This window comes from Streptomyces sp. NPDC088246 (assembly GCF_044741025.1).
Taxonomy (GTDB): domain Bacteria; phylum Actinomycetota; class Actinomycetes; order Streptomycetales; family Streptomycetaceae; genus Streptomyces.
Genome location: NZ_JBIURV010000021.1, coordinates 111324 through 168994 on the forward strand (window position 1 = coordinate 111324; position 57671 = coordinate 168994).

Annotated in this window: 40 protein-coding genes and 4 pseudogenes (2 of these 44 cut by a window edge); 27 read left to right on the forward strand and 17 right to left on the reverse strand. The window is 69.7% G+C overall.

Annotation, left to right across the window (positions count from 1 at the left end; all coding sequences use genetic code 11):
• Together ACIPEK_RS27195 and ACIPEK_RS27200 are read right to left on the reverse strand one after the other, a co-directional pair.
• Window positions 1–188 (reverse strand): annotated as a pseudogene (locus tag ACIPEK_RS27195) (LysR family transcriptional regulator); its annotated part reaches 85 nt to the left of the window's first position; the annotation flags it as partial.
• A gap of 282 nt (window positions 189–470) precedes the next feature.
• A complete protein-coding gene (locus ACIPEK_RS27200; protein WP_402001007.1) occupies window positions 471–1091 on the reverse strand; it encodes a TetR/AcrR family transcriptional regulator in 621 nt (206 codons plus the stop codon).
• A gap of 183 nt (window positions 1092–1274) precedes the next feature.
• Here ACIPEK_RS27200 and ACIPEK_RS27205 point away from each other — a divergent pair, with 183 nt between their 5' ends.
• From ACIPEK_RS27205 to ACIPEK_RS27235, 7 genes and pseudogenes are all read left to right on the forward strand, one after another.
• The gene (locus ACIPEK_RS27205; protein WP_402001010.1) at window positions 1275–1490 is read left to right on the forward strand and encodes a hypothetical protein; all 216 of its coding nucleotides are present in this window, start codon (window positions 1275–1277) and stop codon (window positions 1488–1490) included.
• Window positions 1491–1530: 40 nt separating this feature from the next.
• Entirely contained in the window at window positions 1531–1704 is a 174-nt protein-coding gene (locus ACIPEK_RS27210) for a hypothetical protein (RefSeq protein WP_402001013.1), read from the forward strand.
• 230 nt (window positions 1705–1934) lie between these two features.
• A complete protein-coding gene (locus ACIPEK_RS27215) occupies window positions 1935–2897 on the forward strand; it encodes a hypothetical protein (RefSeq protein ID WP_402001016.1) in 963 nt (320 codons plus the stop codon).
• 59 nt (window positions 2898–2956) lie between these two features.
• Window positions 2957–5074 (forward strand): PQQ-dependent sugar dehydrogenase, encoded by a 2118-nt coding sequence (locus ACIPEK_RS27220; RefSeq protein ID WP_402001019.1) that lies wholly within the window; start codon window positions 2957–2959, stop codon window positions 5072–5074.
• Between the two features lie 89 nt (window positions 5075–5163).
• A pseudogene (locus tag ACIPEK_RS27225) lies at window positions 5164–5272 on the forward strand (threonylcarbamoyl-AMP synthase); the annotation flags it as partial.
• 264 nt (window positions 5273–5536) lie between these two features.
• Entirely contained in the window at window positions 5537–7399 is a 1863-nt protein-coding gene (locus tag ACIPEK_RS27230; RefSeq protein WP_402001022.1) for a PQQ-binding-like beta-propeller repeat protein, read from the forward strand.
• A 22-nt stretch (window positions 7400–7421) separates the two neighbouring features.
• A complete protein-coding gene (locus ACIPEK_RS27235) occupies window positions 7422–9716 on the forward strand; it encodes a WD40 repeat domain-containing protein (RefSeq protein ID WP_402001025.1) in 2295 nt (764 codons plus the stop codon).
• A gap of 4 nt (window positions 9717–9720) precedes the next feature.
• On the opposite strand, the gene ACIPEK_RS27240 is transcribed toward ACIPEK_RS27235, so the two are convergent.
• A complete protein-coding gene (locus tag ACIPEK_RS27240; RefSeq protein ID WP_402001028.1) occupies window positions 9721–10047 on the reverse strand; it encodes a hypothetical protein in 327 nt (108 codons plus the stop codon).
• Between the two features lie 56 nt (window positions 10048–10103).
• Window positions 10104–12290 carry a hypothetical protein gene (locus ACIPEK_RS27245; RefSeq protein ID WP_402001031.1) on the reverse strand — a complete coding sequence of 729 codons (2187 nt, stop codon included), beginning with the start codon at window positions 12288–12290 and terminating at the stop codon, window positions 10104–10106.
• A gap of 189 nt (window positions 12291–12479) precedes the next feature.
• On the opposite strand from ACIPEK_RS27245, the gene ACIPEK_RS27250 reads away from it, so the two are divergent.
• From ACIPEK_RS27250 to ACIPEK_RS27300, 11 genes are all read left to right on the forward strand, one after another.
• Window positions 12480–13520, forward strand: coding sequence for a LacI family DNA-binding transcriptional regulator (locus ACIPEK_RS27250; protein WP_402001033.1), 1041 nt, complete (start codon window positions 12480–12482; stop codon window positions 13518–13520).
• 19 nt (window positions 13521–13539) lie between these two features.
• Complete coding sequence (locus ACIPEK_RS27255; protein WP_402001035.1) at window positions 13540–16548, forward strand: glycoside hydrolase family 2 TIM barrel-domain containing protein; 3009 nt, start codon at window positions 13540–13542, stop codon at window positions 16546–16548.
• Between the two features lie 89 nt (window positions 16549–16637).
• A complete protein-coding gene (locus tag ACIPEK_RS27260; protein ID WP_402001037.1) occupies window positions 16638–17705 on the forward strand; it encodes a LacI family DNA-binding transcriptional regulator in 1068 nt (355 codons plus the stop codon).
• A 565-nt stretch (window positions 17706–18270) separates the two neighbouring features.
• Window positions 18271–20043, forward strand: coding sequence for a glycoside hydrolase family 36 protein (locus ACIPEK_RS27265; RefSeq protein WP_402001038.1), 1773 nt, complete (start codon window positions 18271–18273; stop codon window positions 20041–20043).
• Between the two features lie 79 nt (window positions 20044–20122).
• Window positions 20123–22951, forward strand: coding sequence for a hypothetical protein (locus tag ACIPEK_RS27270; protein ID WP_402001040.1), 2829 nt, complete (start codon window positions 20123–20125; stop codon window positions 22949–22951).
• A 209-nt stretch (window positions 22952–23160) separates the two neighbouring features.
• A complete protein-coding gene (locus tag ACIPEK_RS27275) occupies window positions 23161–24432 on the forward strand; it encodes an enolase C-terminal domain-like protein (protein WP_383071906.1) in 1272 nt (423 codons plus the stop codon).
• Window positions 24433–24457: 25 nt separating this feature from the next.
• The gene (locus ACIPEK_RS27280) at window positions 24458–25813 is read left to right on the forward strand and encodes an ABC transporter substrate-binding protein (RefSeq protein ID WP_402001043.1); all 1356 of its coding nucleotides are present in this window, start codon (window positions 24458–24460) and stop codon (window positions 25811–25813) included.
• Window positions 25814–25842: 29 nt separating this feature from the next.
• Window positions 25843–26742 (forward strand): carbohydrate ABC transporter permease, encoded by a 900-nt coding sequence (locus ACIPEK_RS27285; RefSeq protein ID WP_402001046.1) that lies wholly within the window; start codon window positions 25843–25845, stop codon window positions 26740–26742.
• Window positions 26739–27692, forward strand: coding sequence for a carbohydrate ABC transporter permease (locus ACIPEK_RS27290; RefSeq protein WP_402001049.1), 954 nt, complete (start codon window positions 26739–26741; stop codon window positions 27690–27692). Before ACIPEK_RS27285 ends, ACIPEK_RS27290 begins: the two co-directional genes overlap by 4 nt.
• Window positions 27689–30316, forward strand: a complete 2628-nt coding sequence (locus ACIPEK_RS27295; RefSeq protein ID WP_402001052.1) for a hypothetical protein — start codon at window positions 27689–27691, stop codon at window positions 30314–30316. Before ACIPEK_RS27290 ends, ACIPEK_RS27295 begins: the two co-directional genes overlap by 4 nt.
• A complete protein-coding gene (locus ACIPEK_RS27300) occupies window positions 30313–31137 on the forward strand; it encodes an NAD-dependent epimerase/dehydratase family protein (RefSeq protein WP_402001055.1) in 825 nt (274 codons plus the stop codon). The genes ACIPEK_RS27295 and ACIPEK_RS27300 overlap by 4 nt, the downstream gene beginning before the upstream one ends.
• A 249-nt stretch (window positions 31138–31386) precedes the next feature.
• Here the strand turns inward: ACIPEK_RS27300 and ACIPEK_RS27305 are convergent, their stop codons facing one another.
• Complete coding sequence (locus ACIPEK_RS27305) at window positions 31387–32244, reverse strand: SMP-30/gluconolactonase/LRE family protein (RefSeq protein WP_402001058.1); 858 nt, start codon at window positions 32242–32244, stop codon at window positions 31387–31389.
• A 45-nt stretch (window positions 32245–32289) separates the two neighbouring features.
• Window positions 32290–33072 carry an SDR family NAD(P)-dependent oxidoreductase gene (locus tag ACIPEK_RS27310; protein WP_402001061.1) on the reverse strand — a complete coding sequence of 261 codons (783 nt, stop codon included), beginning with the start codon at window positions 33070–33072 and terminating at the stop codon, window positions 32290–32292.
• 234 nt (window positions 33073–33306) lie between these two features.
• On the opposite strand from ACIPEK_RS27310, the gene ACIPEK_RS27315 reads away from it, so the two are divergent.
• Entirely contained in the window at window positions 33307–35400 is a 2094-nt protein-coding gene (locus ACIPEK_RS27315) for a beta-galactosidase (RefSeq protein WP_402001064.1), read from the forward strand.
• A 107-nt stretch (window positions 35401–35507) separates the two neighbouring features.
• Here the strand turns inward: ACIPEK_RS27315 and ACIPEK_RS27320 are convergent, their stop codons facing one another.
• Together ACIPEK_RS27320 and ACIPEK_RS27325 are read right to left on the reverse strand one after the other, a co-directional pair.
• Window positions 35508–36584: a mannonate dehydratase gene (locus tag ACIPEK_RS27320; RefSeq protein ID WP_402001067.1), complete on the reverse strand. Its 1077-nt coding sequence runs from the start codon at window positions 36582–36584 to the stop codon at window positions 35508–35510.
• A 135-nt stretch (window positions 36585–36719) separates the two neighbouring features.
• Entirely contained in the window at window positions 36720–37460 is a 741-nt protein-coding gene (locus ACIPEK_RS27325; protein ID WP_402001070.1) for a GntR family transcriptional regulator, read from the reverse strand.
• A 621-nt stretch (window positions 37461–38081) separates the two neighbouring features.
• Between ACIPEK_RS27325 and ACIPEK_RS27330 the strand changes: the two genes are divergently transcribed.
• From ACIPEK_RS27330 to ACIPEK_RS27345, 4 genes are all read left to right on the forward strand, one after another.
• The gene (locus ACIPEK_RS27330) at window positions 38082–39368 is read left to right on the forward strand and encodes an ABC transporter substrate-binding protein (protein WP_402001073.1); all 1287 of its coding nucleotides are present in this window, start codon (window positions 38082–38084) and stop codon (window positions 39366–39368) included.
• A 75-nt stretch (window positions 39369–39443) separates the two neighbouring features.
• Complete coding sequence (locus ACIPEK_RS27335) at window positions 39444–40346, forward strand: carbohydrate ABC transporter permease (protein ID WP_402001076.1); 903 nt, start codon at window positions 39444–39446, stop codon at window positions 40344–40346.
• Window positions 40346–41266 carry a carbohydrate ABC transporter permease gene (locus ACIPEK_RS27340; protein ID WP_402001079.1) on the forward strand — a complete coding sequence of 307 codons (921 nt, stop codon included), beginning with the start codon at window positions 40346–40348 and terminating at the stop codon, window positions 41264–41266. Before ACIPEK_RS27335 ends, ACIPEK_RS27340 begins: the two co-directional genes overlap by 1 nt.
• Before the next feature lie 25 nt (window positions 41267–41291).
• Window positions 41292–44111 (forward strand): fibronectin type III domain-containing protein, encoded by a 2820-nt coding sequence (locus tag ACIPEK_RS27345; RefSeq protein ID WP_402001082.1) that lies wholly within the window; start codon window positions 41292–41294, stop codon window positions 44109–44111.
• A 465-nt stretch (window positions 44112–44576) separates the two neighbouring features.
• Here ACIPEK_RS27345 and fabV read toward each other — a convergent pair whose 3' ends face one another.
• Genes fabV through ACIPEK_RS27370 form a run of 5 tightly spaced genes read right to left on the reverse strand, consistent with a single transcriptional unit; the run spans window position 44577 to window position 48845 of the window.
• Window positions 44577–45779 carry an enoyl-[acyl-carrier-protein] reductase FabV gene (gene fabV / locus ACIPEK_RS27350; RefSeq protein ID WP_402001084.1) on the reverse strand — a complete coding sequence of 401 codons (1203 nt, stop codon included), beginning with the start codon at window positions 45777–45779 and terminating at the stop codon, window positions 44577–44579.
• A gap of 2 nt (window positions 45780–45781) precedes the next feature.
• Window positions 45782–46003 carry an acyl carrier protein gene (locus ACIPEK_RS27355; RefSeq protein WP_383071890.1) on the reverse strand — a complete coding sequence of 74 codons (222 nt, stop codon included), beginning with the start codon at window positions 46001–46003 and terminating at the stop codon, window positions 45782–45784.
• A gap of 38 nt (window positions 46004–46041) precedes the next feature.
• Window positions 46042–47241: a cytochrome P450 gene (locus ACIPEK_RS27360; RefSeq protein ID WP_402001087.1), complete on the reverse strand. Its 1200-nt coding sequence runs from the start codon at window positions 47239–47241 to the stop codon at window positions 46042–46044.
• Between the two features lie 31 nt (window positions 47242–47272).
• The gene (locus ACIPEK_RS27365; protein ID WP_402001090.1) at window positions 47273–48646 is read right to left on the reverse strand and encodes an NAD(P)/FAD-dependent oxidoreductase; all 1374 of its coding nucleotides are present in this window, start codon (window positions 48644–48646) and stop codon (window positions 47273–47275) included.
• Window positions 48636–48845, reverse strand: coding sequence for a ferredoxin (locus ACIPEK_RS27370; protein ID WP_383071887.1), 210 nt, complete (start codon window positions 48843–48845; stop codon window positions 48636–48638). Before ACIPEK_RS27370 ends, ACIPEK_RS27365 begins: the two co-directional genes overlap by 11 nt.
• A gap of 134 nt (window positions 48846–48979) precedes the next feature.
• On the opposite strand from ACIPEK_RS27370, the pseudogene ACIPEK_RS27375 reads away from it, so the two are divergent.
• Window positions 48980–49165 (forward strand): annotated as a pseudogene (locus tag ACIPEK_RS27375) ((2Fe-2S) ferredoxin domain-containing protein); the annotation flags it as partial.
• On the opposite strand, the gene ACIPEK_RS27380 reads toward ACIPEK_RS27375, so the two are convergent.
• Window positions 49151–49441, reverse strand: coding sequence for a hypothetical protein (locus ACIPEK_RS27380; RefSeq protein ID WP_402001093.1), 291 nt, complete (start codon window positions 49439–49441; stop codon window positions 49151–49153). The pseudogene ACIPEK_RS27375 and the gene ACIPEK_RS27380 sit on opposite strands and share 15 nt — an antisense overlap.
• Window positions 49442–49659: 218 nt before the next feature.
• Between ACIPEK_RS27380 and ACIPEK_RS27385 the strand changes: the two genes are divergently transcribed.
• Together ACIPEK_RS27385 and ACIPEK_RS27390 are read left to right on the forward strand one after the other, a co-directional pair.
• Window positions 49660–50238 (forward strand): restriction endonuclease, encoded by a 579-nt coding sequence (locus ACIPEK_RS27385; RefSeq protein WP_402001096.1) that lies wholly within the window; start codon window positions 49660–49662, stop codon window positions 50236–50238.
• A 2528-nt stretch (window positions 50239–52766) separates the two neighbouring features.
• On the forward strand, window positions 52767–53261 hold the full coding sequence (locus tag ACIPEK_RS27390) for an ATP-binding protein (protein ID WP_402001099.1): 495 nt from the start codon (window positions 52767–52769) through the stop codon (window positions 53259–53261).
• Between the two features lie 1175 nt (window positions 53262–54436).
• Here the strand turns inward: ACIPEK_RS27390 and ACIPEK_RS27395 are convergent.
• Window positions 54437–55021: an IPT/TIG domain-containing protein gene (locus ACIPEK_RS27395; RefSeq protein WP_402001102.1), complete on the reverse strand. Its 585-nt coding sequence runs from the start codon at window positions 55019–55021 to the stop codon at window positions 54437–54439.
• Window positions 55022–56379: 1358 nt separating this feature from the next.
• On the opposite strand from ACIPEK_RS27395, the gene ACIPEK_RS27400 reads away from it, so the two are divergent.
• Window positions 56380–56589, forward strand: coding sequence for a DUF5988 family protein (locus ACIPEK_RS27400; protein WP_402001105.1), 210 nt, complete (start codon window positions 56380–56382; stop codon window positions 56587–56589).
• 211 nt (window positions 56590–56800) lie between these two features.
• On the opposite strand, the gene ACIPEK_RS27405 is transcribed toward ACIPEK_RS27400, so the two are convergent.
• Entirely contained in the window at window positions 56801–57328 is a 528-nt protein-coding gene (locus tag ACIPEK_RS27405; RefSeq protein ID WP_402001143.1) for a GNAT family N-acetyltransferase, read from the reverse strand.
• 201 nt (window positions 57329–57529) lie between these two features.
• Window positions 57530–57671 (reverse strand): annotated as a pseudogene (locus ACIPEK_RS27410) (Tn3 family transposase); its annotated part runs 60 nt beyond the window's last position; the annotation flags it as partial.

Genomic DNA, 57671 nt, shown 5'->3' on the forward strand with positions numbered 1-57671 from the left:
ACGGCCAGGACCGTGTCGGCGCGCCAGACCAGGGACCAGGTCCAGTAGTCCTGCGGCGCCACGACCGGGCGCTGAACCAGGTCGGGCGGCAGCGGAGTGGATTGGCCCTTGGGCGAGTTGATGACCGGGCGAGTGCTGCGACGGACGTGGTCGAAGAAGGCCGGGCCGGTGATGCCGCCGTCGGAGAGATCCTTGGCCCCCTGGGCGTCGCTCCACTGCCCCGGCACGGTTGCCACCAGGCCCTGATCCTGGCGGTCCTCGTGGTTCTCGCCGCCGCCGTTGCCGCCGCCTTCCTGTGGATCGGCTTCCCGCGCCACAGGACCGTCATGCGGAGTACCGTCTCCGGACGGCAGCCCGCACTGGCAGAAACCGCTCCGGTTCGGACCGATCGCCCCCGTCCCCCTATGGTCTGATGGTCCGTTGGCGCCTGCCGTCCAGCCCCTTCTACTGCCTGCCGCGCCGGGCGGGCATCAGATGCCGGCCGGAGCCACCTGCGGTGCGCGAGCACCGAGCAGGGCCAGACAGTTCGCCCACAGAGGGCTGAGGCGTTGGGTGTTGTTGTAGAGCTTGGCGAACAGGACCTGGCCCTCAAGCTGGGCGACGACGGACCGCGCTGCTTCCAGGGTGTCCGTCACGGTCACCTCTCGGCGTTCAAGAGCCTCGGTGATGACCGAGTCGACCATCTCGACCTGTGCGTCGAAGATGTCCTGCAGTCGGATGCGGACGGTCTCGGTCTGATTGCTCATCTCCAGGGTGAGGTTCCCGAACAGGCACCCCGAGACGGTGCCGCAGCTCCGCTGGCCGGCGCGCTGGCCGGACTCCGTCACCTCGAAAAGCCGCCGCAGCCGGTGCAGTGGTTCTGCGTCACTGTTCAGGATGCTTGTCCATTCCCGCTTCTGGCCGGCCCAGTGCTCGTCGATGACGGCCAGAGCGAGAGCTTCCTTGGACTCGAAGAAGTAGTAGAAGCTGCCCTTGGGTACACCGGCCGTCTTGCAGATCTCGGCCACGCCCAAAGAGGAGTAACCGCGCAACTCGATGAGCGACTGTGCGGCGTTGATGATCTTCTCTTTGGCGTCACTGGTCCGTCCCATGCCGCGAGTGTACGACTGGTCAAACACTGTTTACTAGACCGGTCGACTATGTCGTTCTGGACCATGGTCGAGTGGCACCGATCGTGTGTCGCGCCTGGACCTGGTGGATATCTCTGTTCACGACCGCTGAGGAGAGGCTCCGTCGTGCAGCGGCTCGGGTCGTTGATCTCGTCTTCACCGACAATGACGCATACCTCCTCGACGCTGGTCAGGCCCGTCGTCGTGGCGAGACGTGCGATCCGGTCGCGCCTGGCCGTCGTCGGCATCACGGGTGTCGGCGCCGACGAGATGACCACGTACGCGTACTCGTGCATCGAGAAGGGCTGTGCCCGCTGGACCGGACCCGAAGAGGGCGCCGAGGAACGCGCTCGGCGCGCAGAGGGCCGGCACTCATGGTGATGCGCCTCGACATCGCCGCGGGCCGGGTCGTCTGCACCCAGTGCACGCTGTCTTCTATGTCATCGGCGCCGCCGTGCTGCACCCCCAGCACCTCGTCCCCGAGGGCAACGCAGTGATCACCACGCTGTCCCGTGTCTACACCGACACCATGGGGCCGTGGGCGCCATCAGACCGCTTCACCCACCCGCCCCGACTCGGTGCGAGCCGCCCGTAAACCGCCGCGAGCTGCTTGATATCTGTGCCTCGATGGGCCGCTCGCGGGCTGCATCCTCGTCAGCGAGGGGTCCGCGCCGCCGCCGAAGGGCGCCCGCAAAATTGGCGAGTACACGCCCATTGTCAGGGTCGTCACGAGGGAGTTACATGGTCCCTGCCTGCGAACGAAAGCGCTTTCTGCCGTCCGGGAGACCCCGGTCGGCTGCCCCTTCGCTGCCGCTGGGAGGCTGTATGACACCGCCCCGCACCAGACGCTACTCACTCGCCGTCGCCGCGCTCGCCGCGACCGCCTCGCTCGCCGCCGCCACGTTTCCGGCCCAGGCGGCCCGCCCCTGGGCCGCCCACACTCCGCTGCGAGCCCAGGCCGTGGCGGCGTACGACTTCGGACACCCGGACCCCGCCGACCCCGGTCGCGAGCAGGACATCGGGCGCTCCGGCACCACGCTCAGCCTGATCAACGGCGGTTCCGCGATGCGCGTGGCCGACGAGGCGTACCCGGGCGCTGCACCCGCTCTGCAGGTACGTCAGCAGAACCCGGCCACCGCGGGCAACGACGACTGGAAGGCCGGTGCCTGGGACGCCGAGGGCATGTCGTCCCTCGGGGCCTTCCGCAGTGCCCGGGGTGCCACCGTCATGGGCTGGTTCAAGATGACGGGCGACAATCCCGCCCTCAACTCCAACACGGCCAACCCGAGCGACCGCTACAACGCGATCGGGCTGGCCGGCGTACTGTCCGGAACCTCCGACGGTCACGCGGTGCGCGCGCTGCTCGAACTCATTCAGGTCAACGGCGAGTTGAAGCTGGTCGCGCTGGGGAGACGGCTGGACAGCGGTGCCTCCCAGACCTTCGCCGCCGACGCCCCCTGGGAAGAACTGCTGCCCCGCGGTGAATGGGTCCACCTGGCCGCGACGTTCGACTTCCGCGACGGCACCCTCGCCCTCTACCGCGACGGCAAGCCCCTGGACGGCTTCTACGTCACGCCGGGCGACCCCTGGGAACTCGCCACCACGCCGGCGCCCCACCGCGCCTCGCCCACCGATCCCCGCGGCATCAAGATCGGTGGCAGCTTCCCCCAGAACACCCGGGAGAACAACGCCTGCGACTGCCGCATGGACGACCTCCTGTTCCTGGACCGCCCGGTGCCGGCCGGAGCGGTGGCGGCGGAGTACCGGCGTATGACGCGGGACGACTGACCGTTCTCGCCCCTGGATCGTCCTTTCTCTACTTGTCGCGCCACCCCGAAGGGACCCGCATGGCGTCACGACGTACATACCGAAGGCACTGGGCGGCCGTGGCCGTCAGCGCAGCCCTCGCCCTGGGCGGTCTCGCCGCTCCTTCCCATGCCGACGAGCCCGCTGCGGCGACAGCCGCCCTGACCGACCCCATTCCGCAGAAGCCCGTCCAGTCCAGGACGGGTCTCGTCCTGCAGGAGTTCGCACAGTTCCCCAAGTCGGAACCGGTCCCGGCGCCGACGGACCCGCGCCTGATGCGCCACGCCCGGATCAACACCATCAATGAACTCCCCGACGGCTCCGGCCGGATGGCGACCCCCGACCTCAACGGCACCCTGTACCTCACCGACCCCGGCGCCGCGACGCGCACCTCCGGGGGCACCCCGCACCCGTACCTGGACGTCAAGGCGGCATTCCCGCACTTCTTCTCGGGCCGCGGTCTCGGTCAGGGCTTCGGGTACGCCGCATTCCACCCGGAGTTCGGAGCGAACGGGCGCTTCTACACCATCCATACCGAGCTCGCCTCGCAGGCCACCGAGACTCCCGATTACCGGCAGGCCGGCACCCTCACCTATCACGGCATCATCACTGAGTGGACCGCCGACGACCCCTCCGCGGCCGTCTTCCACGGCACCCGTCGCGAGGTGTTGCGTATCGGCTTCACCGGCCAGGTCCACGGCATTCAGCAGATCGACTTCAACCCGACGGCAAAGCCTCACGACGAGGACTACGGCCTCCTCTACCTCGCGGTGGGCGACGGAGGCCAGGGCGTCGGCAACAGTGAGCCGCAGAGCCTGACGCTCCCGCACGGCAAACTTCTGCGGATCGACCCCGCGGGCCGTGACAGCGCCAACGGCCGGTACGGCATACCCAAGTCCAACCCGTTCGTCGGTGAGCCCGGTCCGCTCGGGGAGATCTACGCCATAGGCATGCGGGATCCGCACCGCTTCAGCTGGGACGCGGGCGGCAGCCACCGTATGTATCTCGGCCACATAGGCGAGCACGCCATCGAGTCGGTGTACGAGGTCAAGGCCGGTGACAACTTCGGCTGGAGCGAGCGCGAGGGCCCCTTCGCCTTCGACAAGAAGACCACCGACCCGTGCGCCCGCATCCTCCCTCTCCCCGCCGATGACGCCCAGTACGGCTACACCTACCCGGTCGCCGCCTACGACCACGACCCGGGACCCGACTGGAACTGCCGGTCGGACGTGGGTCGCGCCATCGCCGGAGGCTCCGTCTACCGCGGCAAGGACGCGCCGGCACTGTTCGGAAAGTACATCTTCGGCGACCTCGTGGACGGCCGGATCCTGGCCGCGGACACCCGCGACATGCGCCGCGGCGCCGGCCTCGCGCCGCTCGAGCAGCTGATGCTCTTCGACAAGTCCACCGGGAAGACGGTCACCATGCGCGACCTCGCCGGTGACCAGCGTGTCGACCTGCGCTTCGGCTCCGACCGCAGCGGCGGCCTGTACATCGTCTCGAAGGCCAACGGCAAGGTCTGGAAGGTGACCGGAACCCGCACCTTCGCCGACTGCGAGATCGGCAACACCCCCACCACCCACACCACCGGGCCCGACAACTGGGCGCCGGTCACCCCGGCCAAGTGGGCGTACACCACACGGGAGACGGTCATGACCGAGCCGGGCGTCGCCCGCCCGGGCCCGCGCCGCCCCTTCGAGTACGCCGTCCTGGCCGCGGGCCCGCGCTACTCCTCGGTCACCGTCGAGGCGGAGGTGCGGATCGACACCCCCGTCGAGATCACCAACCGTGACGTCATTCTCATCTGGGACTATCAGTCGGACACCCGGTTCCAGTACGCGCACTTGTCGAGCGACAACACCATCTACCCGCACAACGGTTTGTTCACAGTCAACGACGCCGACCGGCTGCGCATCGACGACCAGTGGAACGGAACTCTCGGCGCACCTCCGGCGATCAGGGACGACGGATGGCACAAGGTGCGCCTCACCCACTGCGCCGACACCGGTGAGACCGCCGTCTACCTGGACGGCAGCCGCAACCCGCTGATCACGGCCACCGACCCGGTCTTCGCCTCGGGCCGGGTGGGTTTCGGATCCTTCGACAACGTGGGCCGCGTCCGTCACCTGAAGGTGACGGGCACTCCGGCCGGCGACTGACCTCGCGGGAGCGGGCCGAGTTCGTCGGCCCGCTCCCGCACCGTCCCCACATCCGCTTCCGTTCAGCGAACCCGACGCGGCGACAAGTCCTGGGATGCCGGCTGGGCAGCCGCGACGGCCCCAGCCGGATCAGATCGATCCGGAACCTCGACGATCGCCACCTTCACCCCGGTGTGCCGGGACTTCGCGCAGCCCGGGGCAGTTCGTGCAGGCCGGAGCACCGAAATCCTCACGCCCCGCCCCGGACGGCCGCCCGGTAGTAAAAACACCCGGCCGACCCCATGCCCCGACGTGCGCACAGTCGGCGAAACGGACCCCGCAAAGCGACGAACGAAGACGCCGACGACCCACGTCCACGCCGCAAAGGTGAAAGGTGAAGCCAGCCCCGGCCAAGGCCTGACACCCTTGCCACGAGGGGAGTTGGGGCCGAGTAGGCTCTCTGGGCGGGCAGAGGAGTGGGGCATGCCGAGGAAGAAGGATCAGCGGGACCGCAGCGCAGCGCGGCGTCGCCTGGCGAAGGAACGCGGGTGGACGTACACGGACTGGCACCCCGAACGCCTGCAGTTGTGCGCGGGGCCGCTCGGCGTCGATGCCGAGAAGGCGATGGCCCTGGACGCCGTGAGCGGCACCCTGGACGGCCACTGGTTCAGCGTCTTCGACTGTGTCACCGACGACCCCTCGGCCGCCCGCACCGTGTACCTCGTGCAACTGCCGGCCGTGCTGCCGCTGGTCGCGGTGAGCCGGCACTCGCTGGCCGTGGACACGATCGTTCCGCTGCTGAAGCGGCGCGTCGCCGAGCGCCCGGACCGCCATCTGTACGAGCTCGGCGACCCGGTCTACGACGCCGTCCACGTCGTGGAGAGCGTGGACCCGGAGACGGCGGCGCGGCTGCTGACCCCGGCCGTGCGCGAGTTCGCCGACGACCGCCGCTGGCTGGAGTGGCAGGTGGACGGCGGCTACCTCTTCTACGCGGAGCCTGCGGGGCCGCGAAGGGGGAAGGACGACGCCAACGCGGTCCTGACCGAACTGCGCTCGCTGGTCGACCTGGTGGAGGTGATGGACCCGGGGTTGTGGGGCGAGACGGCGGCCGCGGTCCGTGGCGTCGGCGACGGCCGTACGGGGGCGCAGAAGGTCCCCGGCGATGCCGGCGGTGAGATGGCGGACCCCGTTCGCGGGACCGTATCGGACGCCGTGCCCCCTGCCGGAGCGCAGTCGGCGCCCGGGCCCGACCGCGGACCGTCCACCATGGTCCGCGGTGGCCCGGCCCACACCGGTGTCTATCCGAAGGGCACGCTGCCGTCCGGCTTCGAGGCGTGGAGCGTACGGCTGCCGGACGCCGTCGTCGCCGCGCCGGCCGTCTGCGCGGGCACCGTGTACGTCAACTGCTCCGACGGCCGCTGCTACGCGCTGGACGCGGTGACGGGCGCGGCGCGTTGGTCCTTCGACGCGGTCGGTGCCCTGAAGGAGACGCCGGCGGTCGCCGGCGGGACGCTGTACGTCGTCGGCGAGTCCGGCGTGCTGCACGCGGTCGGCGCCGCGGACGGGCAGGAGCGCTGGCGGCAGCGGGTGGGCCACTCGGGCGCGCCGGTGGTCGCCGACGGCCTGCTCTACGTCGTCCACCACCCGGCCAACCTGCTGCGTGATGCCTCCCGGATCCGCGCGCTGGACGCGGCGACCGGCGAGGAGCGCTGGGAGCGGCGGCTGCCCGACGGGTCGGCCGCCGCAGCGGCGGTCGCCGACGGCCGGGTCTATGTGCAGGGTGCGCGGGCCCAGTTGACCGCCTTCGACGCGGTGAGCGGCGAGGAACTGTGGCACCAGGGCTCCACCGCGAGCCAGTTGAGCTGCTGCACCCCGAGTGTCGCGCACGGCATGGTCTGCGCGGGCACCGGCGCCGGCCAACTGTACGCCTACGACGCCGCCACCGGTGAGCAGTTGTGGGGCGCGCAAGCGGCGGGCGTGGTCGACAACACCCCGGCGCTGACCGAGGGTCTGGTCTTCGTCGGCGACAGTCACGGTGGCGTGTACGCGGTGGACGGCAACGACGGCGGGCTCCTCTGGCACCTGCCGAACCGTTATGGCGCCTCGTCCCCGGCGATCTGCGGTTCGTCCGGGTGGATCGTCAGCACCAAGTACGGGCGCCGCCTGTTCAAGATCAGCCTGAGCGCCGGCGTGGTCCTGTGGCGGCACGCACTGGATGGCCGCGGCACCAACCCCGTCTACGCCGACGGAGTCGTCTACGTCGGCACGCACGCCGGTACCGTGCTCGCGGTGGACGCCGAGACAGGTCACAAGCCCGCCCGGGCGCGGCGCAACCTGCGGGTTTGAGCGGACGGAGGGAGCGCGGGTGATGTGGACCGACATGGTCTTCCTGGTCGGCGCCGATCCGGGCGAGGTGCTGCGTACGGCACCGCCGCCGGCCGACGAGGACGAGCGGCGCACGGCGACCGTGTACCGCTCGGTGGCCCGGCGGCTCAGCGGGGCCGACGGCGTGGGCCGGGCCCAGCTGCTGTCCCTGGAGGCGGCCCGCTTCGGGTGGCCCGGCCTGGCCGCACGGTTCGCCTCGGCCGCACCGCCCGGGGAGCCGACCGCGCCCTGGCGGGTGGGCTGGGCGACGGGACGGCTGGCCGACGAGCGGATCGTGCGGGTGATGCGCTGCGACGGTGTGCACGCGGTGCTCGCCGTGCGGAACGGGCGGCTGGTCGCCGTGGACACCGGTCCGTTCGGCGAGGTACGGGCCCTGGACGTGCTCGACGGGACCTCGATGGACCTGTTCAAGGCCCCGCAGGACGCCCGGGTGGTGGGGTCGGTCGAGGCGGGCGGGCGGGTACTCGTCCTTACCGGCCACGAGGCGCGCGACCGGCACTGGAACACCGACCGGCAGGGGCCCGACGACACCGTACGGGCCTGGGACCTGAGCACCGGCGAGCCGGTGGGCGAGCCGCTCGCCGTGGCCCATGGCCGCCTCACCACGGTGGCGTCCGCCCGGGCGGACGGCCGGACACTCCTGGTCGGCGGTGGCTGGGACGGGCTGGTCCGGGTCTGGGACCCGGCCACCGGCAGGGAAGTCGCCGAGCCCGCCGGGGGACACCAGGGCTGGGTGACCGCCGTTGCGACGGCGCGGGTGGCGGGCCGCCCGGTCGCCGTCACTGCGGGGGAGCACGACCATCACGTCCTGGTCCGGGACCTGCTCAGCGGCCGCCCGGCCGGCCGGCCGCTGACCGGCCACTCCGCGCCGGTCCTGGCCGTGGCCACCACCCACGCGGACGGCCGGGCCCTGGCCGTCACCGCGAGCGAGGACCACACGGCCCGCGTCTGGGACCTGGCCACCGGTGAGCAGCTCGGCGCCCCGCTCACCGGCCACGGCCACCGCGTCAGCGCGGTCACCACCGCCCGCGTGGACGGCCGCACCCTCGCCGTCACCGGGGGCTGGGACCACACCCTCCGGGTGTGGGACCTGCTCACCGGCGCGCAGCTCGCCGACGCCTTCACCGGGCACGACCAGCCGGTGCGCGGGGTGGCGGTCACCACTTCGGACGCGCGGCCCGTCGTGGTCGCCCGGGCCTCCGACGGCCTGTTGCGTACGTGGCACCTCACCGAAGACCGCCACGGCGGCGACGCCGCCGACGGCCCGGGCCGGGAGACTGCGTCCCTGACCACGGCGACCGTGGGCGGCCGCCGGGTTGTGGCCACGGGCCGGTACGACGGGACGGTCGGCCTCTGGGACCTCGCGCGTCCCCGCACCCCCCAGCCCCTGCCCGGCCACACCGGCCCAGTCCTGGCCGGGGGCATGGCCACGGCCGTCGTGGACGGGCGCACCCTGCTCCTCACCGCGGGCCGGGACGGTCTCGTGCGGATCGCCGACCTGGAGACCCGTGAGACGTTCGGGGCCCCGCTCGACTGCCGGGACGCGGAGGCGGCCGCCCTCGCGACGGTTGTCGCCGATGGTCGGACCCTCGTCCTGGTGGGCACCCGGACCGGAACCATCCGGATCTGGGACCTGGCCGCACGGCAGGAGACCGGACCGCCCCTGGCCACCGGTGACGACCGGGGCGTACGAGCGGTCGGGGCCATCTCCGTCGACGGCCGCACCATCCTTGCCACCGGCCACGCCGACCGCACCGTCCGGATCTGGGACCTGGCCGACCGCGCCTCGCTCGGCCGGCCGCTGCAGGGCCACACCCGCGCGGTGGAGCGTGTCGCTACGGCCCGCGTGGACGGTACGCCTGTCGCAGTCACCACCGCCGGGTACGACCCGAACCCGAGGGTCTGGGACCTCACGACGGGCCGGGAGCGCGGCGAGCCGCTGCACGGCCACCGCCGCCGGATCGCCGACCTGGCCGTCACCACGCTCGACGACCGGGCCGTCGCCGTCACCGGCGGCGACGACGCCACCGTGCGCGCCTGGGACCTGCACACCCACACCCGGATTCGCCGCGCCCTGCGCTTCCCCTACCGGGTACACAGCGTGACCCCCGTCGACGGCGGCGCACTGCTGGTCGGCTTCGCCGACGAACTGGCCCTGCTGCCCCGGGCAGATCTCTCGGACGCTCCCCACCAGCTGATGCACCCGGGTGACGACGACGATGCCGTCTCAGGAGAGCCGGCCGGTGCAGGCCACCTTCCGTGGGTTCCACATGGTTGAGACATCAGCGAGAAGCTGAAGTCGGTGAAAATGCCAGCAGGAGTGCGAGTAAGAACAGGGCGACAGCAACCAGCCACGCAGTCATGCTGTCGGAGGGGCAGAGGGCAACGGCCCACCAGGCGTGGGCCGCGTAACCATCGGGGTTGCAGGCGCGGCCGAGGATGAGGTTGATGATGAGGAACATCAGCCCTGCTCCTGCTGCCGTGGCTTCGTTGGCGAGGCGGCGTGTGAGGAGTACGAGGGCGAGGAGGAGAGTGACGTTGCGGGCGATGTCGATCCCCGTCACCGGTCCGGCCGCGTGCGCGAGGGCCGCAGTGACAGGTACAGACATGACCAACCCTTGATCAATCAACTCCTCGTACAAAGGGCTGGCCATCGGGATGACGCTCAGGGGACCCAGCGGTAGAGCAGCACCTTGTTGAAGAGATCGTCCTCGACGTTGACCAGGTACTCCCCGGTGGAGCGCCGGACCGCGGAGATGCCGTAGGGGATGTCGACCCACCCGGTCCGGGTGACTCCGCCGACGTTGCTGCCGGGGAGCCAGCTGCCGACGGCGCTTCCGTCGCCGGCCCTCCAGACCCAGACCTGGCCGCGGGTCTGGACACCGACCGTGAAGATGTAGTCGCCTGCCCACGCGAGGCCCACCGTCGTCACCGCCGGCGTCGCCGTGGTGTCCCAGGGCAGGAGCATCGTCCAGGTCGCCGTTCGGTTGCCGGTGCTCCAACGGTCGTAGCGCGCCAGGACCTTGCCGCACTCCTTCCAGTAGGCGTTGTCGAACGGCGCGGTGGGCGTGTACCCCGCCATATACATGACGTCGCCGTCCACGTCGTAGTGCAGGCGGCGGACCGTGGTGAACGGTGCGGGCAGGGGGATCGTGACCATGCTGGCGTAGTCGTAGACCGGGTTGCCCTGGGCGTCGAAGCCCTGCAGGGGATAGCGGCGCAGGTTGCGGTCCCCGCCCTCCCAGACGTCGCCATTGGTGTCGACGAACCAGACCCAGCAGTTGCCCGGGGAGTTCTGGCCGGTGCCGGGCTGGAGGTATTCGCCGGCTTCGAACCTCCCGTTCCCGCTCAGGTCGCGCCAGATCCATTCGCCCTGCGCCGGCTGGTACGGCGGCCACGTGGGGTCGTCGCCGGTCCAGTGCTGTTTGAAGAACGCCCCGGACGGTTTGGCGATCTCGCCCTCGAAACGGTAGATGAGCAGATGCGAGGAGTACATGCCGGTGACATACATGTGCAGGGCGCCGTTTTTGCGCAGCAGGAACGGCGACGCGGCGTGGTGCTGGTGGCCGGTCAGGAACAGGCGTGCGTCCTGCGGGTACTTGACGGAGTCGAGGGAGTAGCCGCGCCAGGCCACATCGCGCCCCGGTGGCTTCGTGACGTCGAGACGGTAATGGCACTGCTTGGTGTAGACGTCCAGCCCGTCGGACTGCGGGTCGAAATCGGCGGCGTCGACGAAGGCGCTCCCCTGGAGCTGCCAGACCAGGTTTCCCAGGGGGTCGAACTTGCGGATCCACGACCCGAACTCGCACATGGAGACGTACACGTTGCCCGCCGAGTCACCGCCGACTCCGGTGATGCCGAAGAACTTGTCGGCGATGTTGCGGCCCGGAGTCCCCGCGCCGATACCACCGGCCTGGCCCAGGCTTCGCGCCAGCACCGGCGTCCCGGACAGGCTGCCGTACGTGTGCACCTGACGGAGCGGCCCGTTGTCGCCGACCAGTAGGTCGCCATGGACGTCGATCGCCAGCGAGGCCGGGATCCAGTCGCCCGTGGGCCCGTTGATGGTTCCCGGCAACGCGGTCCCGGTGTTGGAGAAGTGCAGGATCCGCGCCGGATGCGCGGAATCGACGTGCCAGAAATGTCCGTCGTTCGTGTCTCGTGTGATGTTCTCGACGACCCAGATGCCACCGTCGGCGTCGATTGCGACCGCGCCCGGCTTGTTGACGCTCCAGCTCCGCAGGAGCGACCCGGTGGCCGCGTCGAAGACCTTCACCTGGTTGGACACCCGGTCGGTGGCCACCACCTGCGTCGCCGAAGCGGCCGCTGCGGCCGGCGGGCTGCCCACGTCGAACGTCAAGGACGTGCGGGTGCCGTTCAGGTTGAAGCGGGTCAGGCCGTTGCCGACGGTGAGGTAGGCGTAGGCCCGGTTGACCGCGACCGCGTCGCCGTTGGCACCTCTGCAGTTCCCGACGAGGTGGCCGTCCTTGTAGATACCGGCATAGTTGCCGGCCTCGTCCCAGAAGCTGACGGTGCAGACCGCGCCGTCGGGGGTGACGGCGATGTTGAAGATGAAGTTCTGCACCCACTCGGTGGCCCCGGAGAACGTGTTCCCGGTCCAAGAGGTGACGACATCGGACGTGCTGATGGACGGGGAGGCAGCGGTCGTCGGTGCGACAAGGCTTCCTGACGTGACGTCAGGGGCCGCCGTAGCGGTGGCGGCGCTCTCCATGGACAACGCGCCGGCCAGTCCTGCCGCGATCGCGGCGTTCCTGCCGTAGGCCAGCGCCTGGCGACGGGTCACCGCGCCTTTGCCGGGTGAGGGGAGGTTACGTTCCGGCGTCCTGTCGCTCATGATCAGGATCCTTTGCTCGGTGAGCATCTTCCGGTCGGTCGAACGTCAAGTGACCGGTCACTTGACGTCGTTGAAGATAGAGTCGCTCAAGCGGTGCGTCAATCCATGTGAGTCTGCTTCCACTGGCTGACGGGCAGCCCTATGATCCGATGTGCTTCAAGTGAACGGTCATTGGTTAGGGGTCCTTGAGTGTCCGATCGGCCGACTCTGCGCACCGTCGCGGCCAAGGCGGGTGTCTCGCACCAGACGGTCTCCCGGGTGGTGAACGGCGACCCGACGGTCACCGACGGCGTTCGGGACAAGGTGCTCTCCGCCATGCGTGTGCTCGACTACCGACCGAGCGCGGGCGCCCGCGCCCTCGCGAGCGGGCGCACCGAGGTCGTCGGCGTAGTCCTTCCGTACAACCCCGGCTTCGCGTTCTCCAACGACCACCTCATCCGCCTGGTCGGGGGAGCGGACCAGGAACTCGCCGCCCGGGGCTACGGCTTGCTGTTGTCCACCCCCGAGGTGCCCGACGACGCGGCCTCGGCCCACCGGCGCTTCACCCGGCGCCGTCAGGTCGACGGGCTGCTCGTGGAGGCCGGGGCCGGCGGGGAGGCGCTGCCCGCGCTGCAGTCGGCCGGCTATCCCACCGTCGTCATCGGCTACACCGACGAAGACATCTACCGCGTCCATCCCGACGACGAGGGCGGCGCCTATGCCGTCACCCAGCACCTGCTCGCCCTGGGACACCGCCGGATCGGTGTCGTCAACGGCCCGGTGGAGAACCGGCTCGCCATGGCCGCCCGGCTGCGGGGCCTGCGTCGCGCCTTCGCCGACGCCCGCCGTACGACCCCCGACGGCCTGATGGAACACGGCGACTTCACCGCCGCGTCCGGCTACGCCGCGGCCGGACGGCTGATGGCGCGACCCGAGCCGCCCACCGCGATCTTCGCCTTCAACGACAGCATGGCGTTCGGTGCGATGCGCTGGCTGCGCGAGCACGGACGAGCCCTGCCGGCCGACGTATCCGTGGCGGGTTTCGACGACACCACGGCCGCGGAACTCGTCGACCCCGCGCTGACCAGCGTCAGCCTGCACAGTACCGACGTGGGCCGGCGGGCCGCACGGATCCTGCTCGACGTCCTGGACGGACGGCCCCCGGCGCAACGCGAGAACGTCACACCCAGCACCCTCGAAGTCCGCGCGTCAACCGCGCCGCCCCCCCAGGACGAACTGATCCGAACGTAGGGAAGGGACAGCCGAACCGATGGAGCACACGCAGCGCTTCCGCACCGCGAACGCCTACGTCGAGGACGTGTCACCCGGCAACGGCCGGGCACGGCCCCGTGCGTCGTTCCGCTCCGACGCACCGGCGATCGAACTGGACGGCCCATGGAGCTTCCGGTTGGCCGCCGGGCTGCACGACCTGACTCCGGGATTCGAGGACCCCGCGTTCGACGCGGAAGCCTGGACCCGCATCGCGGTGCCCTCGTGCTGGCAGATGGACGGTCTGCCAGGGCCCACCCGGTTCGGCACTCCCGCCTACACGAACATCACGTACCCGATCCCGCTCGACCCGCCCCGGGTGCCCGACGACAACCCGACGGGGGAGTACCGCCGGGAGTTCGAGGCCGAAGGGGGCTTCACCGGCGGGGGAGCGGCGGTCCTCAGGTTCGAGGGTGTGGACTCGTGCTTCGCGGTCTGGCTGAACGGGACGCGGCTGGGCGACGGCAAGGGCAGCCGGCTGCCGACCGAGTTCGATGTCACGGACGTGCTGCGCCCCGGACGCAATGTACTGGCGGTCAGGGTGCACCAGTGGTCCGCGGGGACCTATTTGGAAGACCAGGACATGTGGTGGCTGTCGGGGATCTTCCGCTCGGTGCGGCTGCTGGCCCGGCCCGCCGGGGGCATCGCCGATTTCTTCGTCCACGCCGACTACGACCACCACACGGGCGGGGGCACGCTGCGCATCGACGTCGAGGGCACGGCCCGGCTCACCGTCCCGGAACTCGGGCTCGTCGACGCCGACCCGGCCGGACCGCACGCCGTGACCGGTGTCACGCCCTGGAGCGACGAACAACCTCACCTCTACCGGGGCGAGTTGACGACAGCGACGGAACGGGTGCCGATCCGGATCGGCTTCCGGCGGATCGCGGTCGAGGACGGCGTGCTGACCGCCAACGGCAAGCCACTGCTGTTCCGAGGCGTCAACCGGCACGAATGGCATCCGGTCACCGGACGGACGCTGACACACGAGACGATGCTCGCCGACGTGCTGCTGATGAAACAGCATCACATCAACGCCGTCAGAACGAGCCACTACCCGCCGGACGCGGCCTTCCTCGACCTGTGCGACGAGTACGGGCTCTGGGTGATCGACGAATGCGACCTGGAGACACACGGCTTCTCGAAGAACGCCTGGCGGAGCAACCCCGGTGCCGACCCCGCCTGGCGGGCGGCGCTGCTCGACCGGGCCGAGCGGATGGTGGAACGGGACAAGAACCATCCCAGCGTCGTGATCTGGTCGCTGGGCAACGAGTCGGGAACCGGGGCGAACCTGGCGGCCATGGCCGCATGGATCCGCGACCGGGACCCGGACCGCCTCCTCCACTACGAGGGCGACTGGGACAACTGCGTGTGCACCGACCTCTATTCGGTGATGTACCCGGACCACTCCACGGTGGCGGCGATCGCGTGCGGACAGGAACCGCTGACCGGCGACCCCGCGAACGACGCGCGGCGGCGCGCCATGCCGTTGCTGCTGTGCGAGTACGGGCACGCCATGGGTAACGGGCCCGGCGGACTGCGGGAGTACCAGGAGCTGTTCGAGGCGAATCCGCGACTGGCCGGAGGCTTCGTCTGGGAGTGGATCGATCACGGCATCGCACGGCGGGACGACGGGGGAACCCTGTATCACGCCTACGGCGGGGACTTCGGGGAGCCCGTTCACGACGCCAACTTCGTCATCGACGGGCTGCTGTTCCCGGACCGCACCCCCTCGCCGGGCCTGCTGGAGTACGCGAAAGTCATCGAACCGGTCAGGATCGAGGCCGTGCCGGGCCGGACCATGGTGATCCGCAACCTCCACCACACACGTGACACCGGATATCTCAGGTGGGCTTGGAGCCTGGAGGCGGAGGGTGTCCCCGTGGCCGAGGGCGAGTGGGACGTACCGGTGATCGGGCCCGGTGCGCAGGACCGTGTCGATCGGCCCGACGCCCTGGCCAAGGCCGTCGAAACGGCCGGGCCAGGAGAGCTCTGGCTGACCGTGAGAGCCGAACTCGCCGCGAACGAACCCTGGGCCGACATGGGTCACACGGTCGCCTGGACCCAGATCGGTCTGGGTGCCGACAGCGCGTCGCAGGGCGTTCTGCCCCAGGCCCCACCGGCACGCGGAGGCGGCGGCCGGGTCGTGGCACCGCGCCGCGAAGGTCGCACGATCACGCTGGGCGCCGCCCGGTTCGACGCGATCAGCGGAACCCTGGTCCGCCTCGGCGGACTGCCCGTGCGCGGGCCCCGGGTCGATGTGTGGCGGGCGCCGATCGACAACGACCGGTTCTCACCGCTGGGCGCGGCATGGCAGCAGGCCGGACTGGACCGCCTGCGGCACAAGGTCCTGGGGGTCGAGACCGACGACGACGGGATCACCGTACGGACCAGGATCTCCCCGGCGGGCTCGGACCTCGCCCTGATCGCCGACTATCACTGGAGTGCCGAGGACGGGAACCGGTTTGTGCTGACCGTCGACACCGCACCGACGCGGCCGTGGCCCGTCCCGCTGCCCAGGCTCGGCGTCGCGATGACCCTGCCGGGAGAGTTCGACCAGGTCACCTGGTTCGGCCTCGGACCCGGTGAGGCCTACCGGGACAGCGACACCGCGGTGCGGGTCGGACGGTACGAGAGCACCGTCGAAGCCATGCAGACCCCTTACGTGCGCCCGCAGGAGAACGGCAACCGAAGACACCTCCGGTGGGCCCGCCTCACCCGCTCCCGTCCCGGCGGGAACGGCACCGGCGGCATCGAGATCACCGGCAGCCCGTGGTTCGACCTGACCGCGAAACCCTGGTCCACACAGGCGTTGCAGAGTGCGGCCCACACCGTCGGCCTGGAGCCCGACGCACTCGTCCACCTCAACCTCGACCTCGAACACCACGGCCTCGGCAGCGGCTCGTGCGGGGCTTCCGTCCAGCCACGGCATCACCTGGCCGCGGTTCCGGCAAGCTTCACGCTCGGGATCAGGCCCATCGAAGCGGAGGGTGGCAATGGCGTAGGGTGACCCGCGGGACCTCGGCGGCTGTGCGGTTGCCCAGCGAGACAACGTTGGCACCCTCACAGCGCCATGTCGCCGGGAGGAGCGTTCCGTCCATGAGTACACCGGGTCCGAGCACGGCCGGGCCGCGGCGCCCGACGATGGTCGACGTCGCACGCGAGGCAGGCGTCAGCCTCAAGACCGTCTCGCGCGTGGTGAACGGCGTGCCGACCGTCGACCCGGAGCTGGCCGAGCGCGTGCTGGCCGCGGTGACCCGGTTGGGGTTCCGGCGCAACAACAGGGCTCGGGACCTGCGTTCGCGCAGTACGTCGGCGACGGTCGGACTGCTCATCGAGGATCTGGCCAACCCCTTCTACGCGGGCATCGCCGCTGCCGCGGCACAGTGCGCACTGGAACACGACACGCTGCTGATCACGGCCAGTTCGGAGGAGGACGCCGACCGCGAGCGCAAGCTCCTGCTGCAGATGTGCGAGCACCGGGTCGACGGGCTGCTGGTCGTGCCCGCCGGCAGCACCGCCGACCACGTCTACCTGCGCGCCGAGATGGAGATGGGCACCCCGGCCGTCTTCCTCGACCGCCCGCCCACCAACCTGCGCGCCGACACCGTGCTCATCGACAACGCGGCGGGTGCGCGGGCCGCGACAGAGCACCTGGTGGCCCGCGGTCATGAGCGGATCGGCGTGCTGTCGGACTGGCTGAGCATCCATCCCATGGCCGAGCGGCTGTCGGCCGCCGAGAGCGCGCTGGAGGGGGCCGGGCTGCCGTACCGGCCCGACCTGATTCGGTACGGCCTGCACACACTGCGCGACACCGAGGCCGCGGTCGAGCGGATGCTCTCGGCGCCGCAGCCGCCCACCGCGCTCTTCGCCCTCAACAACCGGATCACCCTCGGCGCCCTCGGTGCGTTGAACCGGCTGGGGCAGGACCTGGACGTGGTCGGCTTCGACGACTTCGAGGCCGCCGGTCTGATGGCGCGTCCACTGACCGTTGTCTCCTACGACGTGCGTGCCATCGGCAGGATCGGCGCCGAACTGCTGTTCAAGCGCATCGCGGGGGACACGTCGCGCCCCAAGACGGTCGTCATTCCCACGACCCTCGTCGAGCGCCGCACGTCCGGTGCCGCGGCGGAGGACCTTCCCGTCGCACCGGACGCCGCCCGCTAGGACGCGGCGGAGGACCTCCCCGTCGCACCGGACGCCGCCCGCGAGGCCCGTCCGGCGATGCGCGTCGCGCGCCCGGCTGGAATTTCGAACACCACCTGGACGCGATGGCCACCGTCTCCCGCCGGTCGTCGTGCGTCCGTCGGGAAGCACCGGAGACATTTCAGGCGTGACGTCCGTGTCTCCAGGCCCTGTTGGGCAAGGTGAGGCGCCCGGGAAGCACCTGCACGCCGTCGGCACGACCCCTTGGACAACCGGCCGTCGACAGTCGTGTTGAACCCCTAGGCAACGTTGTCTCGCCTGGCTATGGTTCAGAACCGACCCAGGGAGGGCGACGACTACGGCCTTGTGCCGGTACAGCTCGCGTCGCACTGGATGACGGCCACCATTTCATTGTCATCGGCTACCTGACCAGGGCTGATCATCCCGTATATCGACGGGGAAACTGCTGATGTAAAGCCGGCACCTTCAGACGGATGGAGGCATCCCGAGCGAGCGTGCCGGATCGCGAGGCAACGTTGTCTCAGCTGGTTGTGTCTTGAGGGCCGGACCTCGGAGGGAATCGGAGATGGCCGACATCATGGATCCAGCGCAGTTGTGGGCCGACCGTGACGCGCTCCACGTGCACGGCGTCGAGGTCGCTCTGCTGACCGAAGGGCCGCGTCCCGAGGTGGAGCACGATAAGGACGGCGCGGTGATCCACCTTCAGGCCGGTCCGGCCGGGCCGACGTTGCTGCGTCTGGCCGTTCCGATCGGCGACGCCGTCGGCTACTGGCACCCGGCGGCGGGCTGGGACCGGCACCTGGTCGCGGACTGGGCGGGCGGCTGGCGCAGCGTCGGCCTCGTCGCCTCCGCGCCCCTGGGCTGCCTGTACGACGCGGCCGGCTCGGCGCTGCTGGCGTTCGCGTCCGGCCGGGTCACGGCGACGACCAGGATCCGGTTCGGCGTCGCGGAGGCCACGGCCCGCTTCGGGGTCTGGCTGGCCATGGATCTGCGTCAGGGAGAAGGCTGTCACGTACGCGTCCAGGCCCCGGGACGGTCCTTCGCCGACACGATGCGGGCTCTGACACGCCGGCTCTGTGACGGCGACGAACTGCCCACGCCCGACGCGGCCCGCACCCCGGCCTATTCGACCTGGTACTCGCTGCACCGGGACGTGGACGCGGCGCGCGTGGAGGCCGAGGCGGCGCGCGCGGCCGAGGTCGGTTGCGGGGTCCTGCTCCTGGACGACGGCTGGCAGCAACGAGCCCAGGGCCCCGGCTACTCCGGCAGCGGCGACTGGACGCCGGACCCGGCGAAATTCCCCGACTTCGCCGCGCACGTCAAGACCGTTCAGGGCCTCGGACTGCGCTGCCTGGCCTGGATCGCCCCACTGCTGCTCGGCGAACAAACCCTGGCGCACGAAGAGTTGAGGGAGTTCGCCCCGCATGCCGTACCGCGTCTTTCGTGCCGTGTCCTCGACCCGCGCCACGAGGAGGTCCGGCGGTTCGTCACCGAGGCCTGCGTGGACCTCGTACGCCGTTACGGCCTGGACGGACTGAAGATCGACTTTCTGGACTTCGCGATGGTCTACGCCCAGGAGGAGGGCGGCCGGTCCGGGACCGATGTCGGCGTGGCGATGCGGCTGCTGCTGACCGAGCTGCGCGAAGGGTTGCGTGAAGTGCGCGGCGACGAACTGCTCGTCGAACTCCGGCAGCCCTATACCGGTCCGGGCATGCTCGGCTTCGGTAACCTCCTGCGTGCCGAGGACTGTCCGGCCGACGCGACCGCCAACCGGGTGCGGACGCTGGACATCGCCGCCACCACGGCCGGATCCGTCCACTCGGACATGCTCATGTGGGATCCAGGGGCGACGGCGGAGGCGGCGGCCAGGCAGCTCCACTCGGCCCTGTACGCGACCCCGCAGATCTCCGTGCCACTGGCCGGGCAGTCCGCCGATCACCGCGCGATGACGGCCTTCTGGCTCGGATTCTGGCGCGACCACCGCGACGTCCTCACCCGCGGCGAGATCCGCGCGGGACGGCCCGACCAGCTCTACGAGACGGTGATCGCGAGCGCCGGGAAGCGAGCCGTGATCACCTACTACGCCGAACACCGTGTCGCTCCGCTGCGCCTCGAAGCCTTCACCGAGACCGCCCTCGTCAACTCCACCGCAGCCGCGCACGTGGCCCTGGACGTCGAGGGTCGTGCCGTGGAGGTCCGGCTGGACGCGGCGGACGCCTGTGGCCGGCCCGCGGGCTCGTCCGTCCGGATCCTGGGCCCCGGCCTGCACTCGATCCCCGCTCCCCCCTCCGGTCTGTGTGTGCTCAGGCCGGTGTCGCCCGCGGATTGCCCGCGCTGACGTCTGGAGAGGTCCGCTCGTGTCCAACAGCCAAGATCGACGTCCTCGTACCACCGCGGAATCGCCGGCTCCCGGTGAGATGTCCCGCCGCAAGCTTGTGGGCCTGGGGGCGGCGACCGTCCTCGGAGCAGCGGCCACCGGCGTCCTGACGCCGCACGCCCAGGCCGACGGCCGGGCCGCCCCGCAGGCCGCCGCGGCGGCGCCCACGGTCACCCTCGCCTTCTCCGACCCGACCGGGCTCTACCCGGTCGACGGTGACGCCCCGGCGACCCCCGACCTGCTGGTCACCGTGACCAGCCCCACCGCGCTGAGCGGAACCGTCGCCTGGTCCGTCTCGGCCCGGAACGAGTCCCCCGGAAACGGAACGGAGCCGTTCGAGGCGGCGGCGGGCACTCCGAGCACCGTCACGATCCCGCTCGGTTCGCTCGGCCCCGACTACTACCTGGTCACCGCGACCGTCACGGACTCGGCCGGGGCGCAGTTGCTCGCGCAGACCGTCGGGCTCGGCGTGATCCGGCCCACGGTCGCGGGACGTCGTCCGCAGTCGGTGTTCGGCATGGGCATCCGGCCGGAGTCCACCCCGGCGATCACCAAGCAGATCGCGCAGCGCATGGGCGTGAAGTGGACCCGGGGCATCGCCTCCGTCCAGCCCGACACCGTGTCGCCGAAAGCGGGGGTGTTCTGGCAGCAGCCCCAGATCGACGTCGCCCGGGCCGAGATAGCCGACTGGCACGAGCACGGGATCGAGACCCTCGGCGGCATCAACTACAACATGTCGTGGAACGTCCAGCCCGGCCCGAACGGCGAGCCGCTCAAGCTCTACCAGAACCGGCCCAAGGACATGGCCGCGCACGTCGACATGGTCTACCACGCGATCGCTCCGTTGCAGGACCTGGTTCCCAACTGGGAGCTGTGGAACGAGCCGTGGGTCCACGGCTGGACCTGGAAGACCGGCGACGCACAGGACTACCGGGACATGTGCCGGATGATCTGGGAACGCGTGAAGCCGGAGTACCCGGACGTGAACCTGATCGGCGGCGGCTCGGTCTCCTACAACCGCGACATCGTCTACGCCCAGGGCTCCAGGGACACCGGCTACATCGACGGTTCGGTCAACCACGCCTACGGCTACCCCGACGCGACGCAGTACGCGATGACCAAGACGCAGATCAAGATGGACAAGCTCTGGTCGCGGACGAACGGGCGCGCCGGGCAGTGGCAGACCGAACTGGGCACCGCCGCCCGCTACAACTTCGCGGACCTGCCGGCCGAGGAGGCCGCCTACGGGGTGGCCCGGACGCTGGCCCCGACCTATCTGCTGCACATGCTCGCCGGTGCCGAAGAGGACTCGCCCATCCGGATCTTCTGGTTCTCCCTGTCCTATGACAAGGGCTACTCCGGCGACGACTTCAACATCTACGACGCGAAGACCAGGACCCCGCGGCCCGTGGTGGTCGCCTACGCCACGATGACGAGCCTGCTCGAAGACTGCGAACTGCAGGGGGAGTTGTACCCGGACGCGAAGTCCACCTGGGGCTTCCTCTTCCGAGGTGCGGACGGCAAGGGCAGGGCCGCCGTCTACGCCGACCAGCTCTACGACGGCACCGACGAGCATCAGAGCGCCGGTCACACCGGCACCCTCACCCTGAACGACGCCCGCGGCATCCGCGCCTACGACTACCTCGGGCGCCGGCTCACCGGCGGCAGGTCGTCCCGTGTCTCTCTGACGCTGAAGCCGTGGGAGGCCGTCTACTTCGACAGCGACCTGTCACCGGCGGCGCTCCACAAGGCCCTGACCCAGGGCGCGCACTTCGACTACACCACACCGCTGCACGTCAGCCCCCTGTCCTTCGTGAAGCCGCTGGACTCGACCAGCACCATCGACGTAAGGGTGGAGAACGTCACGCCGAAGGCGCTGGACGCCTCGCTCAGGATCACCCCACCGCAGGGCTGGGGGGTCGCGCGGCGGACGGTCCCGGTCAACGGGATCAAGCCCGGGGAGTCCCGCACCGTCTCCTTCCCCGTCACGCAGTTCGAGGTCAGTGAGAAGAACCAGTACACCGTCGGACACGACGTCACCGTGGCTCACCGGCCGGGCTCGCACCAGACCGGGTCGCAGATCGTGCAGGTCGCCTGTCTCCCGTTCCGGCACATCACCGTCGGCGGGAGCGCGAGCCAGTGGAACGACGTCATCCCGGTGACGATGACCAGCGTGACCGCGGCCGGTGACAGCAGGACCTACTCGTTCCAGGCCGCCTGGGACGACGCCTTCCTGTACGTCAGAGCCCTGGTCGAGGACGACCTCCAGGTGTCGAACCCGGCGTTCGCTGCCGACGCGTACAAGTTTCCGTTCCAGGCGGACAGCGTCCAACTGGCCTTCGACGCCACGGCCGACAAGACCGAGGATCTGCTGGCCGGGGACCCGTACTACGAGAAGTGCCTGCGGTCGATCTCACACCTGTACGTCGCCACCCTGGCCACCGGGGGCCGTTGCGAACTGCACCGGCAACTGGCGCCGGGCACCAACTACCAGACCTTCTATCCGACCAACGCGGTGCTCCCGACGCCGCTCGGCCCGATGGACGCACGGCAGGCCGACGGCTCCGAGGGCCGGGTCCTCGTCTCCAGGGACGACGTACACAAGCAGACCAGATACGAGATCGCCCTCGCCTGGAGTCAACTTCCGGAACTGGCGGCCGAGGTGAGAGCGACGCCGCCCGGGAGCGTCGCGCGGGCCACGTTCGCCGTCCAGGTGCAGGACGCCGGAGCGACCGGTCACGGCGCCACCTACTGGACGACACAGGCGGCGCATCCGACGTCGGGCTGCTACAACTTCGCCCCGTTCTGGGGCGCCGGCGCGCAGTTCACCGGCGGTCGCGTCGACACCCGGTGGGGCATCGGGCGCTGAGCGGCGCTCGACCACCCGCGGCGCCCGCCCGGCGGGAGTCCGGCGGCAGTCCGACGGCCGGGCGGCTCCCGCCGTCGCACTCCGGCCCGCCCCGCACGCACAGCCAGGGATCCCGACCGACGTACCGGACCGAACAAGGCCCGGCGGTACCCGTCAGCCCGGCGCTCGCACGTGCGACGAGCGCCGGCCCAGAACCAGGAGCCACATCCGTGAGCGACACCCCCGACAAACCCATCGAGCCGCCGTGGGCGCAGCCCTCCGGCGTCCGGATCACCTCGGTCCGGGCCATCCTCACCGCACCGGCCGGTACGACGCTCGTCGTCGTCCGGGTCGACACCAGCGAACCCGGACTGTACGGACTCGGCTGCGCCACCTTCACCCAGCGGGCGGCCGCGGTCGCCACCGCGGTCGACGACTACCTGGCGCCGCAGCTGATCGGGCGCGACCCCGCCGACATCACCGACATCGCGTCGACCCTGCACGTCAGCGGCTACTGGCGCTCGGGTCCGGTGCTCAACAACGCGCTGTCCGGGGTGGACATGGCGCTGTGGGACATCAAGGGGAAGCAGGCCGGCCTCCCGGTCTGGCAGCTTCTCGGCGGCCGGTGCCGTACCGCGGTGCCCCTGTACGCGCACGCCCAGGGGCGGGACCCCGAGGAGGTCGCCGACGAGGTACGCGACCTGATGTCCCAGGGCTACCGGTACGTGCGCTGCCAGGTCGCCGTCCCCGGTGCGGGTACCTACGGGGCACCGGCCGCCGCGGCCCCGGCCGGCTCCCGCCCGCCCCTGACCCCGAACGCCTGGGACCCGGCGGCGTACCGGCGCACCGTCCGGGAGCTGTTCGGTCATCTGCGCCAGGAGCTGGGCGCCGAGGTCGAGTTGATCCACGACGTCCACGAGCGGGTCCATCCCACCGACGCCGTACGGCTCGCGAAGGACCTGGAGCCGTACGACCTGTTCTATCTGGAGGACCCGGTCGCGCCGGAGGACATCGAGTGGCTCCGGACCCTGCGCAGCCGGTCCGTGACGCCCATCGCCATCGGTGAACTGTTCACCAACCCCGCCGAGTACCGGCCGGTCGTCCAGGAGCGGCTGTGCGACTTCATCCGCGTCCACATCTCCGCCATCGGCGGCATCACCCCGGCCTGGCGGCTCGCGGGCGCGTGCGAACTGTTCGGCGTACGGACCGCGTGGCACGGCCCCGGTGACGTCTCGCCGGTCGGCCATGCCGCCAACCTGGCCCTGGACCTGGCCTGCCCGAACTTCGGGATCCAGGAGCAGCACCTGTTCGGGGCCGCCGCGCAGGAGGTGTTCCCCGGCTGCCCCGAGATCCGCGACGGCCACCTGTGGCCGAGCACCGCACCCGGACTCGGCATCGACCTCGACGAACGCCTTGCCCTGAAACACCCGCCCCAGTTCCCCGCCCCCGGTCGTGCCTGGAAGCCGCCGCGCCGCGCCGACGGTGCCCTCCAACGCCCCTGACCGACCGCCCGAAGGAGCCCGGCCCATGAGAACCCGTACACCCATCACGATCCTTGCCGCGACCGTCTGCCTGACCACGGTCCTCGGCGCCTGCACCACCCCGTCCTCCGGAAGCGGCGGCGGCGCGAAGCAGAACGTCACGCTGACCGTCGCGGAGTGGACCAATCCCGGTGCGGTCGAGTTCACCAAGGAGCTCAACGCCAAGTTCGAGAAGGCGCACCCGGGAGTCACCGTCAAACTGCAGACGGCCCCGAACGCCAACGGAGCCTGGCAGCAGCTGTGGAACAGCATGCTGCAGTCCAAGTCCCTCGACGTCCTGGCCCAGTTCCCGCCGACCCAGCAGGGCTACGCCCCCGACTACACCAACCTCAAGCCCGGAGGGGCGGCCGCACTCATCACGTCCGGTCAACTGACCGACCTCAAGGACCAGCCGTTCATGAAGCAGTACGACCCGGAGGTCCAGGCCGCCGCGGCCGGATACAGGGGCGGCGTCTACGGCGTCATGGCCGCCGAGTACGTCGGTGCGGGTGCCATCTGGTACAAGAAGGACCTGCTCGCGAAGCACGGCCTGTCCGTTCCCACGACGTACCAGGAATTCCTGGACGCCTGCGACAAGCTCAAGAAGGCCGGGATGACACCGATCTTCGTGTCCGCGCAGAGCGGCATGCACGGCGGCGTGTGGCAGGGCATCGCGAATCAGATGATCATGAAGGGGCATCAGCCCTCGGAGTCCGTCAAGGTGTCCGAGGACCGGGCCACCGCATTCTGGAAGGGCACGCGGTCCTGGACCGACCCGGTCTACAAGGAGATCTCGCAGCGGCACACGGAGGTCATGCAGTACATCGAGCCCAATGCCGCGGGCGTGTCCCAGCAGACCGCGCCCGGCGTCTGGGCCACGAAGGCCGACAACTACCCGTTCCTGCTCGACGGCTCCTGGGACGGGCTGACCATCCAGCAGGCCAACCCGAAGCTCAACCTCGGGTTCTTCGCCCTGCCGGGCACCGACGACCCGGCGGCCAACCGCGTGGCGTTCAAGCCGGACCTCACCTGGGTGGTTCCGACCACCGCGCCGCACAAGGACCTGGCGATGCAGTGGCTCGCGATGTTCTCCGAGCCCGACAACTACAAGAAGTGGCTGGAGCAGACCGGCTCCATCTCCACCCAGCCGGCGCTGCAGAACACCGGCCTGCCCTGGATGGACTGGCTGAACGGTCACATGAGTGACGCCTTCCCACAGCTCACCAACCCGTGGATCCCGGCCGGGGCGCCCATCGAGGCGGGCGGTCCCGACCTGTACAAGATGAAGCCGATCGGCAGCGACAGCATCGACACCCTCCTGTCCGCCTCGGCGTCGGCCTACCGCAAGTCGGTCGGCAAGTAACGAACGCACTCTCGGAAAGGAGGCTCGGCGTGGCACGCTGTCCCTTCGGAAACCAACGGACGCGGCGGTTCATCCCCTGGGCCAGCATCGCGATCCCGGGAGCCGGGTGGCTGCTGTTCGGGCTCTACCCGTCGCTCGCCACCATCGGATACTCGTTCACCCGGTACTCCGGGCTCCCGGGCACGCCTCTGAACGTCTGCGGTCTGTGCAACTACTCGGCGGCCTTCACCTCGCTGTCGTCCGTGGTCGGGGACGCGGTGCGGGTCACGCTGACCTATGTGGCCGGCGTGACCGTACTGCAGACCGCGACCGGTCTGGGCCTCGCCCTGCTGCTGAACCGGCCCGGACGCTCCTACACCCTCTACCGAGCCATCATCTTCATGCCGCAGATCTTCTCGGTCGCGGTGGTCGGCGCCGTCTTCGCGCTCATGCTGGACCCCTACTCGGGCCCGGTGGAGAAGGTCATGCACGGCATCTTCGGCAACTCCTCGGCGTTCCTCGGGTCGAGCTCGCTGGCCCTGCCCCTGGTGATCCTGGTGAACGTGTGGATGTTCTCCGGCTACACGATGCTCATCTACATCGCCGGGCTGCGGAACATCCCACCGGCGGTCTACGAGGCGGCGGCCATGGACGGCGCCGGACGCCTGCGGGTGTTCCGGCACGTGACCTGGCCCCTGCTGGCTCCGGCCACCACGGTGAGCGTGTTCCTCACGGCGATGGGGACGCTGGGCGAGTACGCGCTGATCATGGTCCTCACCGGCGGCAACTTCGGCACCAAGACCCTCGGGCTGTACATGTTCCAGTCAGCGTTCGGGGGCGACAGCCAACTCGGTTACGGCTCGATGCTCGCCATGTTGCAGTTCCTCCTGACCGTCGTGATCGGCGGCGGACTGCTGTTCACCCTGCGCCGACGGGAGATCTCGCTGTGAAGGCCTCTCCTGCTGTTCTGGACCGGACCGATCAGGGCCCTGCTCGGAGCGGTACGCCGCAGCCGAAGGCGCCACTGCTGACCACGAAGGCGGCCAAGGCCGCCGGGGTGAACCTGCTCTGCTTCGCGATCGCCGCCCTGCTGTTCGCCCTGCCGCTGGTGTACATGCTGCTGCAGGCGTTCAAGACGTACACCGGGTTCCTCCAGAACCCCACCGGGATGCCGGATTTGTGGACCACAGAGAGCTTCTCGACGGCGTGGAGCCAGGGCAACTTCGGACGGCAGATGATCAACAGCCTGATCTACGCGGTCATCCCCGACACGGTCACACTGATCCTCGGAGTCTTCCTGGCCTTCCCCATCTCGCGCGGTTACTTCAAGCGCTCCAACCTCTTGTACACGTTCTTCATCTTCTCCGGGTTCCTGCCCGGCGGCCTCATCCCGCTGTTCATCGAAGCGCGCTCGCTCCACCTGTACAACAGCATGGCCGGGTACCTGATCCTGACCAGCCTGTCCGGCGCGGGGTTCTTCTTCTTCGTCGGCTACATCAAAGGCATCCCGCGCGAGATCGACGAGGCCGCCGCGCTGGACGGCTGCGGCTACGTCCGGTTCATCTTCACGATCATCATGCCGCAGATGAAGCCCGCCCTGGCCACCTTCGCCATCTTCGGTTTCGTCCACGCCTGGAACAACCTCATTCTGCCGCTGGTCATGTTGTCCGACGCGGCACTGTGGCCGGTCACCCGCGGGCTGTACTCGTTCTTCGGCGAGTACACGCAGAACTGGCCGCTCATCGCCGCCGGCACGTTCATCGTGGCCGCACCCATCCTGCTCCTGTTCGTGCTGCTCCAGCGCCACCTCGTCGAAGGCGTCGCCGGCGGCGCGGCGTTCGGCACGCAGGGCGTCACCGCAGCGCCCGCCGTCCCGGCCGAGGAGGGGGACGGATCATGACCGACCCCGTCACCTGCTGGCCCGCGGGCGGCGACCGGGTGCGGTTCCGGCTTGCCGATCCGCTGCGCCACCCGGAGTTCGCCTGGCCCAGGACCCTGCTGCACCACCCGGTACGCTGGGCCACCCCGTCCGTCCGTGCCGAACAGCTCCGGCTGGTCGACGAGACGGGGCGGCCGGTGGCCTTCCAGCTCTCCCGGGTGAACTCGGGCGGCAGCCAACTGGCGTTCGCCGTCGTCTGCTTCTTCGCCGACCTGCCGTCCGGCGCGACACGCGAATTCACCCTGTGCGCCGACCCATCGGTGCCGACGGCCCATGTCCCGCGACCGGTCCGGATCACCGAGGACGGCACGTCCACCGTCGTGGACAGCGGAGCGCTCCGGATCCGGCTTCCCTCCTCGGGCCGGTTCGCCGCCGACGCCGTACCGGGTCCCGTCCTCCAACTCGACCGAGGACACGGCTGGGTGGGGAGATCCGCCCTGCGCTGCGGCACCGAACGCCTCGAACACCTGGAAGTACGGCTCGTGGAAGCCGGTCCGCTGTTCGCCACCCACCAACTCCGCTACCACTTCACCGGCGGAGCCTCCTACACGGCGACCGTCGGCTGTTTCCAGGGCTGCGACTTCGTCGACGTGACCGAGGAGAGCGACGAGTTCGCCCACCGGCTCGACAGCCGGCCAGGCGCGCCGGACCCGTGGCGGGTCACGATGCGGTCCGCAGGCGACCTGGGGACCAATCCGCGGCTGAGGAGCTCGAAGTACACCGGATACGGCGTCACGCTGGGCGCCGACGTCGACCGGCCCGGCGAGGTCGCGGCCTTCCTCCAGCAGGTGGACCGCGGCCCCAACTACCGATGGGGGATCGCCGACGACAACGGCAGCGGGCACATCTACTACTACGCCGCGGGGCACTCCTACAGCGGCCAGGGCCCCGAGGACGCCGGGGACCGCAGGGCCCCCGACGCCACCTTCGCCACCTCCTGCGCGGTCTGGAGAAACGGCGCGTACCGCTCGATCGGCCAGAACACCCTGGACCGTCCCCTCCACGATCTGGGCGGCGCGCAGTACGCGGAGATCGTCTCCGACCCGGACGGCCCGGTGGGCGGCCTGTACCTGAGCCGCAGCGTCCTGCTCGTCGGCAGCGACTACCTCGTCACCTACGACGCGTTCGCCGCAGGCCAGCGCATGGTGTGGACATGGTCCGTGCTGACCGAAGCCACCGGCCACGACGCCAACAGCTTCCCGCACCTCGCCGAGCGGATGCCGTTCATCCACGTTGTGCGCGGCGTGCGTACGGACGGCGTCCTCGACGGCGCCTTCGTGACCGACGTCTCCTGGGGCGTGCGCCTGGAAGGAAGGGCCGACGGTGCGAACGGCAACACGCTGGCCGTCGTGAGTCACCGCGACGACCTGGAGGTCGCCCCCGCGCGTTCGACACCCTGGGGCGCCCGGATCCGGACCCCACACAGCCTGGACTTCGTGTTCCGGAACGAGGCGTCCGCGCACTACGAACCGAAGACGGTCGAGTTCGCCGATCAGGGGCTGCGCTTCTCGGGCACGGCCGGGACCATCAGGCTCTTCGACGACGGCCTGCGGCAACTGACCCTCTTCCACGGAAGTGCCGTGGGAACCTCCGACCTCCTCCTGACCACCGGGGACGACGATCTCGGCATCAGCCTCCGCTACCGGGATCCCACCGAGGCCCAGGGCGTCTACCACGCCCCGTCGGACAGTTCGGTGAGCCTGTACGTCCCCGGCGGGCGGCATGCGGCGGCACGCTTCCACATCGACGGCGAGCGGGTACGCCCCCTCGCCGTGTCGCCGGACACGATCACCGTGGCCCTGCCCCGAGGCCGCCACCACTGGGAGCTGACGGGAGGACAGCCGCAGCCGCCGCCCTCGCAGGTCCTACGCACAGAGACCGTCGGCGACGGCGCGCTCGTGCACTTCTCCACGGCAGCCGCCGCGGACCGCTACATCGTCCAGCTCAGCTCCGACGGCGGCCACACCTGGATGACGGCCGCTGAGACGGAACGAAGTCCCGTCCACCTGACCGGTCTTGCCGAGGACGAGAAACGCCACGTCCGCGTCATCGCCCGGAACAGTCGCCGACAGGCCACGCCGGGCTCCGACTACCCGGTCCACCCGACCCGCCGGGCGCCCGATCCGCCGGACGGGCTGAGACTCCGGCTCGGCCACGGGACGGTCACCGTCACCTGGGGCGAGGTGCTGGGCGCGGGCAGGTACCGGCTCTACCGGCGCCGCAAGGGCGAGGTCATCCATCTCGAGATCTACGGCGGGTTCGGGTTCCGGCACGTCGATCATGCGCCCGGCGTCATCCCCGGACACGACGATCCGGGCCGGGCCCGCCCGGCGGGCGTGACCGTGTACGAGTACGCCGTCGCGGCGGAGAACGGCAACGGCGTCGGCCCGAAGTCGGCGGCCGTGGAGACGGATCCGGGCAGTTGGCGGCACTGGTCCCCACCGACGGATCTTGCCTTCCGCCGCCGGCACACCTACAACCAGCCTCCCTACGTGCCCGCGTCCGCGACCCCGCGACCCTACGGCCACCAGGTTCCGGCCCCGGAACTGCCTGCCGTCGCCCACCCGGCCGGGGAGGCACCGTGACCGGCCGGCGAATCCTGGTGACCGGCGCCGCGGGCCGCATCGGCCGCGAGCTGCGGCCACGCCTGGCCCGCGCAGGCCGTACCCTGCGGCTCCTGGACGTCGCGGAGATCGAGCCGGCCGGACCGGAGGAGAGCGTGGAGACGGTACGGGCGTCCTTCACCGACCAGGACGCGATCGACGCGGCCTGCCGGGACGTCGACGCGGTGCTCCACCTGGGCGGACTGGCAGGGGAGACGTCATGGGAGCGGATCGCCGACATCAACATCGACGGCACCCGGCGGATCCTCGAAGCCGTACGGAAACACGGAGTTCCCCGCGTGGTGCTCGCGTCGAGCATTCATGCCGCGGGGTTCCACACGCGGGACGACGCGGCCGACGGCGTCCTGCCCGCGGCCGCGCCGCCACGCCCGGACACCTACTACGGTGTCAGCAAGGCCGCGATCGAGGCGCTGGGCAGCCTGTACCACTCCCGGTTCGGCGTCGACGTCACCTGTCTGCGGATCGGCGCGTTCCGGCCGTGCCCGCTCGCCCCCGAGGACCTGGCCGCCTGGCTGTCGCCGGGTGACGCGGCCCGGCTCGTCGAGGCATGTCTGCATGCGGAGCCTGCCGCATTCCGCGTCCTGTGGGGCATCTCCCGCAACACCCGCCGATGGTGGTCCCTGGCGGAGGCGGAGGCCATCGGGTACCGCCCCGAGGACGACGCGGAACACCACCTGGCGTCGATCCTCGGCTCCGGGGCCTTCGGCCCGACGGACCTCGACCCCGTAGAGCCTCGCAACTTCCGTGTCGGCGCCTGCTTCTGCACGATGCCGCTCGGCTGACGACCGGAGGACCCGGCCGATCGGGGCCCGGCCCTCCGAGGTGAGGCAACGTTGTCCTGGATCGGGTGGGGCAGGTGTACCCAGGCCGGAAGCACCTGCTCGGCCTGCTCCTCGGCCTGCTCGGCCGGTCCGGCGGTGTACGCGCCGAACTCGGTCGGTCCGCGACCGTGCCCGGCCGTCGAGCGGGGGATCGTGCCTATGGTCGCTGTTCATGCCGCGCCCCGGCCCTGCTCGGCCCGGCCGATCCACTCATCCGGCAAACGTCGCCGAAGGCAGGCCCACCGCGCCGTCCACCTCGTCGACGACGAAGACGGACCCCGCCAGGTCGTCGCCCGAGAGTTCCAGGCCGTCACGGGCCGAGGTGACGTACAGCGCGTCGAGGCGGGGTCCGCCGAACGCGCAGGAGGACGGCTGGTGCACGGGCATCGGGATCTCGCCGAGCAGGTCTCCGTCGGGGGAGATCCGTGCCAGGCGTGCGCCACCCCACACCGCGACCCACAGGCACCCGGCCGCGTCGACGGTGAGCCCGTCCGGCATGCCCGTGTGCACGGGAAGCCGGAACAGTGTGCGCCGACGGCTCAACCACGGGTCCTCGTCAACGGTGTCGAAGGCATAGATCTCGCCCGCGATCGAGTCGGCGAGGTAGAAGATGCGGCCATCGGGGCTCCAGCCGAGCCCGTTGGGCAGAGCGAGTCCTTCGAGGACCACACGGCTCGTCCAGTCGGGCAGGAGGAGGTGCAGGGCGCCGCTGCCCGGCCGGAAGTCCATTGCCGTGCTGCCGGCCCAGAACCGCCCGTGCCGGTCGCACTTCGCGTCGTTCATGCGCTCGCCGTCGGGCAGGAGCGCGCGCCTGGTGGTCATCGAACCGCCGGCGTCGACGCTCGCGAATCCCTCGGCCGTCGCCGCCACGAAGCCTCCGCCGCGTCTCGGCACCGCGGCGCCGACCTGCGTCGGCAGCCGAAGGCTGGTGGTCCGGCCGGTGGCCGGGTCGCTGGTGTGGATGTGCCCGGCGGGGATGTCCACCCAGTGCAGGCGCCGGAGCCCGGCGTCCCAGACCGGCCCTTCGCCCACCCTGGCTCTCCCGGGGATCGCAACCTTGGCCGTCATCGAAAGCCCTCCGTCGCCGCCTGCGGTCGAGTACGACGTCCGCCCTCAGCCGGGCAGTACCACAGCCGCGTTGGCCAGCAGCCCGCCGTCGACGGGCAGCGAGATGCCGGTGATGAAGCTGGCTCGGTCCCCGGCCAGGAAGGCGATCGCCTCGGCGACCTCGTCCGGTCGCGCCACCCGGCCGAGCGGATGCATCCGCCCCCAGGACTCGACCAGTTCCTGCGTGCCTCGGTCACTGCCGTCGGAGAAGGCGCGGGCGGAGGCGCGCAGCATCGGGGTGTCCACCGACGCGGGACAGACCGCGTTGGCTCTGATCCCGTTCTTCGCCTCGTCGATGGCGATCGACCGGGCGAGCGCGTTGAGCGCCCCTTTGCTGGTGGTGTAGGCGGCGACGGCGGTCTGGGTGACGAAGGCCTGCACGGAGGAGACGATCACGATCGAGCCCGCCCCGCGGGTGCGCAGGTGGGGGAGCGCGTGCTTGACGGCGTGGAAGGCGCCGGTCACGTTGACCGCGAGCACCTCGTTCCACTCGTCGGCGCTGGTCTCCGCCGCTACGCCGTAGCGTTGGATCCCGGCCGCGGTGACGAGGATGTCGAGCCCGCCGTATGCCGCCACGACATGGGTGACGAGTCGAGCGGTGGCGGTCTCGTCGGTGACGTCGACATCGACGCGCTCGACACCGGGAGGCAGCTCCTCGTACGCGCCTTTTGGCGGGATGCCGGCCGCCACGACCGTTGCCCCGCGCGCGGACAGCACCCGGGCCGTCGCGCCTCCGATGCCGCTGAATCCACCGGTGACGATGGCGACCTTGCCATCGAACTCCGCCACGTTCCACTCCCTCGATGTGTTCCCGGGCCTCGCGCCGGGCTGCGACGGCCGGTTTCGGGTGACGACCACCGCGCGGACGGGCCGGACGAACTGCGGTCCGGTGGCGTCGATTTCACTCTAAACAACGTTGTCTCAGCCCGCTAGTCTGTGGCCGTTCCGCACTCCGGCGCACTTTCGGGCGGTGCTCCTCGGCCGCGTCCGGTTGTCGCTCGACGCCGTGTCGGGGTCCTTCGCGTGGGCGCTCGTTCGTCGGGCGGTGAGGAGAAGAAGCTCGTGACGGCAGAGTGGATCAGATGGCCCGCCAACGTCGTTGCCCGGTTCGGCGGGGAACCCGTGGCGTTCGGCGGCGACTACAACCCCGAACAGTGGGACGAGAGCGTATGGCCCGAGGACGTCCGGCTGATGCGTGAGGCCGGAGTCAATCTGGTCACCGTGGGTGTCTTCGCCTGGTCGACGTTGCAGCCGGAGCCCGACCGATGGAACTTCGGCTGGCTGGACCGCCTGCTCGACCTGCTGCACGCGGGCGACATCGCCGTCGATCTCGCCACGGCCACCGCGTCGCCCCCGCCATGGCTCACCACGCGGTTTCCCGAGGTACTGCCCGTCGACCGGCAGGGGCGGACGATGGCGCAGGGCGGACGCCAGGCCTGGTCGCCGTCGTCACGGATCTACCGCGAGCACTCGCTCGCGCTGGTGGAGAAGATGGCCGAGCGCTACGGCGACCACCCGGCGCTCGCGCTGTGGCACGTCTCCAACGAACTCGGCGGCCACAACTCCCGGTGCTACGGCGAAGCGAGCGCCGTGGCCTTCCGGAGCTGGCTGAGGGACCGCTACGGGGACTCGCTCGACCAGCTGAACGCCGCGTGGACGACCAGCGCGTGGAGCCAGACGTACTCGGCGTGGGAACAGATCCAGCCGCCACGGGTGACGTTCACCGACTCGAACCCGACGCAGGTGCTGGACTTCGACAGGTTCAGCTCCGACCAGCTGCGTGCGCAGCTGCGGGCCGAGACCGCCGTCCTGCGACGGGTCACGCCGGATGTGCCGGTCACCACGAACCTGGTGCTCTTCGACGCCGGGAAGAACATGAACTACAGCTCGTGGACCGACGATGTGGATCTCATCGCCAGCGATCACTATCCGAGACCGACGTCCGACGCCCCGGCCGAGCTGTCCGTCTCGGCCGACCGGGCCCGCGGACTGTCCCGGGGGAAGCCGTGGCTGCTGATGGAGACGGCCACCGGTGCCACGAGCTGGCGCCCGGTCAACCCCGTGAAGCGCCCGGGGCAGCTTCGGCGGGACGTACTCGCCCACCTCGCCCGCGGATCCGACGGCATCTGCTTCTTCCAGTGGCGGGCCGCAGGTGCGGGCGCCGAGCGGTTCCATTCCGCGATGCTCCCGCACGCCGGGGCCGACAGCAGGAAGTTCCGGGAAGTGAAGTCGCTCGGCACGGAGTTGGCACGCTGTGCCGAGGTGCTCGGCAGCCGGGTCGCCGCGGACTGCGCGCTGCTCTTCTGTGAGGAGTCGTGGTGGGCCGCCGACCGTGAGTCGCATCCGCACAACGGTCTGTCGTACATGGAGTCCGCCCTGGGGTGGCACCGGAGTCTGCGGGACGCGGGCGTCACCGCCGACATCGTTGTGCCGTCGGCCGACCTGTCGGGCTATCGGTTGATCATCGTCCCCATGCTCTACCTGGTCCGCGACCAGGACGTGGCCGCGCTGACCGCTGCCGTGCACGCGGGGGCGACCGTGCTCGTCACCTACTTCTCGGGCATCGTCGATCCGCTCGACCGGGTGCGGCTCGGTGGCTATCCCGGAGCGTTCCGCGAACTGCTGGGCGTGCGAGTGGAGGAGTTCGCGCCCATGGTGGACGGGGACTTCGTCGAGATCGACGGGGTCACGGGGCCGGTCCGGGGCACCACCTGGCATGAGGAGATCGATCTCACGGACGCGGAGGCGGCCTGCTGGTACGACAGCGGCGACTTCGCGGGCACACCGGCGATCACCCGCGCGGACCGGGGCGAGGGGGAAGCCTGGTACGTGGGCGTGGAGCTGGACGACGACGCGCGTGCGCGTCTGGTGGGGCTGCTCGTGAAGCGGTCCGGGCTGACGGCGGTTCCGGCCGGAGGCGGCGTCGAGGCCGTGACGCGCCGCTCGGCCGGTCATGACTACGTCTTCCTCATCAACCACGGCGACACCGAGACCACCGTTGCCGGCTGGGGGACCGACCTGCTGGACGGATCGGCGCACGAGGGCGGGGTCACGGTGCCCGCGGGCGGGGCGCGGGTCCTCAGACAGGCCCGGCGGGCGAGCGGCCCGGCGCGGTGACCACGAGTCGGACGGCCGCTGGGGAGCGGGTTCCCGCACCCGGCGCAGGACCTGCCGTATATCCGTATCCGACGCGTCCGCCGCCCGGCCGGGCGAACCTCATGCGGTCAGGCTGACAGCCGGCCGCCCGTCGGCGCAGCACGTGGGCCGGCGGGCTCGTCGAGCGACAGGCCGTTCAGGACTCCCTGCAGATATCCGATCGCGTGTGCCCGGCCCCGGCTGCAGTAGGCCTCGGACGAGGTGTCACCCCAGGTGTCCAGATCACCGATCATGGCCGGGACGTGGTCGTCGATCAGGAATCCGTCGAATCCCGAGGCGTCGAGCCGGCGGATCACCCGTGCCGGGTCGAAGTTGCCCTCGCCGAGGAAGCATTCGCTGAAGCGTGGCACCGTGCCGCGGACGTCCCGGAAATGGACGTAGCAGATGGCCGGTCCCAGCAGGTCGATGACCTCGTCGACGCTCTGCTCGCCGGCCATTTCCGACACGGTGCCGAGGCAGAGGTTCAGCCCCCATGACGGGCTGCCGCCGGCTTGCGCGTGGGCCCGTCCGATGGCGTCCGGAGAGGTGAAGATCCGGGCGATGCCCCCGAGCGGCTGTGGGGTGGGCGGATCGTCGGGATGGAGGGCGAGCCGCACGCCGACCTCCTCGGCGACGGGCAGCACGGCGTCCAGGAAGTACTGGTGGTTCGCCCACATGCGCTCGGCCGTGATCGGCTCGTCCACAGCCTGGTCGGGAGTCAGCCGGTAGCCGGCGAGCGCGTTGCCCGCGTGGACGTCGGCCAGGTCGAAAGCGGTGACCTTGGCGCCACCGCGGCCCTTTGCCGCCATGTCCGTGCGCCATACGTAGGTGGCGAGGAAGTTGTAGCCGAGCACGTCGATCCCGACGGCGGCGAGGTTGCGGATGGTCTTCCGGTAGTTCTCGATCTGCTCGTCGCGGCCGGGCAGACCGCGCTGGATCTTCCAGAAATGGGCGAGAGGGACGTTCTCGATGCCGTCGATCGCCAGACCGTCGGCGTCGCAGCGGTCCCGCAGCGCCCGCAGTTCGGTCAGGCTCCAGAAGCCGTCGGCTCCCGGCAGCAGATCCGGCGTGTGGAACTGGACGCCGGTGAGGCCGAGTTGATGGGCGAAGGTCGCCACTCGGGCGTCATAGGTGTCGATGTGGCCGAGGGAGAGCCGTATGGTCATGCCTGCCCGACCCGCTGCCGGCCGAGCCCGTCCGCGTTCTCGAAGTCCATGACGTCGCCTTCCTTCAGACAGGGGAACGGCGGGACAGGGCCACGCCCTCGGTGGTGCCGGCCCGGCCGTGTGTCCGGATCGATGTCAATCGGTGAAGTAGCCCGGGTACTCGGCGCGCAGCGCCGGGCCGCGTTCCAGAGCGCGTCGGGCGTGCCGGCTGATCAGGGCACGACCGGCGGGCGGATCGGCGTTCTCCAGCGCGTCCACGATCAGCCGGTGTTCGTCGATCAGTTCGCGCATCGTGGCGGCGTCGGGCTGGGCCAGCCGGCGGAGCCGGTCGAGTTGCAGCTTCATCCGCTGTACGGCCTGCCACGCCCCCGGATAGCCGCTGAGCGAGAAGATCTCGCAGTGCAGCGCCTCGTCGGCGAGGAAGAACGCGTCGTAGTCCTCGGTGCGGCAGCTGTGCTCCTGCCGTTCGAGCAGTTCACGCAGAACGGTGACGTCCACCGTCGGGTCGGCGCACGCCACTTCGAAGGCGGCGACCTCCAGGCTCTCGCGGACGAAGCGAGCCTCTTCCACGTCACGCAGGCTGATCAGTCCGACCCGCGTGCCGACCTGTGGCACGACACGCACGAGGCCCGCGTCGACGAGTCGTGCGAGGGCCTCGCGCACCGGCGTGCGGCTGACGTGGAGTTGTCCCGCCAGGTCGGTCTCGGACAGGGAGGCTCCCGGAGCGAGCCGGAGTTCGCGGATCGCGGCGACCAACTCCTCGTAGACGCGGTCGGACGTCCGGGTCCGCGCCCCGTCACGGGTGATCGGGGACAGTCCCGCATCGCGGCCGGCCGATGTCCGCTCAGGGATGCGCGGTTCTTGAGAGGGATTCACGAAATGATCGTTGCACGTCGTATGCTTGTATGCAAGTATCCCAGCCATCGACCCACTCGTCGTGGAAGGGGAGCACCGTGTGTGCCGACTCGCGAGACCCGTCACCATAGGACCCATCGTCAAAATCCCTCCTGCCCAACGGATGTGACGACGGGACCCCAGGCCCCGTGACCGTACGGGGAGGCAGCGCCACGGCCATGGCAAGCCCGGTGCCCCTGTCCCGTCAGCGCCGGGAACCGTGACTCTCCGAGCGTCGCTCCCGCCGAGCTGCCGGAACACGCGGACGACCTCGGTTCCGGCACGTCCCCAAAGGGGCGCGAACTCCCTTCACGCCATAGTCCGTTGCCCGCTCCACCGGCATCGGAGTCAGAGCCGTCATCCGGTCCCCACGGACGACCCGTCCGCGCCCGGCCATGCGTCAGTACGTTCACCGCGTCCCTCCCGCCGGGCTTCGCAGCCCTCCGTCCGGCACAGGACCGGGAACGTGCCAGAACCGGCGCCGACCAGAACATCCCGCAAGACCAGCCAGGCACGCCCCTGGCCGTCCGCAAGGGCAGCATCGATGCACTCGGTGACCCGAACAACGCTGTACAGAGCCGAAATTGAGAGGACGTCATGGTCATGCGCAGGGCGAGTCTCGCCGCGGCGGCCGTCATCACCGCCACCGGCATCATGCTTTCGGGGTGCAGCGGCAGTACCGAAGCGAGCACCGGCGGCCCGGCCGAAATCACCTTCTGGGGGTGGGCGTCGGGCTACGAGAAGTCCGTCGAGCTGTGGAACAAGTCGCACCCCGACATCCACGTGAAGTACGAGGCGATAACCGACGGCGGCGCGGGCGGCTACGACAAGATGCTCACCGCCGCCAAAGCGGGCAAGGCCCCCTGCCTGGCCCAGGTCGGCTACGAGACCTTCTCGAGCTTCCTCGCCGCCGGTGTCCTGCAGGACGTCAGCAGCTACGTCAAGCCGCAGAAGGACGAGTTCGCCGACTGGGTGTGGGGCAACGTCGGCGTCAACGGCAAGGCCTACGGTGTCCCGGTCGACACCGCGCCGATGGCCATGTTCTACCGCGCCGACCTCTTCAGGAAGGCGCACATCGAAGTCCCCAGGACCTGGGACGAGTTCGCCACCGCCGCTGCGTCGGTGAAGGCCGCCGACCCGTCGTCCCGCCTCATGAACCTCCCCACCGACCCCTACCTCTACGGCGGATTCGCCTGGCAGGGCGGTGCACCCTGGTTCGGCGTCAAGGACGACGCCTGGGCCGTCTCGCTCGACAGCACAGCCAACGGCAAGGTCGCCGAATACTGGCAGGGACTCTTCGACCGGGACCTCGTCACCTCCCACCCCGCCTTCGACGCCGCGCTGTACTCCGCCTGGAGCAAGGGCAAGGTCTGGGCGGAGGTCGGTCCGGTCTGGTCCGCCTCCCTCATCCGGGACAACGCCGCAGCCTCCGCGGGCAAGTGGGACGTCGCACCCATGCCCCGATGGGGCACACAGGACGCCGTCGGTAACTCGGGTGGCTCGGCCACGGCCGTGATGAAGGACTGCGCGAGGCCGAAGGAGGCCGCCGAGTTCGCCCTGTGGATGTCGACCGACTCCGGCTCGGTGTCGAACCTGATCGCCTCGGCGGCCATCCTCCCCGCCTCCAAGTCCGGGCTCGCCAACAAGGCACTGGACGCCCCCCAGAGCTACTACGGCGGCCGGCCCGTCTACCAGCTGTTCCGTCAGGAGGCGGCCAAGGTGAGCCCCGACTGGCGGTGGGGCCCGGTCATGTCCACCACGGCCACGGCGCTCGGTGACGGTCTCGGCAAGGTGCACACCAAGAAGGGAACCTTCCAGGACGCCCTGAACAGCGCACAGAAGGGCACGGTCTCCGCACTGCGGTCCCAGGGATTCTCCGTGAGCAAGTAGCCCCCGCACGGGGGCCGCGCGCCGACGTGGCCCCCGCTGGATCCGCAAACCCGCCACTCCACGGAAGAGGTGACCGTGTCCTCCTCGACGATCCGGCGGCGCCGACTGCGAGAACTGCGGCGAGCCGCGCCCTTCGTCCTGCCGTTTCTTCTGCTCTTCTTCATCGTCTACCTGGTACCCACCGGGTACTCCGTGGGCCAGAGCTTCTTCGCCGAAAAACGCTCCGGCCTCGGCCTGTCCGGAGCCGAGTCCGTCTTCGCGGGCTTCGACAACTACGTCCGGGTGTTCCATGACACGGACTTCCTCTCGTCCCTGGGCCGGGTGGCCTTCGTCGGCGTCATCCAGGTGCCCGTGATGCTCGCCATCGCGCTCTTCCTCGCCCTGCTCATCGATTCGTCGGCCACGAAGGGGCGCAGGTTCTTCCGGATCGCCTACTTCATCCCCTACGGGCTGCCCGGTGTGATCGCCGGTCTGGTGTGGTCCTTCCTGTACGCGCCCTCGCTGAGCCCCATCGCCGGCTACCTCGGGTCGATGGGCGTCCACTTCAGCTTCGTCACCGACGGTGCCCTGCCCTTCTCGATCGCCAACATCCTGACTTGGGCATGGACCGGCTACAACACCATCCTGATCTTTGCGGCCCTGCAGGCAGTCCCCGAGGAGACCATGGAGGCTGCCGCGCTCGACGGTTGCTCCGGCTGGAAGGCCGCGCTGCTCATCAAGGTCCCGCAGATCCGGCCGGCCCTGCTGCTCACCCTCGTCTTCTCCATCATCGGCACGTTCCAGCTGTACAACGAGCCGGCCACCATGAAATCCGTGGCGCCGAACCTGTCGTCCACCTACACCCCGATCATGGCCGCGCTGCGGTCCCTGTCGGCCAACGACTTCAATTACGCCGCCGCCCAGTCCGTGGTGCTCGGCGCACTGATCTGCGTGCTGTCCGTCCTTGTCTTCCGCGCATCGGCCAGGAGCGTCGACTGATGACCGCCACCCTGCAACCGCCCACCCGAACCGCTTCCGCGGCCCGGGACCCGAGGCCGCGGCGCTCCCGGGCGGGCGCCCTCACGACGGTCAACCCGGCATCGCGCCTTTTCGTGCTGGCCGTCATGACCCTCTTCGCCGTCTACTTCCTGCTCCCGGTGTGGTGGCTGGTCGTCTCCGCCACCAAGGGCACCGGAGAGATCTTCTCGGGCAACGGTTTCTGGTTCGGCCGGCACTTCGCCCTCTTCGACAACATCCGGACCCTGTTCGAGGCCCAGGGCGGCATCTACTCCCGCTGGCTGCTCAACTCGCTGCTGTACGCGGTCGGCGGCGGGATCGTCTCCACGCTCCTGGCGTCCATGTGCGGTTACGCGCTCGCCAAGTTCCCGTTCCCGGGGCGCGAGGCCGTCTTCGGCACGGTGCTCGCCGCCGTGCTGCTGCCCGCACCCGTGCTCGCCATCCCGCTCTACCTCGTGTTCAGCTACACGGGGACCATCAACACTTTCTGGGCCGTGTTCGTCCCGAGCATCGTCAGCCCCTTCGGCGTGTACCTCAGCCGGATCTACGCCGCGTCCTCGATACCGGACGCCCTGATCGAGTCCGGGCGGATCGACGGAGCGGGCGAGATGCGTATCTTCGCGATCTGCGTGCGACTCATGGCACCCGCGATGGTCACGATCTTCCTGTTCCAGTTCGTCGCGATCTGGACGAACTTCCTCCTGCCCTCGCTCATGCTCGCCGACACCTCGCTCCAGCCGGTGACGGTGGGGCTCGTCGGCTGGCGCGAACTCCAGGGCTATCCCGTCAGCTACACCACCGTCGTCACCGGCGCACTGGTCTCCGTGGTGCCCGTCGTCGCCATGTTCGTGTCGTTGCAGTCGTTCTGGAGCAAGGGCCTCGTCACGGGAGCCGTCAAGTAGCCCATCCACCCCGAAAGGATGATCCATGAACATCCTGACGCGAAGACTGGCGGCCGTGTGTGCCGCTCTTCTTCTGGCGGCACCAAGCACCACTGCCGTAGCAGCCGACGACCGGCCGACGAACCTGCTTGCCGCGGACCTGGACACCGGATTCGACAGCGGCAAGAGCCCGCTGATCATGTCCAGCCAGACATCGGGAGGCACCCAGCAGATCGTGCAGGTCGACGGCGACAACGCCCTGGAACTCCGCGACGCCCCCCAAGGCACCAACCTCTCCAGCTACTTCTACCACCGGTGGTCCACCGGCGCGCTGAAGGACCGCATCAACGCCGTCTACAGCGAGCCGGTCGGCAACCCCGCCCGGCAGTTCGTCCTCCAGTACGACCTGGCGCGGAGCGCGGCGAGCGACAAGCCCGTCGCCAAGGACATCTACGCACAGATCCAGTTCGGCAACTTCGACAACAACCTCGTGCCGCGGTTCCCGGTGCCCGCGGTGAGCGTCACCACCACCCCCGCGTACACCGGTACCTCCGGCGGTCTGTCGCGGGTCGACGACACGGCCGTCCCGCAGTACCGCTTCACGATCGTGCCCAACGGCGGGCAGCGGCTCGTCTCCACAGTGGAGCTGGGCTTTTCGGTACGCGTCGACACCGGCGGCACCGACGAGGCGATCACCGTCGACAACCTCGGCGTCTACGAGGTGGCCGGCGGCATCACCGACACGGTACCCCCCTCCGCCCCGACCTCACTGACCGCCGCCGTCACCGCCGGCAGCGTCTCGCTCGGCTGGACCGCGTCGACCGACAACCTCGGCGTGACCGGGTACGACGTCTTCCGCGACGGCTACCAGGTCGCCTCCTCCGCCGGCACCACCACCTCGGCCCTCATCAGCGGCCTGATGCCCGCCACGAGCTACGACTTCACGGTGCGGGCAAGGGACGCGAGCGGCAACATCAGCGCGCTGAGCACGCCACTCAAGAAATCGACCGGCCCGTACGTGCCCGAGTCGCCCGCCCCCTACCCCGGCACGCAGAAGACCCGGACACAGTGGCTGTGGGACAAGACGAAGTCCATGAAGGAGGAGAGCGGCGCCGTCAACGTGGCCCAGTACACCGCGCAACTTGCCGACCACGAGAACGTGGCGGCGAACCTCGCCAAGCTCGACACCCAGTTCCGGAGCTACGACTACGAGCAGTACAAGACCATGGCGAAGATGTACTCCTACCTCATGGTCGGAGAGCAGTTCGGCCCGGCCATGCGCGCGCACGTGCGCAGTTACTTCGCCTCGTACGCCTACCAGAAGCTCCCGCAGACCGAGAACCTGCGGATGAGCAACTACACCACCGGGTACCTCGTCGGCCAGTACTTCCCCGACCTCGTCGACCTGAACGGCAATTCCGGGGCACAGCTGAAGGCAGCCAACAAGGCGAACATCCTCGAGATGGCGAACGCGGGCGTGCGCAGTGGATGGGCGGAGTACCAGAGCCCCGAGTACACCTTCATGACGTACTTCTGTCTCAACGCCCTCTACCAGTGGGCCGACGACTCCCAGTTGCGCCGACAGGTGAAGATGGCGATGGACGTCATGTGGTTCGAGTGGGCGAACGACTGGATCGACGGCTACATGATCTCGTCGGAGAGCCGCGCCAAGGGTGACCTGTCCACCGTCAACGATCCGACCTGGCGGCCCGCGGACCACTCGGTGCTCGCCTGGACGTACTTCGGAGCCCACCGCGCACAGCAGGGAATCGGCGAATCCGACAACCCGGCGCCCTCCGCGTACCGTCCCAACCTCGAGTACGCAGGTCTCGCGGCCTGGCCGGGGACGAAGTACACGCCGCCCGGGCCGGCGGTGGAGCTCGGCCGGAAGACCGACAAGTCCTACACCGCACACAAGGCGAACCTCCAGAACTCCAGCGGCCACGCGATGGACATCTACCGCACGAGCTATGTGCGACCTACCTGGGGCCTCGGCACCGAGGTCCAGTACCGCAGGGTCGACAACTGGGTCGAGGACCTGCCGGTCGTGCTCCGCTGGCAGTCCGACGCCGCCAATCCGCTGTTCCGGCTGTCGGTCGACCAGGGCAACGCCTCGATCGGCGCCTACGACCAGCCCGCCAACCAGCGGGTGATGCAGGACGGTCCCACGGCGGTCGGCGTCTACAAGTCATCGGGCGACCAGACCTCGAACTACATCAACGCGCTGTTCCCCACCAACGGTTCGATCCGGGAACGGCGCGAGGTCGACGGGTGGACGATCGCCGACACGGGGCCGATGTACTTCGCGTACAAGCCGGCGAAGCCCGGAACCTGGTACCACCAGACACCGAACGACCCTGCGAACAAGGTGAAGAAGACGGCGCAGAACCACCCGACCGCCGGCCTCAGCTACAGCTATGACATTCTGCGCAGCCAGGCCGACAGCAACGGCTGGGTGCTGGAATCGGCGGATGCGTCCACGTACGCCGGCCTCGACGCGTTCGCGAGCGCCCTCACCAGTACCACCAGAATGGACGTGAGCCGCCTTGAGGATACGAATCCGCGGCTCGTGTATCACAGCCTGAGCGGGGACGACCTCGACATCACCTTCGACTCCGCGTCGGAGGCGCCCGGTGCCACCCATCTCGTGGACGGCACACCGATCGACTACGGCGCGTACAAGTTGTTCGACACCCCGTGGCTGCAGCAGGACAAGCTGGGCTCGACGTTCACCGCCTCAGTCGATGGCGAATCCGTCGTCTACGACTTCGATCACTGGACCGTGACCGCCGCGGATGACGAGGACCACGACCAGCGCAGCCGCCCCCGGCCTGACGACGCGCGCAGGGGGGCTCGGTCCCGGTGACTTCCGCCCGATCGCCCGTCCGTTCGTCGCCCTCGGGCCGTCCGTTGTGGCGATACGCGACCGGCTACGAGGCCTGACCTCGCAGGATGAACAGGTGCTGCGGCTGCCGGTGAGCGCATGGGGCGCTTTGCATCCCGTGACCTCAAGACCCGCTGCCGTGACGGTCTGGATCACTCCACGGATACGTGGGCGGCGCGTGAGCGCGAGTTGACGCCGCTCTCGTCGTCGCGGTGGGCGGGTGCGGTCACTGTGTGCGGCGTGGAGGAACGCCATGCCCAGCAGACGCTTGCTCGGGCGGATCAGGTAGGCGGAGGCCGCGTCGTGCGCAGCAGCTTCGCTGAACCGGACGGTGGTCTGGCGCAGTTCGTGGTCGGCGAATGCGGTGAGCGTGGTCTCCAGGTCCTGCTGCCGGCTGACGAGGGTGCCGTCGGTGGGCAGGCGCAGGGCGCTCCTCCACAGGTGGGGTCAGGCGGTCGGGTCCGGCCAGGGGATGTCGGTGTCGACGGGGGCGGTGTAGTCGATGCCGGGTACGGCGAAGCCGTACAGACGCTGGACTTCGGCGCGGAACCAGTCGAGGTCGGCGAGGTCACCGATGCTGTTCGTGGTGGCGCTGTTCCAGCGGTCGGCGACGGCCTCCTGTACCGAGGGTGCGAGCTCCCAGGCGTCGAGGCGTACTCGGCCGTCGTTGTCGAGAGTGAGAGGGCGGGCGTCGGTGAGCTGGTCCCACAGCTCGGTGAGCTGGTCGATCGGCGGGACCATGCCCTGGCCGAGGACGCCGCGCAACAGGCCGACGTAGAGGGCGATGCCGGGGATGGCGGTGGAGGACTGGGTGACGGCGGCTCCGTTGACGGAAGTGAGCGCGCGTCCGCCGACGAGCTTGTCCAGGCGTTCGTTCAGGGTGCGGGCGGTGGCCTCGAGATGGGCCTTGGCCGCGCCGATGGTGCCCTGTCGGTAGATGCCCGCGGTCAGGGGCGAGCCGATGTAGGAGAGCGCGGCGGTGGTGAACCCGTCGGCGAGCAGGTCCCGTCCGGCCAGGTGGTCGATCCACCGCTCCCAGTCCGTGCCGCCCATCACCGCGGTGGTCTGCTCGATGTCGTCGCCCGCTGCCGGGGCGGTTTCCACCTCCGTGACCTCCGGGGCGCCGGAGGCGTCCAAGTTCAGGGTTTTGGTCCGGTAGGGCTCGCCGATCGGCTTGAGGACGGAGGAGTAGGTGACGCCGGTGTCCGGGTCGGTGCGCCGCGGGGCGGCCACCGAATAGATCAGGTGGTCCAGCCGCCCGTACCGCTGCTTGACGAGGTCGGCTACCTGATGCTTCATCGCATCGGAGAACGCGTCGCCGTTGAGGAAGACCATGTCCCGGCCGTGCCTACGGGCCAGCTCGGCGGTGGCCGCGGTGCGGTACCAGCCGGCCGTGCCGGTGCGTCGGCCGGGTGCCTTCTCGAAACAGACCCCGATGCCGCGGATCCCGGCACGGGCGAGCCCGGCGATCGTGGCGGCGAGCCCGTACCCGGCGGACGAACCGATGACGAGTGCCACCGGACCGTCCCCACCGGGCTGCCTGGCGGGGACGGCCTCCCACATGTCGGCCACCATCTTGCGGCAGCCGGCCGGATGGGAGTCGAGGAAGAGGAAACCGCGGTTCAGGGGGGCGATGACGCGTTCGCTCACGATCAGGTCCTTGGGGTCGGCGCGGATGAGAGCGCGGCAGCCACCAGGTGGGCCACCGCACCCTGCAAGTCTGCGACCGTACGGATACGGGCGGTGATCTCATCCGGCACAACGATCGACAGGCGGCCTTGGAGGGTTTCCACCAGTTCGGGCAGAGCGAGGCTGTCCATGCCCAGGTCGCGCTCCAGTACGGCTTGGCGGTCACCAGCTGCCGTCGGCGGCACGATGGATTGCCTGGTGTGCTGTGTGCCGCTACGTGGCCTCACAGTTGGATGGGCAGGTGGCGGGGTCCGCGGAGCATGGCGTTCTGCCGGTAGGGGGGCGGGTCCTGGACCAGGCGGGCCGTGCCGAGGCGGGGAAGCAGCGCGCCGAGCGCGGTCTCGGCTTCGATGCGGGCGAGTGGTGCGCCGTAGCACAGGTGGATCCCGCTGCCGAAGCCGAAGTGCTCGTTGTCCGGGCGGGTGGGGTCGAAGCGGTCGGGCTCGTGGAACCGCTTGGGGTCGCGGCTGCCCGAGGCCAGCGCCAGTATGACGGACGTGCCCTCGGGGATCGTGGTGCCGGCGACGTCGATGTCGGCGAGAGGGATCCTCTCGCGCATATGGACCGGGGGTTCGTAGCGCAGCAGTTCCTCCACCGCGCGCGGCAGCAGGTCGGGTTCGCGGCGCAGCCGGTCCAGCTCGTCGGGCCGGCGCAGCAGGGTGAGCACACCGTTGGTGATCAGGTTGACCGTGGTCTCGTGTCCGGCGATGAACAACAGGATGGTGGTTTCCGCCAGTTCCTCGACGGTGAGCCGCAGGGCGGGGTCCGGTTCGTTGATGAAGTCGGAGAGCATGTCGCCGGTGGGACGGCCGCGGCGCTGTTCGGCGAGGTTGACCAGGTACCGGCCCATCTCCTGCCGGGCCTGCAGGCCCGCCTTGTCCCGTTCGGTGGTGTCCTCTTCGGGCCCGATGTCGGCGGACGCGACGATCACGTCGGTCCATTCCTGGAACAGTGCCTCGTCCTCGCGCGGGACGCCCATCAGCCGGCAGATGACGGTGATGGGCAGGGGGTAGGCGAAGTCGTCGACGACGTCGATCTGCTCGCGGTCCCGGAGCGCCTCGATCAGCTCCCCGGTGATGTGGGCGATCTCGCCGCGCATGGCGTCGATCCGGCCGGGGGTGTGCGGCGGCCCGAACGGCCGCATGGTCAGGGTGCGCAGTCTGTGGTGCTCGGGGTCGTCGAGCCGCAGGAACGGCGGCCGCCTCGTCTCCTCGGACGACGACGAGTCGGTGCGGCTGCGTGGTTCGGCACTCATCCGCGGGTCGTGGAGCAGAGCGGCGATTTCGTGGTAAGTGCCGATCAGACAGCTGCCGTCGGCCTGCCGCACCACGGGCCCGGCCTCGCGGAGTTCCGCATACAGCGGGTAGGGGTTGGGACGGTTCGCGTAGTCGGAGATCCGTGCCAGCAAGGTCTCGGAGGCCATGGTGGCTCCTCGTGGTTGGGCGGGACGTGGGTCAGCGCGTGGGCTGCACCACCGTCAGTCGTCGATCGGGCAGGTGACCGGTGAGCGCCACGGTGGGGCCGTGCGACAGCCCACTCGGGTCGGGCACGTCGGACGGGATCGTGACGTCGGCCGCGATCGCGCGGTCCGCCGCGCCGGGCGGGGGCGGGAACGGAGCGGCCGTCTCGATCAGGTGCTTGTAGTAGTCGAGCGATTTGGCCATGTCGACGGTGACCGCGGCGGTGACCCGTCCCTGGTAGCCGTAGACCACCGACAGACGGCGCGCCTCCAAAGAGCCCTGGGCGATGACCACGTGGTCGGAGTAGGTGGGCACGCCCACCGACTTGATGTTGAGCCCGAACTGGGTCGACCAGAACGTCGGGACGGCGAGGTGCGGGCGCCGCAGCGGCCCCGGACTGACCATGTTGTGAGCCGCCACCTCGGCCTGTTCGACCGCGTTGCCCCAGTGCTCCAGGGAGAGCATCTGGTACCCGAACAGCGGGTGCGGGAACCGGGAGACGTCACCGGCCACGAAGACGTCGTCGGTGACTATCCCGTACATGTTGAAGGCCCGGCACCCGGCGTCGCAGGCGATCCCGCGCGGACCCGCCGCCAGCCCGGACTCCGCCAGCCACTCGACGTTGCGGACCGCCCCCAACGCCACCACGCACACGTCTGCCCCGACACGACTGCCGTCGGACAGGTCCGCGCCGGTGAACCGGCCGTTCCCGTCCCCGCGCAGAGCGGTGACCGTCACCCCGCAGCGCAGGTCCACGCCGTGATTGCGGTGCATGGCTGCCGCGAGTTTCGCCAGCGTGCCGCCGAGCGCGCCCACCAGGGGTGCGGGGCCGCGTTCTGCGACCGTGACCTCGATACCCCGCTCCCGGCAGGCGGAGGCGATCTCCGAACCGGTGAAACCGGCACCGATCACCAGCACCCGCTCCGGCCCGGCGGCCAGCCGCTCGGCCAGCCTCCCGGCCTCGTCACTGGTGCGCAGGGTGAACACGCCGTCCAAGGAGGCCTCCTCCGGGTCGGGCCAGGGGCGCGCCCGGGTCCCGGTGGCGATCAGCAGCCGGTCGTACGGCAGCGAATCGCCGTCGGCCAGCATCACGCGTTTCTCCAAAGGGTCCACGCCGGTGGCGGCTACTCCCAGTCGCCAGTCGGCGTCCGGGTCCCGGCGCATCGGCAGCGCCGTGGTGTTCGCCGGCGCCTTGCCGAGCAGCACCTGCTTGGACAGAGGGGGCCGGTCGTAAGGTGCACAGGGCTCGTCCCCCACCACGGTCAGTGAGCCGGTGAAGCCCTCCTCGCGCAGCGTCTCCGCGGCCCTCAACCCGGCCAGCGACGCGCCGACGATCACGATGCGGCCGTCGCTCAGATCACCGGGCACCGGTGCTCACCCCTTCACCGAGGAGGATGGCCTGGACCGGGCACGCCGCCGCAGCCTGGCGCACGCGCTCGACCTGGTCGTCCGGGACGGCCGTGGCGTACAGCAACCCCTCCTCGCCGTGCAGCTCGAACACCTCCGGTGCGAGGAACACGCACTGCGCATAGCCCTGGCAGCGCGTGAGATCCACAACGGTCTGCATCCTCACCACCTCCTCCGTGGCCTCACCCCCTCATTTCCAGCATGGGGGGAGATCCCGAAGCCCGCACGGCCACCGCTCGGCTCCGCAACGAGCTGGTACGAGCCGGCACCGGTTGCCACCGGCCACGGGATCGGGCGGGGGAGCGCGGGGCCGGTGGACGGCCTCTCCGGCTCGGCCTGGTCGATGATCCTGCCGCCGCCAACGGCATCGCCGCCTGGATCGAGGCGGGCGGCCACGGCCTCGCGGATCCGCCCGGCATCCTCGACCTCTGCACCTTCACTCCCTCTCGCCGCATCCTCGTCGAACTACTCGACGAGTAGACACCCCACTGCCTTGCATGACCGAACCCGCGTGCCAGGCAGCTCCAACGGCTGATGGGCGTGCGGGTTGCCGCCCACGCCAGTCCCGGAATCCGCAAACTCGCGCGCTTTGTGCAGGCCGGGCTGGAAGAGTCCGGTGTGCAGATCGGGGACGAAGGCTTCGAGGACGACGCGGTGGAAGCGCCGGCGCTGCTCGGGTGTGAGCCGATGGAGGCCACCGCCATCCTGCCTGCCTCCGTGGACGAACCGCACCGCCTCGCCCGCCGCATTACGCATCTGCGCTCCTACCTCGGGGTCTCCATCGGAGCGTTCCGCACCGGCGACATCGTGCACGCCGCCACAAGCGCGTCCAACCGCACCACTACACCGGGTTCAGCGTCGAACTCACCTCGCGGAACACCGGCACTCCTACGTGGCCAACCTGCCGGATGGACCAGCTCCGATCTGGGGAGGCAGAAGGCGGGCATACCGCCGAAGGCAGGGGAGGGGCAAGCATGGGGACTGTGCTGCTGGCGGCGTTGGCCGCCGCGGTCGCCACAGTCGTCGTCACGGGCCTGGTACGTGCAGGGCGACGCGAAGCACAGGCCGAGCAGGCCCGGCTTGCCGAAGAAGCACGACGGCAGGCCCGCCGGTCGCTTGAGTCGGTCTGGGCAATGGACGACCGCGAGTTCGAGGAGTACATCGCCGATCTGTGCCGCCGAGACGGCTGCACCGACGTCAAACGCGTCGGCGGGGCCGGCGACCTCGGGGCCGACGTGACCGGCCTCCTGCCCGACGGCCGCCGCATCGTCATCCAGTGCAAGCGCTATGCCAAGCACCGCACGGTCGGCAGCCGCGACATCCAGACGTTCAACGGCACTGCCCGCGCCGAACACGGCGCCGACGTCCCCGTCTTCGTCGCCTCCTGCGTCTTCACCGACCCAGCTCGCAAGTTCGCCGCCCGGCACCAGCTGTGCCTGATCGACGTCAACCTGCTCGGCTTCTGGAACAGCGGCACCGCCCTGACCTCTTTCCTGGATCTGGACATCGGCCGCTCCGGAACCAACCGCAAGCTCCACCCGGACCACGACTGACGGAGGGAACCGCCGTGCAGGACACCGAGGCACCTCTCCACAGCTGGCGTATCGACGACCGTGAGTAACAGCGACAGGAAGAACGTCGCGGCCGCCGCTTCGCGTACACCAGCCTCGATCCCGCCCGCACCGCGCTGGTCGTCATCGACATGGTGCCGTTCTTCATCGACGCCAACCCCTACGCCCGCGGCGTCGTCCCGAACATCCAACGCCTTGCCGGCCGGCTGCGTCCTGCCGGCGGAACCGTCGCCTGGGTCCTGCCCGGTTCCGTTCGGGCGGCGGTGTCCCGTGGGCATCGGTATCGATGACGACGAGACCGGCACCTTTGTGTGCGATACCGGCCCCGGACCCGGGCTGTTGCGCCCGCCCTGCCCGGATGCACCCGGGATCGGTCGCCGCGGTGCGGGAGCAGCGACACCGGCGGCCGGCCCGGGGGCCCGGGCACCGGCGGGCGCACCACAGTGCGATCGACAGGGCGTCAGGCGAAGTTGCCGGTCGGGACGCTACGGCCCGGCCTGAGTCGCTGTCACACAGGTGCGGTTCAGGAACGATGCGTACTCCTTCCAGCGACTGAAGCGACTCAATTTCCGAATTGGTGGAGTTCAGATGGAACGGAACGCCTGGGACCTGCACGAGGTCCGCCCGGTGCCTGTTGTCCTCACGTTCGCCCGGCTGTACGGGCGGTATTCAGCCGGGGAACTATCTGGCTGAATCGATGCGGTGGTGACAAGGAGTCATCTCTTGTTTCATCTGCAAGGTCCAAGCTCGATCGCCTCATATGTGGAAGGAATTTCGTTTTCCGCATGTATGCGCTCTGCAGGGGTCCGGGTGGTGCGCCGGGTGGCACGCCGGGTGGTGCGGCGTGGAAATGGCCGGTTGTTATACATATGTGGCTGGTGAGCATCGCTTGATCTCACTCACCCGACGTGAAGGTGCCGCAGGAAGCCTGTTGCTCGGGCGTCGGTTCCATGGCCGAGTTCCTTGCCGATATGTGACTTCATCTGCCACAGCGCCGGGGCTGCTCTATTCCGTGACTTGGCGCCAAACGGTCACTGTGATGCGGTGGTCGGGGTCGGTGGCCGACTGTGCGGCACGTGCCGACATGCCTGGTCACGGCAGTTGGAGGGTCTGTTTCACGCCGTCTGTGGGTCGGGTGGCCCGTGGTATGGGGTGATCTGGCCTGGGGTGGTGCGGTTTTCGGCCGAGTCATGGGTGCCGGTCGCGGTGTCGAAGTGCACATCCCCGCAGAACGAGAGGGTCGTGATGTCGTGACGCCTTATGGCTCTGTCGTGGGTGCGCTACCTGACGTCGAATTCCCCGACGTGATCAAGCCGAACAGGTCACGCCAGGAAAAGCTGTGGCAGACGGTTGCGAAAGAGAGTCAGAAGAAGCGATTCGCCAAAGAAAAAAATCGTTGCACCGTATGACATCGGTTCCATGGCATCGCGGGCTGCCCACGTCCATGAACCACTTCATCCGGATGCTTGATGACGGCCCTGCCCGGGGAGTCTTCAATCGGTCCGGTGCGAGGGCGGGGATATCGACACATCTACGCCATCCGGGTGACATCCTGTCGGCTTTGTTGCTGTCATATGCGGCCAAGAGGATAACTGTCACTATCCAAACCGGTGGGCCGCCCACCCTCTCCGGGGGAGCGGCTGTTCATTTCTCTCGTAGCTGTCCAGGTGAGGTGAAAGCCTGGGGATCTGCCGGTGGGACTGCCGCAATGGGCACCCCCGTGGGAGGGGTTTGGATCCGCCAGTCGGTGCCAGTAGCCGGTGCCGACTGGCGCGGCGGCCCATGTGACCTCTTTGGGGGCACCATGCGCGCTTCCCTAACGATTTTCCCGACGTCCGACGCCCGGCACCGGGCTGCTGAGTTCTGCGGTGAGACCGCTCCGGTCGGTGCGGCGAAACTCCAGTCGGCGGGGGGATACCTTGTCGCTCGCACCCTGTTCTCGGCCGATTCACTCATCGTCGTGCACGGCGCGGGGGCGTTGCCGGAGAACGGAGCCTGCTGCCTCCCACGGCATCGAATCACCTTCCATGCCGGCGGCGGGCATCGTCCGGACCCCGTTCGGTGACTGGCGTTCGGGGTGCCGGTCCCGGCTGGACGGCCGTATCACCACCGGGCGTCGGCGCTGTCTGCGCGAACGTGACCGCTCCTGCGGATCCGGGTGCCCGGTGCCCTCCTTCTCGGCGAGATCGCCCTTCATCTCACGTCTGTGCTGCCACCGGGGGCAGCACGGACGACCTCGACGGCACCGGTCCGGGATCGGCACCACCGCGGATGCGGGACTGCGGGCGGCCCGGCTCACCCCGTGTACGGCCCGCCGCATGGGCGGCGGACGGGTGCACCGCGCTTCCCGCCGCTGAACCGCCCACCGGGCTCCCGGCGCGGTTGTCCCCGCCCGGCGGGCACATCGGGTACGGCAGGCAATTCCGCGGCCGGCGGCTTGTGCCGTGTCCGCAAGCGTAAACCGGCCACCCCGCCACCTGAGCAAGGCCCAGGACGAGAGAGGAAGAACCATGCTGCCGACTGCTTGGCCGGGGGCGCAGATCGCATTGTCCCCCCAGGAAATCGAACAATGGCCGAATACGGCGTCAGCCCGGGTCCTGGCCGACGACTGGCCTACGGGACGGCCGGCCTCGTTCCGCGTGCCGACACTGGAGCGAGCGGTGCCGGTCTGCCGCCAACTGGCCCGGCTATGGATGGACTTTGAGGGCATAACGGGCGAAGGTGCCCGATGTGCGGCCTTACTCGTGATCTCTGAGCTGATGACCAACGCCATCGTCCACACCGACAGCCTCTCGATCACCGGCCGCCTGCAGAAGGACGGTGACTGGCTCCTCGTGGAAGTCCAGGACGAGGGGAGAGCGTCGTCCGTCCCGCACCGTGCCGGCGACGCCAACGAGTACGGTCGGGGCCTGGTGGTGGTCGCGCAGTCCGCCCAGGCGCTGGGAACGCGGCGGGAGACCGGCGGAGGCCGCACATTCTGGGCGCGGATCTCACTGACCGGGTGAAATCCCTCCAGGCTGCGGTCCGCGACCGCGATCCCGTCCGCCGGGCCCCGCGTGAACACAACACAGCGCCCGGGTCCGCCGCGGGGTGTCCGCGGGCCGAGGCCGGAGCAGGGCCGCAGAGACCGTCTGCTGTGAAACCGGGCCGGGGCGAAGGTCCGGCACGTCGCCAACTCAACTCCCAGGCCGGTGAACAGCGCCTGCGACGCCGGTTCACCTCGTCGGCGGGTGCTCCAGCACGCGCCCGGCCGCCGGTGATCTCGATCACGTGCCACATTTCGCGGACACATGAAGCACCTGAGGGCCGGCCGACCTCGTTCCGCTGGACGAGCCCCGGCCGGCCCGGCCGAGGCAGGCACCGGTGTCGGACCGCTCCATGTTCCGCACCCGCTCCCCCATGGAGGATTCAAGCCCCGGGGCCTGTGCTGATGCCAGGTATCAGACGATCTGGCACAGGTCTCGCACGGCTGATGGCGTGATTGGCCCGGGTCTCGCGCGTCTTTCTCCCCAACCGCGGGACCGGCCCGACGACGCGAGAGCGGTCCAGGACATCCCGGCCTGTTGGCAGGCCGTTCGAAGAAGGACGAAGCCCTGACCGCGGGATCAGACACCCCGCAAGGCTTCTCAGAAGAGATGCCGCACAGGACGCATGCGTGACATTCCGCCGGGCAGTCGACGGCTCCCGCATCGAAAGTATTCGAAGAGGCGGCACTTGCCGTCGCCGGGGTCCCGCGCCTGTCGCACGAGGCGGACGAGAGAACGCGACCTGTACGGTTCCGGCCGGCCGCGTCCTGGTGGGCTGCCGGGAGGCGCGGGGGAGGGGCCGGGCCGAAGCGGCTCAAGAACGTCGCATCGCAGGTGAGCGGTCGCAGGCCGCTCGCGTCTGCTGACCGGGGGTGGCGCGGGGGCGTCGTCCCGGCGGCAGATCACATCCGGACTGCGAACACGCCTCGGCGGCGCAGCCCGATCGGGCGCAGCCGGCGCACACGCTTCGCAACGTATCCTCTGCCGTCGCGTCCTTGGTTTTGCCACCCCCGGGTGGGCTGGTCGTGGCGGAACCGTCCCTGATTGTGGACAGCGCCGGCCTGCGCGAGGAACTCGCAGGCCGGCGCTGTCCACAGCCCTTACCGGCCGGCGTGGCGACGTGGCAGGCAAGGGGCCCTGAGGGGGACGGCTGGTCAGATGTAGGTGTACCCGCCGGGGACAGTGGCGGTGCCGGCCGCGGTCGTGACCACGACCGGGACGTTGCCCGCGGCGGTGCCGGCCGGGGTGATCCCGAACAGCAGGATCCCGGTGGGGTCGCCGCCCAGCACGGTGGCCGGAACTCCGTTGACGGTGACAGTGCCACCGCTCAGGTTGGTGCCGGCGATCACGAACGGGGTGGCGCCGGCGACCGGGCCCGAGGCCGGGGTGATGCTGGTGGCGGTGGGAGGAGCGGGCGTGGACGGGTCCACGTAGGTGTAGGACACCGGGTTGCTCGTGCCGCCGCCGGTGGTCACGGTGACCGGCACCGTGCCTGCGGCGTTCGCCGGGACCGTGATCGTGACAGTGAGTCCCAGCACGTCCTGGGAGACGATGGTGGCCGGCGTGGAACCGAACAGAACGCTGGTGGCACCGCTGAGGCCCACTCCGAGGAGCTGAACCGTGTTGCCGCCGGCGACCGGTCCGGAGTTGGGCAGGACCGCCAGGAGCAGCGGACCGAAGGGGAAAGACAGTTGGGCGACCGGCTGCGACTGGCCGGACGAGGTTGTGTCTGTGGACATGACGGGTCCTCCTGTGACAGGCGGACCGTTGCGGTCCGCACGGGGGCTGGCCGGGATCGACGGCAGGCTTCCCTCGTGCCCGACGCGGGGTCAGGGGTGAGAGGAAGAACGGCTCCCGGCTCAGGGGGAGAGTGACCGGGCAGTGGCTTGCGGCGATGAGTCCCGCCAGGGACGGGGCGGACGCGACGGCGACCGGGGGCCGACGGGCATCGGCCGCGAGATGCGCACCACTGCCCGGTCTCAAGCACGGCGGGCCGCTTCACCGGCCGGTGTCGGGAGCACCCACCGGCCGGTGGCTCTCCGGGGCAGCCATGCAGTGGCCGTGCTCGCCGGAGCCCTGCCGGAAGGAAGGGCCGAAACGGGCGGGCCGATTGCCGAGCTTCCCGGAGCGGGACGGGCGGCCCACCGGTTCAACGACTTCAGTAACCCCAATGAATGACCTGCCATCAACCCCTGCGTCAATCAGTCACCCGATCGGCCCAGTCCGAAATGCGCTCCGAGAGCGAGGGGGACGGCCGGCGGCCGCTGCTGCCGTGATCGCAGCAGTCGCGCCGAGATCATTCCACCGCAACCAGCCTTTACCGGATAATTGCCAGGTGTGCGCCATTTCTTTCCGGTCGCGACATCCCGACGGTAAAACGCCGCGAATCCGACTTCACGACCCGATGGGGCCGGATTCGTGGATCCCGCCGAGAAGAAGGCACCCACCGTTCAGTTCATTACGCCGTACGAGTGAACTGTCGGTGGTCTCATTGCGAGTTTATTCAGCTCCGTGGGATAACCGTTTTGAATCCAACCGGTGGGCTGCCCTCCTCTCCGGGGAGCGCGGCAACCGACGATCCGAAGCAGAACTGGCCAGCCAGTTGTGAGCAGTATCGAGATCGTTCGTCGCAATGAGCGCCCCTCGGCAAGGAAGAGGCGGCTCGCATCACCTCGTCAAGGGGCATCATGCGAGTTCCCTGTGCTGTCCAATCCTTCATCGGTGTCTGTCTCCTGGCGTCACGGCCGGCCATCATCCCGAGGGCCGCCCGCGCCCGGACCCCCGCGCTTGCACCCTGAGGCCGCGCCGGCCGGCGCGGTCACGACGGCGCACACCGCCGGCTGGGGCACCGTGGCATTCACACCGTTCCGTACGCGAGGCGGACCGCCGATACCGTCCGCGCCGCCCTTGGCCGGCTCCCGCACGCCGGTGAGTGACGCGACGCGCAGGGGATTCCTGGACCAGTTGCGCGGTTTCGTGACACTCGCCGTTCTGTGGTGGAAGTATTTTCGGCTGCACTCAAGACGGCGTGGCAAAAACAATCGATCCGACGCCTCCGCTGATAAATCAGCGCTGATCCTCCCGACTGGAGAGCGCTATGCCTCAATCGATTCGCGTAATGCTTAGCGAGGGGTCGGAGGGTTCACCGTCGGCCTGGGAAGTGAAATCACTGGACAGTGAAACAAGAGTGACGGTTCCCCGTTGGAACGGTTATGAGCATTTCGGGTTCGCGGGTCACTATGCCGAACTCGACGGCGAACTGCTGCCCGTATACCGCTGGATCTACCGCACATACATTGCCGAATAGAGCCCTGCTCGAATCCGGTCGCTGCGAAACCTCTCCCTCAACAGCACACAGCCGTTTACGTGCGGGTGCTACCAACTGATCCGGAGGGGATCGAAATGACGACTGCTCTGTTGCCCGTAGGTGTGTCGTGAGCGGGGCGGCCCCCCTCTCGGAAGGTGGCCGGCACGCGCGGGATGCCATGGTCACCGTTTGCCGCCCTGGCCGACATTGCTCAGTCCTGGCGGCCGACCCGCAGGGCCTTCTCAAGGAGCGTGAACGACTTGGGTGCACCGCCCGGCTGCGGCTTGCCCGCCTTGTGGCCGACGAGCCGGTAGCCGTCGTCCAAGTAGTAGGCGTTCAGGCGCGCATTGCCGGCCAGGCAGTCCAGACGTATGAACGCCCGCCCCGCCGCAGCCACGCGGCGCTCCGCAGCTCGTAGCAGCAGCCGCCCTGTCCCCGGCCGGGCGCTGCTGCGGTCCACCATCAGCCGGTGCACATAGCCGGCCACTGGCGGCTGCGGTCCCCAGGCATCCTCGTCCGCCCACCACAGCTCCCAGGCCCCGGCCGCGCGGCCGTCGGCCTCGGCGAGCCAGACCTCGCCACTCGCCATGATCCGGCGGAAGTGGTCCTCGTCCAGCTCGCCGGGCTGCCACTGGCCGGTAATGCCCTGGGCGAGCATCCAGCGGGCAGCTTCGTCGCGCAGGCGAACGAGAGTGGCGAGGTCGGCGTCGTCGGCGAGGCGGAAGTGTAGATCGTTCACGTCGCGATCCTCGCACGGGCCCGCACGGGTGCTCGACGATGTGCCTGCCGACTGAACGGGGACGCCGGCCGCCCACGCTCCTCCCTCCAGCGACAATCGGGTGATGGTCTGCCGGCTGTGGTTGGCGTCCCGACTGTGTGGGCCCGTCTCACTCCTGCCCGTCCTCGTCGTCGTCGAGTTCGACCGCGTCCGGGTCGTGCAGCGGTCGTACTCGGCAAACGCCTGCCCCAGCGGCGTCGGATGCCCTTCACGGCCGAGCATCCGCAGCAGGTCATGGGCGCGGACCTGGTTGGTGACCGGAGAGCCGGCCACCCGCAGCATGTCCGGCACTGCGTGATCACCT

Coding starts and splice junctions, on each gene's coding strand:
- ACIPEK_RS27200 (WP_402001007.1), bottom strand. CDS start 1,091: ATGGGACGGACCAGTGACGCCAAAGAGAAGATCATCAACGCCGCACAG.
- ACIPEK_RS27205 (WP_402001010.1), top strand. CDS start 1,275: ATGACGCATACCTCCTCGACGCTGGTCAGGCCCGTCGTCGTGGCGAGA.
- ACIPEK_RS27215 (WP_402001016.1), top strand. CDS start 1,935: ATGACACCGCCCCGCACCAGACGCTACTCACTCGCCGTCGCCGCGCTC.
- ACIPEK_RS27220 (WP_402001019.1), top strand. CDS start 2,957: ATGGCGTCACGACGTACATACCGAAGGCACTGGGCGGCCGTGGCCGTC.
- ACIPEK_RS27230 (WP_402001022.1), top strand. CDS start 5,537: ATGCCGAGGAAGAAGGATCAGCGGGACCGCAGCGCAGCGCGGCGTCGC.
- ACIPEK_RS27235 (WP_402001025.1), top strand. CDS start 7,422: ATGTGGACCGACATGGTCTTCCTGGTCGGCGCCGATCCGGGCGAGGTG.
- ACIPEK_RS27240 (WP_402001028.1), bottom strand. CDS start 10,047: ATGTCTGTACCTGTCACTGCGGCCCTCGCGCACGCGGCCGGACCGGTG.
- ACIPEK_RS27245 (WP_402001031.1), bottom strand. CDS start 12,290: ATGAGCGACAGGACGCCGGAACGTAACCTCCCCTCACCCGGCAAAGGC.
- ACIPEK_RS27255 (WP_402001035.1), top strand. CDS start 13,540: ATGGAGCACACGCAGCGCTTCCGCACCGCGAACGCCTACGTCGAGGAC.
- ACIPEK_RS27260 (WP_402001037.1), top strand. CDS start 16,638: ATGAGTACACCGGGTCCGAGCACGGCCGGGCCGCGGCGCCCGACGATG.
- ACIPEK_RS27265 (WP_402001038.1), top strand. CDS start 18,271: ATGGCCGACATCATGGATCCAGCGCAGTTGTGGGCCGACCGTGACGCG.
- ACIPEK_RS27270 (WP_402001040.1), top strand. CDS start 20,123: ATGTCCCGCCGCAAGCTTGTGGGCCTGGGGGCGGCGACCGTCCTCGGA.
- ACIPEK_RS27280 (WP_402001043.1), top strand. CDS start 24,458: ATGAGAACCCGTACACCCATCACGATCCTTGCCGCGACCGTCTGCCTG.
- ACIPEK_RS27295 (WP_402001052.1), top strand. CDS start 27,689: ATGACCGACCCCGTCACCTGCTGGCCCGCGGGCGGCGACCGGGTGCGG.
- ACIPEK_RS27305 (WP_402001058.1), bottom strand. CDS start 32,244: ATGACGGCCAAGGTTGCGATCCCCGGGAGAGCCAGGGTGGGCGAAGGG.
- ACIPEK_RS27320 (WP_402001067.1), bottom strand. CDS start 36,584: ATGACCATACGGCTCTCCCTCGGCCACATCGACACCTATGACGCCCGA.
- ACIPEK_RS27330 (WP_402001073.1), top strand. CDS start 38,082: ATGCGCAGGGCGAGTCTCGCCGCGGCGGCCGTCATCACCGCCACCGGC.
- ACIPEK_RS27340 (WP_402001079.1), top strand. CDS start 40,346: ATGACCGCCACCCTGCAACCGCCCACCCGAACCGCTTCCGCGGCCCGG.
- ACIPEK_RS27345 (WP_402001082.1), top strand. CDS start 41,292: ATGAACATCCTGACGCGAAGACTGGCGGCCGTGTGTGCCGCTCTTCTT.
- ACIPEK_RS27360 (WP_402001087.1), bottom strand. CDS start 47,241: ATGGCCTCCGAGACCTTGCTGGCACGGATCTCCGACTACGCGAACCGT.
- ACIPEK_RS27370 (WP_383071887.1), bottom strand. CDS start 48,845: ATGCAGACCGTTGTGGATCTCACGCGCTGCCAGGGCTATGCGCAGTGC.
- ACIPEK_RS27380 (WP_402001093.1), bottom strand. CDS start 49,441: ATGCGTAATGCGGCGGGCGAGGCGGTGCGGTTCGTCCACGGAGGCAGG.
- ACIPEK_RS27385 (WP_402001096.1), top strand. CDS start 49,660: ATGGGGACTGTGCTGCTGGCGGCGTTGGCCGCCGCGGTCGCCACAGTC.
- ACIPEK_RS27390 (WP_402001099.1), top strand. CDS start 52,767: ATGCTGCCGACTGCTTGGCCGGGGGCGCAGATCGCATTGTCCCCCCAG.
- ACIPEK_RS27395 (WP_402001102.1), bottom strand. CDS start 55,021: ATGTCCACAGACACAACCTCGTCCGGCCAGTCGCAGCCGGTCGCCCAA.
- ACIPEK_RS27400 (WP_402001105.1), top strand. CDS start 56,380: ATGCCTCAATCGATTCGCGTAATGCTTAGCGAGGGGTCGGAGGGTTCA.